58 protein-coding genes and 3 pseudogenes (1 of these 61 only partly in view) are annotated in these 56,139 nt (G+C 60.3%); 39 read left to right on the top strand and 22 right to left on the bottom strand.

Annotated features, from left to right (window positions below):
* The 3 genes and pseudogenes from AC5DC2_RS00005 to traG form a co-directional block, all read left to right on the top strand.
* Positions 1-169: TraC family protein (locus AC5DC2_RS00005; protein ID WP_491697071.1), on the top strand; the 169-nt coding region annotated here is incomplete at its 5' end.
* Positions 170-197: 28 nt separating this feature from the next.
* Positions 198-395, top strand: a pseudogene (locus AC5DC2_RS00010) (conjugal transfer protein TraD); the annotation flags it as partial.
* Between the two features lie 22 nt (positions 396-417).
* A complete protein-coding gene (gene traG, locus AC5DC2_RS00015; protein WP_491697054.1) occupies positions 418-2,364 on the top strand; it encodes a Ti-type conjugative transfer system protein TraG in 1,947 nt (648 codons plus the stop codon).
* A 172-nt stretch (positions 2,365-2,536) separates the two neighbouring features.
* Here the strand turns inward: traG and AC5DC2_RS00020 are convergent, their stop codons facing one another.
* The 4 genes from AC5DC2_RS00020 to AC5DC2_RS00035 all read right to left on the bottom strand — a co-directional run bounded on the left by AC5DC2_RS00020 (position 2,537) and on the right by AC5DC2_RS00035 (position 5,378).
* Positions 2,537-2,701 (bottom strand): hypothetical protein, encoded by a 165-nt coding sequence (locus tag AC5DC2_RS00020; RefSeq protein ID WP_170125242.1) that lies wholly within the window; start codon positions 2,699-2,701, stop codon positions 2,537-2,539.
* Between the two features lie 428 nt (positions 2,702-3,129).
* The gene (locus AC5DC2_RS00025; protein WP_146201553.1) at positions 3,130-3,354 is read right to left on the bottom strand and encodes a hypothetical protein; all 225 of its coding nucleotides are present in this window, start codon (positions 3,352-3,354) and stop codon (positions 3,130-3,132) included.
* Between the two features lie 60 nt (positions 3,355-3,414).
* Complete coding sequence (locus AC5DC2_RS00030; RefSeq protein WP_032492531.1) at positions 3,415-3,759, bottom strand: DUF736 domain-containing protein; 345 nt, start codon at positions 3,757-3,759, stop codon at positions 3,415-3,417.
* 311 nt (positions 3,760-4,070) lie between these two features.
* Positions 4,071-5,378: a Fic family protein gene (locus AC5DC2_RS00035; RefSeq protein WP_244916232.1), complete on the bottom strand. Its 1,308-nt coding sequence runs from the start codon at positions 5,376-5,378 to the stop codon at positions 4,071-4,073.
* 101 nt (positions 5,379-5,479) lie between these two features.
* Between AC5DC2_RS00035 and AC5DC2_RS00040 the strand changes: the two genes are divergently transcribed.
* Complete coding sequence (locus AC5DC2_RS00040) at positions 5,480-5,797, top strand: hypothetical protein (protein ID WP_459912225.1); 318 nt, start codon at positions 5,480-5,482, stop codon at positions 5,795-5,797.
* On the opposite strand, the gene AC5DC2_RS00045 is transcribed toward AC5DC2_RS00040, so the two are convergent.
* The 4 genes from AC5DC2_RS00045 to AC5DC2_RS00060 form a co-directional block, all read right to left on the bottom strand.
* Positions 5,794-6,684, bottom strand: coding sequence for an ArdC family protein (locus AC5DC2_RS00045; RefSeq protein WP_032492525.1), 891 nt, complete (start codon positions 6,682-6,684; stop codon positions 5,794-5,796). The genes AC5DC2_RS00040 and AC5DC2_RS00045 overlap by 4 nt on opposite strands.
* Before the next feature lie 316 nt (positions 6,685-7,000).
* Positions 7,001-7,360 carry a hypothetical protein gene (locus AC5DC2_RS00050; protein ID WP_109614779.1) on the bottom strand — a complete coding sequence of 120 codons (360 nt, stop codon included), beginning with the start codon at positions 7,358-7,360 and terminating at the stop codon, positions 7,001-7,003.
* The gene (locus AC5DC2_RS00055; RefSeq protein WP_109614778.1) at positions 7,357-8,040 is read right to left on the bottom strand and encodes a division plane positioning ATPase MipZ; all 684 of its coding nucleotides are present in this window, start codon (positions 8,038-8,040) and stop codon (positions 7,357-7,359) included. The genes AC5DC2_RS00050 and AC5DC2_RS00055 overlap by 4 nt, the downstream gene beginning before the upstream one ends.
* A 248-nt stretch (positions 8,041-8,288) precedes the next feature.
* Positions 8,289-8,498, bottom strand: coding sequence for a trans-acting factor B (locus AC5DC2_RS00060; protein ID WP_109614777.1), 210 nt, complete (start codon positions 8,496-8,498; stop codon positions 8,289-8,291).
* A gap of 816 nt (positions 8,499-9,314) precedes the next feature.
* On the opposite strand from AC5DC2_RS00060, the pseudogene AC5DC2_RS00065 reads away from it, so the two are divergent.
* The 3 genes and pseudogenes from AC5DC2_RS00065 to AC5DC2_RS00075 all read left to right on the top strand — a co-directional run.
* Positions 9,315-9,551, top strand: a pseudogene (locus AC5DC2_RS00065) (transposase); the annotation flags it as partial.
* Between the two features lie 231 nt (positions 9,552-9,782).
* On the top strand, positions 9,783-11,144 hold the full coding sequence (locus tag AC5DC2_RS00070; RefSeq protein ID WP_491697055.1) for an IS110 family RNA-guided transposase: 1,362 nt from the start codon (positions 9,783-9,785) through the stop codon (positions 11,142-11,144).
* Positions 11,145-11,153: 9 nt separating this feature from the next.
* Positions 11,154-12,038 (top strand): annotated as a pseudogene (locus AC5DC2_RS00075) (IS3 family transposase); the annotation flags it as partial.
* Between the two features lie 267 nt (positions 12,039-12,305).
* On the opposite strand, the gene AC5DC2_RS00080 reads toward AC5DC2_RS00075, so the two are convergent.
* Positions 12,306-13,133 (bottom strand): class I SAM-dependent methyltransferase, encoded by an 828-nt coding sequence (locus AC5DC2_RS00080; RefSeq protein ID WP_109614775.1) that lies wholly within the window; start codon positions 13,131-13,133, stop codon positions 12,306-12,308.
* A 463-nt stretch (positions 13,134-13,596) separates the two neighbouring features.
* Between AC5DC2_RS00080 and AC5DC2_RS00085 the strand changes: the two genes are divergently transcribed.
* Together AC5DC2_RS00085 and AC5DC2_RS00090 are read left to right on the top strand one after the other, a co-directional pair.
* Positions 13,597-13,848, top strand: a complete 252-nt coding sequence (locus AC5DC2_RS00085) for a hypothetical protein (RefSeq protein WP_109614769.1) — start codon at positions 13,597-13,599, stop codon at positions 13,846-13,848.
* 10 nt (positions 13,849-13,858) lie between these two features.
* The gene (locus AC5DC2_RS00090; protein WP_210205694.1) at positions 13,859-14,752 is read left to right on the top strand and encodes an AbiJ-NTD4 domain-containing protein; all 894 of its coding nucleotides are present in this window, start codon (positions 13,859-13,861) and stop codon (positions 14,750-14,752) included.
* A gap of 238 nt (positions 14,753-14,990) precedes the next feature.
* Here the strand turns inward: AC5DC2_RS00090 and AC5DC2_RS00095 are convergent, their stop codons facing one another.
* The 4 genes from AC5DC2_RS00095 to AC5DC2_RS00110 all read right to left on the bottom strand — a co-directional run bounded on the left by AC5DC2_RS00095 (position 14,991) and on the right by AC5DC2_RS00110 (position 18,548).
* Entirely contained in the window at positions 14,991-15,494 is a 504-nt protein-coding gene (locus AC5DC2_RS00095; protein ID WP_146201552.1) for a thermonuclease family protein, read from the bottom strand.
* A gap of 21 nt (positions 15,495-15,515) precedes the next feature.
* Positions 15,516-16,031 carry an RrF2 family transcriptional regulator gene (locus tag AC5DC2_RS00100; RefSeq protein WP_109614766.1) on the bottom strand — a complete coding sequence of 172 codons (516 nt, stop codon included), beginning with the start codon at positions 16,029-16,031 and terminating at the stop codon, positions 15,516-15,518.
* Between the two features lie 13 nt (positions 16,032-16,044).
* Positions 16,045-17,397 (bottom strand): plasmid replication protein RepC, encoded by a 1,353-nt coding sequence (gene repC, locus AC5DC2_RS00105; protein WP_109614765.1) that lies wholly within the window; start codon positions 17,395-17,397, stop codon positions 16,045-16,047.
* Positions 17,398-18,203: 806 nt separating this feature from the next.
* Positions 18,204-18,548, bottom strand: a complete 345-nt coding sequence (locus tag AC5DC2_RS00110; RefSeq protein WP_109614764.1) for a MarR family transcriptional regulator — start codon at positions 18,546-18,548, stop codon at positions 18,204-18,206.
* A 250-nt stretch (positions 18,549-18,798) separates the two neighbouring features.
* On the opposite strand from AC5DC2_RS00110, the gene trbB reads away from it, so the two are divergent.
* The 21 genes from trbB (at position 18,799) to istB (AC5DC2_RS00215) (ending at position 38,191) form a co-directional block, all read left to right on the top strand.
* On the top strand, positions 18,799-19,791 hold the full coding sequence (gene trbB / locus AC5DC2_RS00115) for a P-type conjugative transfer ATPase TrbB (RefSeq protein WP_280523580.1): 993 nt from the start codon (positions 18,799-18,801) through the stop codon (positions 19,789-19,791).
* A complete protein-coding gene (locus tag AC5DC2_RS00120) occupies positions 19,781-20,149 on the top strand; it encodes a TrbC/VirB2 family protein (protein ID WP_109614763.1) in 369 nt (122 codons plus the stop codon). Before trbB ends, AC5DC2_RS00120 begins: the two co-directional genes overlap by 11 nt.
* Complete coding sequence (locus AC5DC2_RS00125) at positions 20,142-20,441, top strand: conjugal transfer protein TrbD (protein WP_109614762.1); 300 nt, start codon at positions 20,142-20,144, stop codon at positions 20,439-20,441. Before AC5DC2_RS00120 ends, AC5DC2_RS00125 begins: the two co-directional genes overlap by 8 nt.
* Before the next feature lie 3 nt (positions 20,442-20,444).
* Positions 20,445-22,883, top strand: coding sequence for a conjugal transfer protein TrbE (locus tag AC5DC2_RS00130; protein WP_109614761.1), 2,439 nt, complete (start codon positions 20,445-20,447; stop codon positions 22,881-22,883).
* Positions 22,858-23,649, top strand: a complete 792-nt coding sequence (gene trbJ, locus AC5DC2_RS00135) for a P-type conjugative transfer protein TrbJ (RefSeq protein ID WP_109614760.1) — start codon at positions 22,858-22,860, stop codon at positions 23,647-23,649. The genes AC5DC2_RS00130 and trbJ overlap by 26 nt, the downstream gene beginning before the upstream one ends.
* A gap of 4 nt (positions 23,650-23,653) precedes the next feature.
* Positions 23,654-23,905, top strand: coding sequence for a DUF2749 domain-containing protein (locus AC5DC2_RS00140; RefSeq protein ID WP_109614759.1), 252 nt, complete (start codon positions 23,654-23,656; stop codon positions 23,903-23,905).
* A 19-nt stretch (positions 23,906-23,924) separates the two neighbouring features.
* Entirely contained in the window at positions 23,925-25,049 is a 1,125-nt protein-coding gene (gene trbL, locus AC5DC2_RS00145; protein ID WP_109614758.1) for a P-type conjugative transfer protein TrbL, read from the top strand.
* A 40-nt stretch (positions 25,050-25,089) separates the two neighbouring features.
* Positions 25,090-25,752, top strand: coding sequence for a conjugal transfer protein TrbF (gene trbF, locus AC5DC2_RS00150; RefSeq protein ID WP_109614757.1), 663 nt, complete (start codon positions 25,090-25,092; stop codon positions 25,750-25,752).
* A gap of 23 nt (positions 25,753-25,775) precedes the next feature.
* Positions 25,776-26,600 (top strand): P-type conjugative transfer protein TrbG, encoded by an 825-nt coding sequence (gene trbG, locus AC5DC2_RS00155; protein ID WP_109614756.1) that lies wholly within the window; start codon positions 25,776-25,778, stop codon positions 26,598-26,600.
* Positions 26,601-26,602: 2 nt separating this feature from the next.
* Positions 26,603-27,061 (top strand): conjugal transfer protein TrbH, encoded by a 459-nt coding sequence (gene trbH, locus AC5DC2_RS00160; RefSeq protein WP_109614755.1) that lies wholly within the window; start codon positions 26,603-26,605, stop codon positions 27,059-27,061.
* Between the two features lie 12 nt (positions 27,062-27,073).
* Positions 27,074-28,402: an IncP-type conjugal transfer protein TrbI gene (gene trbI, locus AC5DC2_RS00165; protein ID WP_109614754.1), complete on the top strand. Its 1,329-nt coding sequence runs from the start codon at positions 27,074-27,076 to the stop codon at positions 28,400-28,402.
* A complete protein-coding gene (locus AC5DC2_RS00170; RefSeq protein WP_109614753.1) occupies positions 28,399-29,013 on the top strand; it encodes a hypothetical protein in 615 nt (204 codons plus the stop codon). Before trbI ends, AC5DC2_RS00170 begins: the two co-directional genes overlap by 4 nt.
* Before the next feature lie 87 nt (positions 29,014-29,100).
* A protein-coding gene (locus tag AC5DC2_RS00175; protein WP_491697056.1) for an IS3 family transposase occupies positions 29,101-30,254 on the top strand; the annotation gives its coding sequence in 2 pieces (ribosomal slippage) (positions 29,101-29,377 and positions 29,377-30,254; 1,155 coding nt in all).
* A gap of 307 nt (positions 30,255-30,561) precedes the next feature.
* A complete protein-coding gene (locus AC5DC2_RS00180) occupies positions 30,562-30,996 on the top strand; it encodes a helix-turn-helix domain-containing protein (RefSeq protein ID WP_491697057.1) in 435 nt (144 codons plus the stop codon).
* The gene (locus AC5DC2_RS00185; protein ID WP_491697058.1) at positions 30,993-31,298 is read left to right on the top strand and encodes a thioredoxin domain-containing protein; all 306 of its coding nucleotides are present in this window, start codon (positions 30,993-30,995) and stop codon (positions 31,296-31,298) included. The genes AC5DC2_RS00180 and AC5DC2_RS00185 overlap by 4 nt, the downstream gene beginning before the upstream one ends.
* A gap of 77 nt (positions 31,299-31,375) precedes the next feature.
* The gene (locus AC5DC2_RS00190) at positions 31,376-31,624 is read left to right on the top strand and encodes a hypothetical protein (protein WP_109614872.1); all 249 of its coding nucleotides are present in this window, start codon (positions 31,376-31,378) and stop codon (positions 31,622-31,624) included.
* A 247-nt stretch (positions 31,625-31,871) separates the two neighbouring features.
* Complete coding sequence (locus AC5DC2_RS00195) at positions 31,872-32,063, top strand: hypothetical protein (protein ID WP_109614873.1); 192 nt, start codon at positions 31,872-31,874, stop codon at positions 32,061-32,063.
* Between the two features lie 67 nt (positions 32,064-32,130).
* Entirely contained in the window at positions 32,131-35,004 is a 2,874-nt protein-coding gene (locus AC5DC2_RS00200) for an HsdM family class I SAM-dependent methyltransferase (RefSeq protein WP_109614874.1), read from the top strand.
* Between the two features lies 1 nt (position 35,005).
* On the top strand, positions 35,006-35,683 hold the full coding sequence (locus AC5DC2_RS00205) for a hypothetical protein (protein WP_491697059.1): 678 nt from the start codon (positions 35,006-35,008) through the stop codon (positions 35,681-35,683).
* 100 nt (positions 35,684-35,783) lie between these two features.
* Positions 35,784-37,301, top strand: coding sequence for an IS21 family transposase (gene istA / locus AC5DC2_RS00210; RefSeq protein WP_491697060.1), 1,518 nt, complete (start codon positions 35,784-35,786; stop codon positions 37,299-37,301).
* Positions 37,298-38,191, top strand: a complete 894-nt coding sequence (gene istB, locus AC5DC2_RS00215) for an IS21-like element helper ATPase IstB (protein WP_491697061.1) — start codon at positions 37,298-37,300, stop codon at positions 38,189-38,191. Before istA ends, istB (AC5DC2_RS00215) begins: the two co-directional genes overlap by 4 nt.
* A 227-nt stretch (positions 38,192-38,418) precedes the next feature.
* Here the strand turns inward: istB (AC5DC2_RS00215) and AC5DC2_RS00220 are convergent, their stop codons facing one another.
* The 4 genes from AC5DC2_RS00220 to AC5DC2_RS00235 all read right to left on the bottom strand — a co-directional run bounded on the left by AC5DC2_RS00220 (position 38,419) and on the right by AC5DC2_RS00235 (position 40,798).
* Entirely contained in the window at positions 38,419-38,748 is a 330-nt protein-coding gene (locus tag AC5DC2_RS00220) for a hypothetical protein (RefSeq protein WP_459912232.1), read from the bottom strand.
* Positions 38,749-39,020: 272 nt separating this feature from the next.
* Positions 39,021-39,764 (bottom strand): IS21-like element helper ATPase IstB, encoded by a 744-nt coding sequence (istB, locus tag AC5DC2_RS00225; protein ID WP_427207147.1) that lies wholly within the window; start codon positions 39,762-39,764, stop codon positions 39,021-39,023.
* Positions 39,765-39,775: 11 nt separating this feature from the next.
* Entirely contained in the window at positions 39,776-40,117 is a 342-nt protein-coding gene (locus AC5DC2_RS00230) for a hypothetical protein (protein ID WP_491697062.1), read from the bottom strand.
* Positions 40,118-40,186: 69 nt separating this feature from the next.
* Positions 40,187-40,798, bottom strand: coding sequence for a recombinase family protein (locus tag AC5DC2_RS00235; RefSeq protein WP_491697063.1), 612 nt, complete (start codon positions 40,796-40,798; stop codon positions 40,187-40,189).
* 124 nt (positions 40,799-40,922) lie between these two features.
* Between AC5DC2_RS00235 and AC5DC2_RS00240 the strand changes: the two genes are divergently transcribed.
* Positions 40,923-43,832, top strand: a complete 2,910-nt coding sequence (locus AC5DC2_RS00240; RefSeq protein WP_491697064.1) for a Tn3 family transposase — start codon at positions 40,923-40,925, stop codon at positions 43,830-43,832.
* Between the two features lie 295 nt (positions 43,833-44,127).
* Positions 44,128-45,066 carry a LysR family transcriptional regulator gene (locus AC5DC2_RS00245; RefSeq protein ID WP_491697065.1) on the top strand — a complete coding sequence of 313 codons (939 nt, stop codon included), beginning with the start codon at positions 44,128-44,130 and terminating at the stop codon, positions 45,064-45,066.
* A 3-nt stretch (positions 45,067-45,069) separates the two neighbouring features.
* On the opposite strand, the gene AC5DC2_RS00250 is transcribed toward AC5DC2_RS00245, so the two are convergent.
* Complete coding sequence (locus AC5DC2_RS00250) at positions 45,070-46,242, bottom strand: muconate/chloromuconate family cycloisomerase (RefSeq protein ID WP_491697066.1); 1,173 nt, start codon at positions 46,240-46,242, stop codon at positions 45,070-45,072.
* Between the two features lie 90 nt (positions 46,243-46,332).
* Positions 46,333-47,202 (bottom strand): dioxygenase family protein, encoded by an 870-nt coding sequence (locus AC5DC2_RS00255; RefSeq protein ID WP_491697067.1) that lies wholly within the window; start codon positions 47,200-47,202, stop codon positions 46,333-46,335.
* A gap of 301 nt (positions 47,203-47,503) precedes the next feature.
* Here AC5DC2_RS00255 and AC5DC2_RS00260 point away from each other — a divergent pair, with 301 nt between their 5' ends.
* From AC5DC2_RS00260 to AC5DC2_RS00290, 7 genes are all read left to right on the top strand, one after another.
* Entirely contained in the window at positions 47,504-47,893 is a 390-nt protein-coding gene (locus AC5DC2_RS00260; RefSeq protein WP_067262204.1) for a hypothetical protein, read from the top strand.
* Complete coding sequence (locus AC5DC2_RS00265) at positions 47,890-48,750, top strand: alpha/beta fold hydrolase (RefSeq protein ID WP_067262203.1); 861 nt, start codon at positions 47,890-47,892, stop codon at positions 48,748-48,750. Before AC5DC2_RS00260 ends, AC5DC2_RS00265 begins: the two co-directional genes overlap by 4 nt.
* 293 nt (positions 48,751-49,043) lie before the next feature.
* On the top strand, positions 49,044-50,309 hold the full coding sequence (locus AC5DC2_RS00270; RefSeq protein WP_082851980.1) for an ABC transporter substrate-binding protein: 1,266 nt from the start codon (positions 49,044-49,046) through the stop codon (positions 50,307-50,309).
* Between the two features lie 67 nt (positions 50,310-50,376).
* Complete coding sequence (locus AC5DC2_RS00275) at positions 50,377-51,108, top strand: ABC transporter ATP-binding protein (protein ID WP_067262199.1); 732 nt, start codon at positions 50,377-50,379, stop codon at positions 51,106-51,108.
* A complete protein-coding gene (locus AC5DC2_RS00280; protein ID WP_067262197.1) occupies positions 51,095-51,817 on the top strand; it encodes an ABC transporter ATP-binding protein in 723 nt (240 codons plus the stop codon). Before AC5DC2_RS00275 ends, AC5DC2_RS00280 begins: the two co-directional genes overlap by 14 nt.
* Positions 51,817-52,683, top strand: coding sequence for a branched-chain amino acid ABC transporter permease (locus tag AC5DC2_RS00285; RefSeq protein ID WP_067262195.1), 867 nt, complete (start codon positions 51,817-51,819; stop codon positions 52,681-52,683). Before AC5DC2_RS00280 ends, AC5DC2_RS00285 begins: the two co-directional genes overlap by 1 nt.
* Before the next feature lies 1 nt (position 52,684).
* The gene (locus tag AC5DC2_RS00290; RefSeq protein ID WP_067262194.1) at positions 52,685-53,692 is read left to right on the top strand and encodes a branched-chain amino acid ABC transporter permease; all 1,008 of its coding nucleotides are present in this window, start codon (positions 52,685-52,687) and stop codon (positions 53,690-53,692) included.
* Positions 53,693-53,809: 117 nt separating this feature from the next.
* On the opposite strand, the gene AC5DC2_RS00295 is transcribed toward AC5DC2_RS00290, so the two are convergent.
* From AC5DC2_RS00295 to AC5DC2_RS00305, 3 genes are all read right to left on the bottom strand, one after another.
* Positions 53,810-54,292 carry a flavin reductase family protein gene (locus AC5DC2_RS00295; protein WP_491697068.1) on the bottom strand — a complete coding sequence of 161 codons (483 nt, stop codon included), beginning with the start codon at positions 54,290-54,292 and terminating at the stop codon, positions 53,810-53,812.
* A 4-nt stretch (positions 54,293-54,296) separates the two neighbouring features.
* Positions 54,297-54,905 carry an FAD synthetase family protein gene (locus AC5DC2_RS00300; RefSeq protein WP_067262193.1) on the bottom strand — a complete coding sequence of 203 codons (609 nt, stop codon included), beginning with the start codon at positions 54,903-54,905 and terminating at the stop codon, positions 54,297-54,299.
* Positions 54,906-54,969: 64 nt separating this feature from the next.
* Positions 54,970-56,139 carry the 3' portion of a 4-hydroxyphenylacetate 3-hydroxylase N-terminal domain-containing protein gene (locus AC5DC2_RS00305; RefSeq protein WP_067262192.1) on the bottom strand. It continues 381 nt past the right edge of the window, so the window shows 1,170 of its 1,551 coding nt (coding positions 382-1,551); the start codon falls outside the window, past its right edge — the gene reads right to left on this strand; its stop codon occupies positions 54,970-54,972.

A 56,139-nucleotide genomic window follows, 5' to 3' on the forward strand; every position in this document is an offset into this window, starting at 1 on the left:
ACAGGAGCTCAAAGAGGCAGAAGCAAAAGAGGCTGATCGCCTGGGAGCACTGGCCATCAAGGCGGGGCTTCATGAGATCGAAGCGAGTGACGCCGATCTTGTGAAGGCCATGAAGGAAGTGGCTGCCCGATTTCAGACCGCGCGCGCACAGCCCGGTAAAACGGCTTAGCGCCCGGATCGCCAGGACGGAGCGGCAGTTGCAATCAGCGACCAGCGACGAGCGGAAGAAAGACACGCGTGAGAAAATCCAGCTTGGCGGCCTGGTCGTTAAAGCCGGTCTTCGCGATGTCGATAAAGCCGTTATCCTCGGCGCGCTTCTTGAAGCCGCCGAACGGCTGAACGACGAAACGGAGCGGGCGCGATTTGCCGCTCGCGGCAAGGAGGCATTCGAGAATGGAAGCAAAGAAGCTGGCGCTGATGAGCGCCCCGATCGCGGTAATGCTGGCAATCCTGTTCGCGATGAACGGGATTGAGACCTGGGTGGCCGGATTCGGCAAGACGCCGGAATCCTATCAGACGCTCGGACGCATCGGATTGGCCCTCCCCTATGTGACGGCGGCTGCCTTCGGCATCATCTTCCTGCTTGCGACACGAGGATCATTGGCAATTCAGTCGGCAGGCCTTGGCGTCCTCTTGGGCGGCGCGGCCGTCGCTGCAATTGGTATGATTGGCGAAACAACGCGCATCATGTCCATGATCGATTGGGTGCCCGATGGACAGATTGGCAACTACCTCGACCTTTACACCTTGGGCGGCTCCGCTGTCGCGCTCGGCTCCGCACTGTTCGGCCTCAAGGTCGCTATGCGAGGCAATATGGCGTTCGGCTCAACCGGCCCGAAACGGCTGAGTGGAGCCCGCGCCGTTCATGGCGCCAATGACTGGATGAGTGATGCGCAGGCGGCAAAACTGTTCCCGGCGTCGGGCGGCATTGTCGTTGGCGAGAACTATCGCCCCGACAAGGATACTGTCGGCCAGGTCGGCTTTGATCCCCGCCGAAAGGACACCTGGGGCAAGGGCGGGAAAGCGCCCCTGCTCTGCTTTGATGCCGGGTTCGGCTCCACCCATGGGCTCGTCTTCGCCGGATCGGGCGGCTTCAAGACGACATCGGTTGTGATCCCGACCGCGCTCAAATTCAAAGGGACACTGATCGTCCTCGATCCCTCGACCGAGATCGCGCCAATGGTCACTGCGCACCGGCGCAGCAATTACCAGCGCGTGTTCACGCTCGACCCCCGGAAACCCGAAGTCGGGTTCAACGTCCTCGACTGGATCGGGCAACACGGCAACTCGCCCGAGGAAGATATCGCCTCCGTCGCGGCATGGTTGATGAGCGAAAAGCCGCGTGTCAGTTCCGGCTCCGATGACTTTTTCCGCACCACGGCCGAACAGCTCATAACCGCGATCATCGCGGACGTGATGCTGAGTGAAGAGCCCTTGGAAGATGACGACGAGGACGAGGAAGACGACGAGCTGCGCACTGGCGAAAAATCGCTGCGCATGGTTCGCAAGCGGCTCGCCCAACCGGAAAAGACCCTGCAGAAGAAACTCGAAAAGATTCACAGAAACACCTCCTCCCGCTTCGTGCGGGAGAACGTTGCCCCCTTCATCAACATGACCGAACAGACGTTCTCCGGGGTCTATGCGACTGCTACCAAGGAGACACATTGGTTGTCCTACGACAACTATGCGGCTCTCGTATCCGGCGCCACCTTCAAGACCGAAGACATTGCCGACGGTGCGCACACCATCTTCATCAACATCGACCTATCGACCCTCGAAAATCATCCGGGCATGGCCCGTGTGATTATCGGTGCGTTCCTCAAGGCCGTCTACAATCGCAATGGCGACATCAACGAACGCGCCCTCTTCCTCCTCGATGAGGCCGCGCGCCTTGGCTACATGCGGATCATCGAAACGGCCCGCGATGCGGGCCGGAAGTACGGCATTACCCTGTTGATGCTGTTCCAGTCCCTCGGCCAGATGCGCGAAGCATTTGGCGGACGCGATGCGACCAGCAAATGGTTCGAATCCGCATCCTGGGTCTCCTTCTCGGCCGTCAATGACACGGACACCGCCGATTACATTTCCAAGCGCTGCGGCCAGACGACAATCGAAGTCGATCAAGTCAGCCGCAACACCAATGGCGGGCGAACTGGTCGATCGCGCTCCAAGCAACTGACACAACGCGCGTTGATCCTGCCCTATGAGGTCACGCAAATGCGGACCGACGAGCAGATCATTTTCACCAGCGGCAACCCGCCGATCCGCTGCGGCCGGTCGATCTATTTCCGCCGTCAGGAAATGGCCTCGAGGGTCGGTGCGTCCAATTTCTCCCCAAAGTCAAAGGCGGACGCTGGCGCGTAAGCGGAAGCCGCCCCATTGCGGTTTACCACAGGTTACGGCCTTCTCTTCGGCGCAATTTGGATAAGCGCGTTCAGGCCTCCACCTGCTCCGCCCGGTTCTAAGTAGGAACCGGGCTCCGGCCCTCCGGGCTGGAAAACCGCAAAGGGCCGGAAGCCCGTTTGTTTGAGCCGCCCTAGCGGGGCGGCTCGGCGCTGAACAGCGCGTCAAATACGGCCTTTTCCGCCGCGTGCTGCACCATAGCCTGCTCCAGCTCGGCCGCGATCTGCTGCCGCTCGCCGGCGTCCAGCGATGCCGCCAGCTCTGCGCGAAGTTCCTGAATGTGATCGTAGGTCGTCATTGCCTTGCTCCTTTGATTGAAAACAAAGGTTCGGCGCCAAGGTGAAGGGCTTGAGTCAATGACCGCCCCTGGGCGGCCCGAAGGGCAGATGGGGGAGCCGATTTGCGAAGCAAATTGGGGGTACCGTCTGTCGTTGACGCAAGACATTCGGCTTGGCACCATCGGCCCATGTTGAGAGAGAGAATACCTCTCCGTATCGCTCCCCTGCCCTTGCAACGGTTCGGCAACACTGCTCGTTTCCGGCAAGGGGCTGGTCCTCGCCATGCTCACCGCTACCGCGCCTGCGCGTGGCTCCGGTCCCGGTAAACCGCCCTTGCCCTCAACTGCGCCGCGTGGCGTCCTGAAGGTGTCGGGATGAGGGGCGTCTGCCCCTCGTGTCCCACTCGGTAGGTTCGACGGCCTGCGGCGCGTCGAACAAGGGGCGGATCTTAGAGCGCCCGGAATCTGCAAAGAGGCCGATTGGTGAAGCCTGGTCGCCAGCTCTGGTGATCGTAGACGTGGATTAGCGTTCCGATTGCCGCTTCCCCTGCCCCGAAGATTGAAAAAAGCACTTCTCCGATCTGTTCGGGATGAAGACAGGGGTAGCAATCGATCTGGCCGTCCGGTCGTTGGACCTCGATGCGGAATTGTTGAGTGTTGTCGTTCGCCGTCATGATCGCCTCCGCCGATCGGCTCGGCCGCCGAAGCGGCTGAGCCGAGGCAAGGCCGGTCCGTTAGGACCGGCGCTCGCTGTTGAGGTAATCGTTCGGGATGACCGCCATCAGCGTCTCATCGTCCTGACCGGGGTAGCGGCCGAGATTCGCGTACCAGCGGGAGTGCCCGGTGTTGAGTGTCAGCGCCAGGTAGGGCTTGTCGTCGGCGTTGAGCCGTTCCCAGATGCCGCCAACTTCAACGCGCCTGCCCCGCGGGCTCTGTGCAAACAGCCGGTACTTGGGGGCCTTCTCGTTGTCGCTGGTAACCGGCTCGCCGGTAACGTCGATGTCGAATGAGAGGGTGGCGATGTTGCCGGTGATCTTCTTGCCGTCGATCTGGATGAAGTTTGCGAGGGTGTCGGTCATTGTGATGCTCCTTGTTAGCGAGTTGCCGATGGGAGCTTTCAAAGAGCGGATATGGGCCGGACCACACCGAAGGCCGTAGCGTCAGCGAAGGACCGGGACTGGACGCGATTTTGTCTCGCGAGGAAGGCCGAACCGGGGTCCCCGCCCGACATGTCGGGTGGGGTGGTGATGCCGGGGAAAATCGTAGATAGGCGCGGTTGTGGTGCGGAACACCGCTCTTAGCTTCCCATCACCGGTAATTCGTGGACATACAAGGGGTATTGCAAGGGGCTGATCGACACCCTCCCCCAAACATGACGACGCCGGCGGGATTACCGGCTTGGTCCGCCTTTGCCTAACGACTGCGATTGGTTGAGTTCGCGGGCCTGGTTGCGCACCTGAGCATCGCCCTTGTCGAGCGTTTTCAGGACTGTGCGCGCGGTCGCAAGCTGTTGTTCATTGGCGCCATGTTTCTCGGCGATCGGCGCGAGGTTGCGAGCCGTCCTGAGCCTGCCGATATCGTCACCGAACCGCTTCTCGAATGAACGAATGGACTTGCTCAACTCGGTTTTCTGGTCGTCGGAAAGAGGCTGCTTCTTCTCGATCGCGCTCATCAGCGCGGCGCTTGGCTGGGCGATTTCCACCTTGCCGCGCTCGGCCAGCTCATGCTTTTCCTGGGCCAGGGTCTGACGGATGCCATGCACCAGCGAAATGTAATCATCGGCAACACCACGTAGGCCTGTTCGTCCTGCTATGGCTCGACGGTAGTCCATCCGTTCCTCACGGCTGGAGAAGACGCCGCCTGCGCCCTTGTATGGGCCATAGGCCTCCGGATCGAGACTGAGGCGGGCAATTACGTCGCGATCGCCAATCTTGCCGCTCATGGCGGTTTCGCGAACCGCGTCGAGCATCTTGGACGGATCGCGGTAGACCCCGGCCGCCATTCGGTCGAGGTTGCGGCTGGTTTCACGGAAATAGTCGGATTGCTCCAGGGCCTTGTCGAGGTCCGTCTTGCTAACGGCAGAGTCGAGTGTGCGGGCCGGAAGGATGGGTTGGCCGGTCATGGTCTTTTCTTCGGGACCAAGCCCAGGTAGGCCGCGCAGCGCATCGGCCGACTGAGCCCGATCGATGGCGCCGGAGCGCACATACGGTTTGAGATAGGCGTCGAGATGCCCCTTGCCGGGAGCTTCCAGCTCTCGCGTGAGGGCATTGAGATAATCGTTCTTGTTGGTCTGCGACCAGTCGATGTGGATACCCGCGCGACGGCAAAGCTCGGTATGCACCGTCATGATCGTGCGGCCGTTCCCATCAAGGAAAGGATGGGCATAGGCGAGATTGCCCATCACCTCGCCGGGTTTCTCGCGCATCGTGGCAGCATCGTTGCCCTGCCCCAAGGCATAGTCGACGCCTCGGCCGACATGCGAGGCGAACATGAATTCCACGGCCCCTTTCGTGACGTGGAGATCTCGAGCGTTCTGGGAGCGGTCCTGACCAGCCCACGGATAGACGTCACCAAACAAGGTTTCGTGCGTCTTCTTTACGTCCTCAAATGAAAGTCGCTCGACGCGACTAAGGTTGTGCAAGGCACGCTCGACATTGCCGCGAAAGGCATCATGCTCAAGGTCTTTGACCTTGGCCATGTCCTTTTGCCCGGCATGATTTCGCAGATATCCTCGTGTGGCAAAATCGCCGAACGGATCAAACGTCATCCTCGCGCTTGGCGTTCATCAAGATATCGGGAATGGAGACGGGTCAACTCAACACCGTTGATGACTCCCGCCTTGCGCAAGGCGACAACGACTTCCTGGACCTCATCAAACGCGACATCATCACCAGCCAGGCGCGTTACATCGTCCGCCCAATCGTCAAGCTCGGTACGAGCCGCGACAATTCCGTGCTGCTTTGCAAGCGCCAAGATGCATTCCTCGGCGGTCAGTTCAGTGGTGTGACGAACAGCGTGTGCCATGACAATCCTCAATATTTTCTGTCTGTTAACCTAGCATATGCTGGTACGGGAATCGAGTGCAGGGCTCCGACCACCAAGGGTAGAGCGGCCTAAGCGGCCGCCCTTTTTTCTTGAAGCGAGTGCAGGTAGTCGGCCGCCGCTTGCGCCTTGGAAGCGGCCCGGAAGATGGCGCGCTTATCCTGCTTCATGACGGCCAACCAACTGGCAAGGTACGACGCACTCTCGGGCCTGACCGAAGCGGTGATTTCGAGATCGGAGCAAAGGAAACATGCTGAAATTTCGGCGACCAGCTCCTCGAAATGGTATTCGTGATGCCGCTTGTCGGTGCTCTTGAGCCGGTCAAGCCGCTTGCTCGATCCTGACCAGTGAGAGACCTCATGCAGGATGGTCGAATAATATGCCTCGGGGCTTTCGAACGCCCGAAACGGCGGCATTTTGATCATGTCGAGCGCGGGAATGTAGCAGGCCCGATCCCCCTGATGTTGGATCACTGCGCCGGTGTTTTCAATGAACCGGTCGGCGCCTGCGATGCGCCGATCTTCCGGCATGGGGATTGGTTTGGCGTAGAAATCTTCCGGAAGGCCGTCAATTTGCGAGAGATTGAAGACGGTATACCCCTTGAGATAGGGGATTTCCCGGTCCTCATCCTCGCCTCGTCCGTTATCGACGCTGCGGGTCACGGTTCCGTATTTGACGATGATGGTTCCCTTTTCGCCTTTACAGACCTGGCCGCCAAGCTCCTGCGCCTGTTTGTAGGTCATGAACCTATCGTGCTGGAAGTTGTTGGCGGCCGATGCAATCCACAGCAGGAGGACGTTGATCCCACGATAGGGTTCGCCGGTGGAGCGAAGCGGCCGGGGGAAGGAACTGCCGATGTTGGTGGCGCTCCAGGGCTGCATCCAGGGCCGTGTACCGGCCTCCAAGGCGGAAACGATGGTGTCGGTGATGCGCTGATAGGTATCCGTGCGGGCTTCGCTCATGGCTATCTCCTTTGCCTCGTCTTGCTGACGGGGGCTCAAGAGACAGGGCGACAAAGCGGGGGCTGCACCCGAAGGGCCGCAATGCAATGGAGGGCATCAAAGCCCTAAGAATTTGCTTCGCGAGGAAGGCCGAAGGCCGGGGAAATTGTTAGGGCGGCGATGCTGCGGAAATCGCGCGCCCTGTCAGCCATCCGTCCTAGAAAGCAAGGCAGAGGCAAAGGGGGATACCGCGACGGCCCGCCGTATCCCGTTGCGCTGTCACGGCCGGGATTTCTCCTTGCCGGTGCATCGTTGTATGCTTGGGCGATCGGTTGCCCTATCGGCCCCCTGCCCTACCGTCTTCACGCTCATAGGCATCCATCATGGAGATCAGGACGTCCTCGCCTGCGGAGATACCCATGCGCTGCGCCAACTCCCAAAAGCGGCGGCGGGTATCCTCACTGGTCGCAATGTTGAGCTTGGCCGTTCGGTTGGAACGGCGAAGGCTGCGGGCGTCGAATGGTGCCTCGGATGCCGGAGCCTTCGGCGGAGTGGCGGGCTGAGCGGAATGCCGGGCGGTAAAGCCAGCGCGTTCAGCTACCTGTTTTATCTCTGCTTGATCGGATTCCGGAACTTTTGCGCGCGGCTTGAATCCCGTAACATCAGGCAGGTCTAGGGAGACACGTTCCTTGGTCATGCTGCTGCCGTCTCCTGTTCTCGAAGGGTCTCAATGACTGCTGTTGCCAACTGCTGAGCATTCTCCTGTGCCGTCCTGGGATTGGACACGTCCTCCTCGGATAGATCGAAGATCGTTCCGCCGAGCTGGAACATGGCACTGAATGCGGCCCGCTCCATCATCGACGCCGGCAGGATCGGGATGCCCTTTTCTTCGAGCGTCGTCCGAATGTGGCGTTGCTCCCTGCTCTGCAATGCCGTGGTCATGGAAAAGACCACGCGATAGTCGATCTTGCGCCGGAAGGCTTTGCTCTCACGCTCGATAAGGGCAATCACCCTGCCCGCCTGATCGGCGTCGAGCTGCTTGCCGCGCATTGGAATTAGCACCAGGTCGGCGCGGCTGATTGCATAGCTGGCCGTGAGGTTGGCTGATCCCTCCAGGTCAACGATTACGAACGGGCATTTCTCAGCGGCGGTATCGATCGCATCAACGATCGATTCCTCGTTGATGCCGCCCATCACCTCGAGCTGTTTCGGAACCGAATCTCCAAACCGGCTCGCCCAGGTCGCGAGGGGCTGGTTGGGATCGGCGTCGATAAGCGTCACAGAAGATCCTGCAGCGGCATAGACTTGGGCCAGGACGAGAGCGGTCGTTGATTTTCCAACGCCCCCTTTTGTCGAGCAAAGGACGATAACGGGCATTGCTACTCCTTCCGGTTCTGAGTTCCTTGCCGGTTCTTTACAGGACAGAAGTTACTATAAAGTGACTTCGAGGCGGGTTCCCATCTACCATAAACCGTCCATATGGTCACCACATGGCCAGAAGGAACCAACAAGGAACCCGGTTCCTGCTCAGAACTCGATAAGAACCGGGTTCCTTATTAGAACCGGTTAGCGTTGGAAAACGCCAAGGGAGCAAGGAAAAGCCCCCCGAAGGGAGCGGCTGAAGATCAGCCGGTTTTGGCGACCTTCTTGTTGTCGTTGTCGGCTCGACCGTCGAATTTCGCGTCATAACTCAAAGTGATCGCGAAAAGAGGGGGGAAGCCGATTGTTACGCCAATTTTGAGCGTGCCCTGATGTTTAGCTTTTCCGATCAGCTTCTTGATGAAGCCGACAATTTGGCGACCGGTAAGGCGGAGGTAGGTGATGGTCTGTTTCATAGCAGTTCTCCTAAAATGATGATTTCGTGTGGTGCGAAGCAGATAGAGCGGCGGCCGGCCTGCCTTTGCACCGCGCAGCGGTCGCAACGAAGTGGAGAACCCGAAGGGTTGCCAAGGCAGGCCAGCCGCTAAATTCGCGCAGCAGACCATCCGAAATTCAGCATTTGGCACTGCGAAGTAGACCAGCACCGGTGCGTCGCACCGATGTTGCACAGGGCGAAAGAAGCTGATCGGAAAAGCGGGCAGGGGGCGTGACGGCGTGGCGATCGGCTTCCCCCCGGATCACGGTGCGATTCGTGATGAAAATGGCCGACAACCTTCCTCGCATGACAAAACCGGCTGATCTTGATGCTGACCGGCGGGAGGCATTTTCTTTGCGTGGGGCGGGGAGCGCGAGGGGAGGGGCTTTAGGGGCTCCCCTCGTACCAGTCGGTGGGCGCTCGATGCGCCTGTCGGCTGGTGGGCGGCTTGGAATTTGCAGGGAAAAGGACTATATAGGCTCTCAGGAGTGGGACGCCGGGTTTCCCCGACGCCCCCTTTCCGAGATTAAGAATTGAACCCGGATTCGGAGTAGCCAGCTCGTCCGGGTTCTTTTCATTTCTAGGGTAACGGTCATGGGCAAAAGCCACATATCGTTACCTCCTTTTGAGGGCGAGGCCGTCGCCTCGGCCGGGGTGGCCTATCCTCCCCGATCGGCGCGGGCTGCTCCGCGCCTTGCTGCTTCCGCCCTCAAATCTGATTAGCGTTCCCTGTATAATGAATAGCCCCTAGATTTGTAGACGCCTTCTTTCCTAAATTTGAGGCAAGAAGAGCATCATGAGCAAATCAAATTTCAGCGAAGAGTTTAAGCGGGACGCGGTGCGTCAGATCACGGAACGGGGTTATCCCGTTGCCGAAGTATCGCAGCGCCTGGGTGTGAGCCCGCACTCGCTCTACGAGTGGAAGAAGAAGTTTTCGTTGACATCCGGCAACCAGGGCAACGACCTGTCTGAGGAGATCCGGCAGCTCAAAAAGGAGTTGGCGCGCGTCACCGAGGAGCGCGACATATTAAAAAACGATCACGGGCCTTGGTCCGCCTGTGCGCGGTAGAAACAGACTGTGCTATCTTGTTAATCGGAGGGGAGTTGCCGTTAGCTTATTGGAGGCATTTGACCCCGTTAAAAAACGTGGCACATGGGCTGTTGCGGACTTGAGAGTGGTGACGCCGCTTCGGCGGTGATCCCGGTTAGGAAATTGAATAATTTGCACGGCCCAGCCCCTCCTTGATTCAAAGGAGGAGAGGTCATGTCCAAGACTATACCATCTAACACGCAGAATCTAAGGCGCATGAACCCGAGAGCCGCCGCCATCGATATTGGCGCGACTATGCATATGGCAGCCGTCAATCCTGACGCTGATGACATGCCAATCCGCGCTTTCGGGACTTTTACCCATGATCTGAACAATCTTGCTCACTGGTTCAAATCCTGCGGGGTCACCAGTGTCGCCATGGAATCGACAGGCGTCTATTGGATACCGGCTTACGAGATTTTGGAGCAGCATGGGTTTGAGGTGATCCTCGTCAATGCGCGTTATGCAAAGAATGTTCCTGGTCGAAAGACCGATGTCAGCGATGCGGCATGGCTGCGCCAACTGCACTCCTATGGTCTGCTTCGAGGAAGCTTTCGGCCGAATGCACAAATTGCCACTCTGCGTGCATATTTGCGGCAACGAGAACGACTGGTCGAATACGCCGCCGCTCATATCCAGCATATGCAAAAGGCGTTGATGGAGATGAATCTTCAGCTTCACCATGTCGTGTCAGACATCACCGGCGTCACAGGCATGAGGATCATCCGGGCAATCGTTGCCGGCGAACGAGACCCTGATGTGCTGGCATCCTTGCGCGATATCCGTTGTCACTCCTCGGTCGAAACGATACGCGCATCCCTGGTTGGGAATGATCGGGATGAACACATCTTTGCGCTTTCCCAATCGTTGGACCTATACGACTTTTATCAGCAAAAGATGCTCGAATGCGATCACAAGCTCGAGCAGGCGATCGCCACAATGACGCATAATGTCGAAAAGCCACAATCGCCGTTGCCTAAGATCAGAATAAGGACGAAGCAGCCGAATACCCCATCGTTTGATGTCCGGGCCGCATTATATGGCCTTGTAGGAACGGACTTGACGCAAATTCATGGCTTCGGTGCATCACTTGCTCTGAAGTTGATTGGTGAGTGCGGCACAGATTTGCGGGCATGGCCAACCGCCAAACACTTTACATCGTGGCTTTGCCTGGCTCCGGGCAACAAGATATCTGGCGGCAGACTTCTTTCGTCGAGAACGCGCCGATCATCGAGTCGGGCGGCCGCACTCTTGCGGTTGGCAGCTACCACGATTGGCCGAAGCGACACAGCGCTGGGTGCGTTTTACCGACGTTTGGCAGGGCGTATCGGCAAGCAGAAAGCAGTGACGGCGACTGCACGCAAGATCGCTGTGCTCTTCTTCAACGCTCTTCGCTTCGGTATGGCTTATCGTGATCCTGGTGCAGAGGCATATGATGAGCGACATCGCGGCCGGGTTCTGGCAAGCCTACAACGCCGTGCTCGAGCTTTGGGATATCAGCTTGATCCCATCCCCGATGCAGAGAGTGTTTCTTAGGAAAGCGACCGCGTATTTCGCCAGGGATGCAAAGTGAAGTACGCGTTTGTTTCAAAGCATCAACAGCAGTTTTCGGTGCGGACGATGTGCCGCCTGTTGCGCATCCATCCCAGCGGCTTTTACGCCTGGCTCCGAACGCCGTTGAGCAAGCGGGCTTATGAAGACGAACGGCAAATCGGTCTTCTGCGGAAAGCCTGGGAGGAAAGTGGCAAGGTCTACGGCTATCGCAAGCTTCACGATGACCTGCTCGATCACGGCGAGACATCCTGCCCCAACCGGGTTGCCCGCCTGACACGGATTGCCGGGATAAAGGCTCAGATTGGCTACAAGCGCCGTCCCGGTATTTACGGTGGCAGGCCTTCTGTTGTCATCGACAACACGCTGGATCGGCAATTCGACGTCGCGGCCCCGGACAAAGCCTGGGTCACCGACATAACCTACATCCGAACCAACGAAGGCTTCGCCTATCTCGCGGTGGTGATCGATCTCTATTCCCGCCGTGTCATTGGCTGGTCAATGCAGAGCCGACAGACTGCGGACGTCGTGCTGCAGGCATTGCTCATGGCTGTCTGGAGGCGAAAGCCAAAGGAAAAGGTTCTGGTGCATTCGGATCAGGGATCGCAATTCACCAGCATGGACTGGGCATCGTTCCTGAAACACCACGATCTGGTTCATTCGATGAGCCGACGCGGCAACTGCCATGACAATGCTGTCGCCGAAAGCTTCTTCAATCTGCTGAAGCGCGAGCGGATACGGCGAAAGTTATATCGTTCGAGAGACGAAGCCCGGCAAGACGTGTTCGATTACATCGAGATGTTCTACAACCCGAAGCGCAAGCACGCCAGAAACGGAATGCTGTCACCTGTCGAGTTCGAAAAGCAGCAGAAAACGTAACCCGAGGGTGTCTACGAAACTCGGGGCTATTCATAATGCCATTTTGCGAGCGTTGCGAAGGGCGGCACGGCTGGTTTCGAACCTGTAGCCGTCCCATTCCTTCCACGGCTCCCAGCCCCATCGGCGTCGGGTGGCCATACCAGACGCGGACCTCGACGCGCTCCGCGTCAAGCTCCCTGACGATTGAGACCGTGAATGATCCGCCCATATTCGAGGGCGTATCGAACACCTCGACGTGCCGGATTGTCCGGCTTTCCTTGGCCCTGCTCATAGCAAGGCCAACTGTTCGGCGGGTTGGCGGGAAATCTGCGGCATGGGCTTCGCCTCAATCCGCTCGATCTCATCGGCCTTGCGGGCGCGCGCCTCGGCAAAATCGAAACAGGCGATCTCGCAAATGATCGAGGTATCTTTCCATTGGTCGCGGAAAATCGAGGTGTCGATTCCGACTCCTGCGTCCATTTCAAAGCCTGTCGCCTTGGAAAACTCGGCGCCACGGCCTGAATTGCGGCGCTCGTAATAGGGGCGTCCGGAATACTGGAAGCTGGCGGACTGCTGCGGAATGATGAACGCGCCATGATCGGCAAGCTCAGCGGCAATATCGATCACATGAAACTCAAAATCCGGGCCGCGATAGCGCGGGCCGTTGCCATGGCGTTTGACCTTGCCGAATGGCGGATTGCCAATAGCCATATCGAAACGGCCTAGATCGAGTTCGCGCCAGTCGAACACATCGGCATTGATCCACCTGGCCTCCGGCAACAGCTTGCGGCCAACCTCGCAATATCGCGGGTTGATCTCGACGCAGGTCATATCCGGGGTTCTGCCGCAATAGGCTGCACGATGATAGATGAAATAGCTGAGCACGCCGATACCGGCGCAAAGGTCGACGACACGCCCGCCAGTTCCGTCGAGGGCGAAATCACCGGCAAGGTCGAAGGGGGTAAAGAACGCTCCCGACGCGCCGTTGATGTGGTTCGCGCCTTCGTGCCAATGCCGAAACACAAATTCCCGCTCGTCGTCGGTGAGCCTGTCCTTCGTCAAGATCGCCTCTGCCTCGTCATGGGCTTTTCGCTGCGCCCGCGTGAGTTTTGCCATGGTCCTGAATCTCCTTTTCCCGCGAAGCGGCTTTCCTGCCCGAAGGGGCAGGAGCCCCGCTCCTGCTCCCGAGCTCGTGCGGAACAGCGGGGGAGAGGGGGGCAAGCCGACAAACGGGCAGGGGGGACCACCCACCCCGAAGGGGCGCGCATGCGGATCCGCGTCAGCAAGATCCGCGGCGCGTCCTGCACCGAATGGATGGGGGCCGGTCTCGGCCGGCGCCAGGGAGTGAGGGAAGGATGGGGGATGCCGGTTTTCGGCTTGCAGGGGAGAGGGGGCAGCGACCCTCTTTCCCCTCTAAAGGATCAAAAAGAGGCCGCCCTGGGCGGCCACAATACCTCGTGGGCTAATCGGCTCGAAGCTGTGAAGACGGCCAACTCGAAGAACCGACCGGAAACCTAAAGTCGAGGCGGTCACAAAATGAAACTCGTGTATATTCGGCTAGAAGCGGGAGGGGAAAGTCATGACATGGGTTTCGGTGATATTGGCCTCGGTAGTTCCGGGCGTGTTGATTGTCGGCTATCTTAATCGCCGGGGAAATCCCCAGGACAAGGCCAAAGGAATTGGGTGGCAGTTCATCCGCTATACGGTGCTCACCATTGCAGTTCCGATTGTTGGAATCCTCGCGCTAAATGGCGCTCTCACCGGAGAGGCGGCAACACTGATCGCCGGCGCAATGGGATATGCCTTCGGCAAAACCCCCAAGGACGAATAAAGGTTGGGCCGTGAACTATTTCAGCGAAAAAGAAGAAGGTGAGCGCCCTCGGGAAAAGGGGGAAATTGGCGAAGGGGCGTGGGGCGGTATTGGGGCACTCATCGCCGCACGAATTGAAGATGGCTCCTTCGGCGCGACTTACCCCAATCCCTGTCCCGATGGTAATGGACCCATTGGCACCGACGCGGATGCCTTTTGGAAGGGAATGCAGGGAGACATTCCCAATTTTCAGGAACTCCCGTTACCGGCCTGGTACGACGCGATTGAAATGCCGAGGACGTTAGATATCCTCGATGCGATCGAATTCTGCTGGCGATGCGTCGGAAAGCCTATGCATGTCGGCTATCACGAGTATTTCAAACACCATCATCTGCGGTTCGATGTTGGAGCCGGCCGCGGCCAGTTTCGAGAGGACATCAACCGAATTCTTCGGCGGAACGGGCTTGCCTACGAACTCAAGGTAGATGGCAGCATCGAACGTCTCGCGCCCCCTGTGTTGAGGGAAGAACTTGAATCGGCACATTTCCGCACAGGAGATTCGGAGTTGAACCGCATGCTGGAAACAGCGCGTCGGAAGTTTCTTGACCCTGACCGTGCGGTGCGCCGAGAATCGCTGGAAACACTATGGGATGCCTGGGAGCGGCTTAAGACCTTGGGTCCAGGACCAGACAAGAAGGCACAGCTCTCCGCTCTCCTCGACGCCACAGCCGAAGCATCCTCCCCGCGACTTCGCGAGGCCTTGGAGAGAGAGGCCAAGGAGCTCACGTGGATAGGCAACAACATGCAAATACGCCACTCGGAAAAAGAGAAAGAGCAGGTCGCAAGGGGCGAACATATTGACTATCTCTTCCATCGGCTTTTCAGCCTGATTCAGGCTCTTCTCCGGATGAACAAGGGGATTTGACCTACGCAATATCGGTCTGCGCGACGGATAGCCCCCGAAGGCCGAGACGATCGACTGGCGGGGGTTGGCTTTCCTGGCATGATGGCGGCTCCGGAGGAGACGCCGGCAGGACTTAGGAATGCCCCCAGGCATGGAATAATCGGCTCGGTAAGCCCTTTCAGGGCGGGGTTAGCCGGGTCGGGCCTTGGCCCGAACGCGCCCGAAAATCTCTGGTATTGCCCAACATAGGGTCGCTCAATCAATCAGCAGCCCGGTAAAAGTTACCGCCGCTTTGGAAATTTGAAGACCAAACACCAGCTTTCTTCTCCCTGGCCTCGGCTTCGATCAGACCATAGCTTTCCTCGATCGGCTCGCCATTTACTCGTTTGGCAATCGCCATGCCCTTTTCCAGGGCAAGCTTTGCGATGTCCTCACCGCTCGGCAAAAAGCACCGGCCATAAAACGTTGCATACTCGGCCGAACCTTCGTCTATGCACTTGATTGCATAGCCCAAAGTGATCTGCGTAAGCCATCCGGCGGCGACGATCCCGCACGGCCAGCCGACGCCGTTGAAAAAGGCCCTCTGCTCCAGATCACAGGTTTCGATTCCATAAAGCCGCACCCACAGGTTCGAACCTTGCAACTGGAACCGGCTGCCATTTGCCACGGAAACGAGCCCGGAACGGGATTGCGCTTCGGCTTGAACAGCTCCGGCCGCGATCAGGATCAACGCCAACGCCCAAATTTTTGGTTTCTGCATCATTGGGAGCCCTTTGATCGGATGCTACGGCATCGCATTCACTTCTGGCTGCCTTGTCATTCCGTCTTTTTTCTCGGGACACGGCCGATTCCGGAATAACGCTGCGCGTTCACGCGCTGCGGCATCCGTTTCGGCGCTTCGCAACTGCGCCATGCTGTAGCCTTCGAAGATGACCATGATTTGCTCCTGCACATGCCGATACATGTTACGCAGCGAGCACCGGCCATTGAGAAAGCACGCACAGTCCGGCGATCTGTCGCATTCCGTGAATTTCCATCCCGCTTCCTGTTCCCCGACGGCGATCACTTCCGACACGCGGACATTCGCCAGGTCGCGAACTGCTTTGACGCCACCGTTGCGGCCTCTAGTCGTGCGGACGAGGTTCGCTTGCGCCAGGTCGTTGATGAGGGTCTGCATGGAAAACGGTGAAATGGAGACGGCAAAGGCCAGCTCGGGCACTGGCACCAGTCGGTCCTCGAGCTGCGCGGCCAGATAGAGCAGGATTTTGATTGCGTTGTCGGAACGCATCGACATTTGCATGGTGGATCTCCGCTTAGTTTCGGTATGTCGGGGTTGACGGCGCGCGGCGTTCTTTTCGCGGCTTCCGCCAATGGAACAGCGAGGCCGGAAGATGAAGCTGGCCGGCCTCCGCCTTCGACAACATCCCGTTCAAATAGGCTCCTGGGTTATCGATCAGTCCATCCTCATGTTTCTCGTAGATCAACGCGACCGCCGCGGCCGCGGTTTGACGGCCAAGCATCCGGCAGGCGGCCGCCCATGTCGAATCCGGGATCTGCAAGCTCGGTTTCGCCACTTTTTCAGCGGCATTAACTATATCGTCCCATGTAACGCGCCCTCGGGAAACTATCCACTGCCCAAATTCCGGGCAAAGCACCATCAGAGTTGGGGGATCGATCGGCCTTGCTTCGATTTTTGTCGGTTGCTCTGGTGTCTCGCCTCGCTCAGGCTTATTTCCTAAGCCCTCTTCGCCGGCAGAGCCGGCGCTGATCAAATCGAGTTGTTCCGCGTTAGCGGAACGCCGCTCTCTTCTGTACAAATCATGGATTTGTCTCTCGGTTGTATTCTGTATGTGCGGCTCACTGGTGAACCCCAAGGGGCTCATATTCATGTCTTTCTGACCCGCTTGCCCTGTGCCTGACGGGGTGGGGCGGGCGGCTTGATCTTCGAATTTGTCAGCGGCCGCGGCATAGGCCGTGCGTGCCCGCTCAAGGATGGCTGCGAGGCGTTCACTTAGATCTTCCAGCCGTTCGGTCGAGCAACGGCCGCGCCGCAGCACGGCAAGCTCGTCCAGCTCGTCGGCGCACTCGCGCCATGGGCCGGGTAGATCGTAGGCGAGGCCGGATTCGATATAGGAGGTCAGCATCTTCCGATCGCGCGTGAATTGCTGTGCCAGGGACCGGGTGTAAGCCTGACGGCGTTCCTGCGCCTCGGCCATCGCCTCGAGGTCCGGAGTCCTGATGCCCAAGGGAGCAAGATCGATCCCGTAACTCCGCTCAACTTCGATCCTGCCGGAATGCGGATTGCGGCGACCGACGCGGCGGCCTGATGGACTATCTTTGAAGGTGATCAGGCCAGTTTCGGCCAGCCGGCGCAAGGTCCGCTTCACTGTAGCCAGGGACGTGTTCAGTTCGTCCATGAGCCGTTGATTGTCCGGCCAGGCCAAGGGGCGGCTGTCTGCTTCCCAATCGCAGTCGCGGGTGAAGCTCAAGAGGCAGTTCATGAGCTGGATCGCCTGGGCATGGAGCCCAAGCAGTGATGATGCTTTGTTGAAGGCAAGGACCGCCCGTTTTTTCTGAACGGCGGTCTGCGTGCCCCATTGTTCGGCAAGGGTGTGCGCATTGTTTATTCCAGGCGTCATCGCCCGGAAACCGGTTGGATTTGACATAGGATCTCCTGTTGCAGGGCAAAGCAGACCCGTTCGCCAAAGCGGCGTTTGTGGTTGACAAATTTTCCGGAGAGACTATCTTCAAGAGCAAGTTTCAGAAGCTGCTCGGGGTTTGGCGACCCTGGGTTTGAAGATAGGCTCCGTCGCTTCGGCTTCGGGGCCTTTATCTTTTCTGGGCTGAGTTCAAACGGTTTCCTTTTATTTGCAGTATTGTGATTTGGGTATTTGTGCCGGATTCGCTCCGGCGCGGCAACCCTGTCCAAGTCGATTAGGAAAATCTGCGGATTGGGATCATCCCAATGTGCGGACCGCATATTTTTTCTGAGGATCGGGACAAAATGAAACTGAGGACCGATCCGCAGGTACGCTAACGGTATTAGCCCCGTCCGCTTACGGGGCAGGCCTCCGTGGCGCGAATCTCTTGCGCCATCGTAAGTCTACTCCGTTTTGGTCATATTCCAGTAACGATGTTCCTAACATCGGCCCTCCCGCGTATCAGACAGGAGGCCAGTGCAATCAAAATCGATCATGTCTCGATCGATTACGCTGGTCTGAAGAAGATGGGCGAGAGCACAGAGAATACGACTGTGGTCCATGCCCAGGCACGTGACGAGGAACGACACTTTGACAGGCAGTGAGTCGTTGGCCGCTCGGGCGAGCGCGAGCGTAACGGCGAGTTGGTCCACAAGTATTGCACGGTCACGCGCTAGATGCGCCGGCCGGAACGTTGACGATTGGTAAAAGCAAAGGTCCCATGGACCTTGAATAATATTGTCTCCGGTCGCCTTAGTCATTGGTTCCTATATTTAATTTCCCTCATTTAGTATTGCATCACGAAATATCTTCAATTCGGGCGTCTCTACGAGGCGAAGTGCAAACGCATGGCCGCGCCCCAAACGATTGTGAATCTGTTCTCTTGTGACCAGGCCGCGCTCGACCAGCCGGGTAACGAGCTTGTGCGTCTGTGAGGCGTTGAGGCCGTAGATCTCGCCAAGTCGCTGAGTGGTCAAAGGCTCCGGCTGATTTTGCAGGGCATTGATCGTCAACAGCACCGCGACTTGCTGCAAGCGAGAGGCGGCTGTTTCCTCCGGAAAGGCGTTTTCTACGATCTGCTTCACGAGATGCCAAATGAGTCGGTTGTGCGATTGCATCCGTTTTAACTTTCACATATAGAAAAGTCCAGCCATCGTTTTGATGGCGGGCTGTTTCTCCTTAGTCGCATTTTTGCGGCTAGGCGATGCTGCGTGTCTGGTGCAACTGTGTCACATACTCTCGGATTCCGTGTAAAAGTCGCTACCCTGAGTCATGTTTCCTCTGTCGCCGGGTTGACACATGCTACTGGCTAACTCAGTAACCGAATTACTGGTTTGCAATAGGACTTGATGGCGAGAGGGTCTTCTTTTGAGCAGGGACGGAGCGAAGGAATCGCGCCGCAGGCTGGAAAACAGTCTTCGCGACGCACTCGGCAAGACGATCCTTGCCGCCCTCGATGACCCCAAGGTTGTCGAGGTCATGCTCAATCCTGACGGCACTCTTTTTATAGAGCGGATTGGTGCTGGCATGGAGCCGGCAGGTGAAATGAGCGCCCATGACGCCGAGGCGGTGATTGGCCGCGTGGCTCACGCGCTCAAAACCGAAGTCGACCAGGACCGGCCGATTATCTCTGGTGAACTGCCCCTGGGTGGCCATCGTTTCGAGGGGCTTTTGCCCCCGGCCGCACCCTCTCCGATGTTCACGATCCGCAAGCGCGCATCGATGCTGATCACGCTCGACCAGTACATGACCGACGGGATCATGAGCGCGGCGCAAATCGCCGTCGTTCGCGAAGCGATTGCAAATCGGTGGAATATCGTGGTGTCGGGCGGCACGGGTACGGGCAAGACGACGCTCACCAACGCGATCATTCGCGAGCTGGTCGACGTGGCCCCGGAGCATCGACTGGTGATCCTTGAGGATACCGCCGAAATCCAATGCTCGGCGTCAAATCACGTCATCCTGCATACAACGGACACGGTGGACATGGGCCGTCTCCTGAAATCGACGATGCGGTTGCGGCCTGACCGTATCATCGTGGGCGAGGTGCGCGATGGCGCGGCCCTGACGCTCTTGAAAGCATGGAATACAGGCCACCCGGGCGGCATTGCGACGGTTCACTCGAACAATGCCTATGCCGCTCTCACTCGCCTCGAGCAGCTTGTCGCGGAAGTCAGCACCCAACCGATGCCCGAAGTCATCGGGGAGGCGGTCGATCTGATCGTTTCCATCGAACGCGCCCCAGGCGGGCGCGTTGTTCGGGAAATCCTCAAGGTCGAGGGGTTCCGCGACGGAAAATACCTCATCACGCCTATCGGCAACCACAAGTCTGAAACACAGGGAAAACTCCATGTCGCGTAAATTGCTGACGCTACTCGGCCTCGTTGCCGCTTCACTGATGATGATCGAACCGGCTCTTGCTGGTGGTGGCGGCGGGCTTCCCTGGGAAGGTCCGCTTGAACAGATCCAGGAATCCATAACCGGGCCGGTCGCCGGCGCCATCGCGCTTGCCGCCGTCGCCATTGCTGGCGGCATGCTGATCTTCGGTGGCGAGCTGAACGATTTCGCCCGCCGTCTGATGTACGTGGTCCTTGTCGCCGGCATCCTGCTCGGCGCAACGCAGATTGTCGGCCTGTTTGGCGCGGGCGGCGCGTCGATCGGCGTTCCGGAGCAAGTGGAAGCCCTCAAGCCGGTCCCTGGGGGACCGGCTAATGGCTGAGCAGGAAAGCCGTTTGGAGAGGGCGCGGATTCACCGCGCCCTGTCCCGGCCAACCCTGCTTTTCGGGGCTGACCGCGAACTGGTGCTGATCACCGGGCTTGCAGCGGTCATCCTCATTTTCGTGGTTCTCACGATGGTATCGGCGGCGCTCGGCTTCGCGATCTGGATCGTGGTCGTCGGCCTTTTGCGCATGATGGCGAAAGCTGATCCGCTGATGCGCAAGGTCTACCTCCGCCACATCAGATACCGCTCGTATTACCGGCCGACTTCCACGCCATGGCGGAAATATTGACCGATGGTAGCTCTCTCCAAATTCCGCCACACCGGCGCGTCGTTCTCGGACCTTCTGCCCTATGCGGGGCTGGTCGAAAACGGCATTATTCTGCTGAAGGACGGCTCGCTGATGGCGGGCTGGTATTTTGCCGGTCCCGATAGCGAAAGCTCGACCGATTTCGAGCGCAACGAAGTGTCGCGCCAGATCAACTCCATCCTCGCCCGGCTCGGTTCGGGCTGGATGATTCAGGTCGAAGCCGTGCGCGTTCCGACCACTTCATATCCGACCAAGGATCAGTCCTATTTCCCCGATCCGGTCAGCTCGTTGATAGATGACGAGCGGCGCCAGCGCTTCGAAACGGCCGAAGGCCACTACGAAAGCCAGCACGCCATTATCCTGACCTATCGCCAGCCGGAAAAGCGCAAGTCCGGCTTGGTGAAATACATCTATTCTGACGACGAAAGCCGCTCGACCAGCTTTGCCGACCGCACGCTTGAATATTTCCGTGCGCAGATCCGCGAGTTCGAGCAGTACATGGGCAACGTCGTCTCGATCCGGCGCATGGTGACGCACGAAGCAGAGGAGCGCGGCGGCTTCCGCACCGCCAAATATGATGATCTTTTCCAGTTCGTGCGCTTCTGCCTCGTAGGCGAGAACCATCCGGTTCGCCTGCCTGCCGTGCCCATGTATCTCGACTATCTCGCGACGGCCGAATTTCATCACGGCCTCTCGCCCATGGTGGACGGCCGATACATGCAGGTCGTGGCGATCGACGGCTTTCCGGCCGAGAGCTGGCCGGGCATTCTGAACGTTCTCGACCTCATGCCTCTCACCTATCGGTGGTCCAGCCGTTTCGTCTTTCTCGATCCTATCGAGGCCAGCCAGCGACTGGAGCGCACCCGCAAGAAGTGGCTGCAGAAGGTTCGCCCCTTCACCGACCAGCTTTTCAAGACCAATAGCGGTTCTGTTGATCAGGATGCGCTTTTGATGGTGTCGGAAAGCGAGGACGCGATTGCAGCGGCCAATTCGCAGCTCGTCGCCTATGGCTATTACACGCCGGTCATCGTCATGTTCGGCAATGACGAGGCCAAGCTGCGCGAACGCGCGGAAGCGGTTCGCCGCTTGATCCAGGCCGAAGGTTTTGCGGCCCGTATCGAGACCCTGAATGCAACCGAAGCATTTCTCGGAAGCATGCCGGGCAACTGGTACGCCAACATTCGTGAGCCGCTGATCCACACCCGCAATCTGGCCGACATGGTGCCGCTCAACTCGGTCTGGTCCGGTGAAGCGGTAAACCCGTGCCCCTTCTATCCGGAGGGTTCGCCGCCGTTGATGCAGGTTGCCTCTGGTTCGACGCCGTTCCGGCTGAACCTTCATGTTGGCGACCTGGGCCACACGCTGATTTTCGGGCCGACCGGTTCGGGTAAATCAACGCTCCTGGCCCTGATCGCAGCGCAGTTCCGGCGCTACAGGGATGCGCAGCTTTTCGCCTTCGACAAGGGCAAGTCGATGTATCCGTTGACGCTGGCGGTTAACGGCGATCACTACGATGTTGGGGCAGGGGAACAACTGACGTTCTGCCCTTTGTCGGATCTGGAATCCGATAGCGACAAGGCTTGGGCCGCTGAGTGGATCGAAACCCTGATCGAGCTTCAGGGCGAAAAAGTCACGCCTGACCATCGCAACGCGATCTCGCACCAGGTCGATCTTATGTCGAAATCAGAACGGCGCTCGCTTTCAGATTTCGTGTCCGGCGTGCAGATGCGCTCTATCAAGGACGCGCTGCGCCACTACACGGTCGACGGTCCCATGGGGCATTTGCTCGACGCGGAACAGGACGGCCTCAAGCTCTCGAACTTCCAGACCTTCGAAATCGAAGAGCTGATGAATATGGGGGACCGCAACCTTGTTCCGATCCTGCTCTACCTGTTCCGCCGAATTGAAAAGCGCCTGACCGGCGCTCCAAGCCTGATCATTCTGGATGAGGCCTGGCTGATGCTCGGCCATCCGGCATTCCGCGACAAGATCCGCGAATGGCTGAAGGTCCTCCGTAAGGCCAATTGCGCGGTCATCCTGGCAACGCAGTCGATCTCGGATGCGGACAAGTCCGGCATCATGGACGTCCTCAAGGAAAGTTGCCCGACCAAGATTTGCCTGCCGAACGGCGCTGCGCGCGAAACCGGTACGCGCGACTTCTACGAGAAGATCGGCTTCAACGACCGGCAAATCGAGATCGTCGCCACGGCCATCCCGAAGCGGGAATATTACGTTGTTTCGCCGGACGGCCGGCGCCTGTTCGACATGGCGCTCGGCCCAATCACGCTGTCCTTCGTCGGCGCCGCCGGCAAGGACGACATCAAGCGCATCGAGGAGCTGCACACCCACTACGGCGATGAGTGGCCGCGGCACTGGCTTCAGACGAGAGGAATCGAGAATGCTCACAAACTCTTTGCTTCGTAGCACCGTCGCGGGGGTCCTGCTCGCCCTTAGCATTTCCGGCTCGGCTCATGCCGGCGCGGCCACTGGCGGCGCGACCGAATGGACGCAGCTTTTGAACAATGTCCAATTGCTGGAGCAATCGGGGCAGGGCGTCACCCAGATCAACAATCAGGTGACACAGATCACCAACCAGATGACGCAGATTCAGAACCAGCTCGACCAGTACCGGACGATGCTGCAGAATCTGGAAAAGCTGCCCGATAACATTTGGGGGCAGGCGCAGCAGGACCTCAATCAACTTCGCAATCTCGTCCAGCAGGGCGATGGCATCGCCTTTTCGATGGGCGGATTGGACGACGTTCTAAAGCAGCGTTTTCCGAGCTTCGAGGAATTTGCCAGCGGTGTGAAGGGCGGGGAAAACTACTCCGACCAGTATCAGAGCTGGTCGCAGACCAACCGGGACACGATCGGCGGGACATTGGCGCAAGCCGGTCTAACGGCTCAACAGTTCGACAGCGAACAGAGCACCATGCGCGAGCTGCAATCGCAGTCGCAGTCGGCGGTTGGCCAGATGCAGGCGCTACAGGTCGGGCATTCGATCGCCAGCCAACAGGTCGAACAGATGCAGAAGCTTCGCGGCCTTGTTGCACAGCAATCGACCATGATGGGCGCTTGGTACCAGTCCGAACAGGCCGCCAAGGATCTCGCGCAGAACAAGCGGGAGCAGTTCTTTAATAGCACATCGCCGTCCACCTCCGGCGGTCAAGAAATGCAGCCGAGGTGGTAAGCGCATGACTGTTGTTAAGCTCCCCATCGTCATCGTGATTGCCCTCCTGTCCGCTGTCGCGGGCGGGGCTTTGTCCTATGTCGTCATTCCGAACACCGATCCGGAGGTGAAGGCGTTGCTTGCTCGCCAAGTTGAGCTTGCCGAAGAGGAAGCCGCTGCGCGCCAGGCTGCGCAGGAAAAAGCCGGCGACTTCTTCAAGTCCAATCCGGACGACTATCCAACCTCGGGCGGCCAGAAAATGGCACCTCGTTTCTGAACCAGCAGAGGTTTTCAGCATGCGCGCCGCATCGATTTTGAGAATGGCGACCTTCGCCATTGCCGCCCTCGCTTTGGTTGAGCCAGCCATCGCACAGGAAGGCAGTGTCCTCACCAATCTGGAAAACCAGGTGCGGTCTGCCACTCAAGGGTGGGAATCCACCGTCATGAACGCGGCCACTTCGCTGTTCTGGATCTTGGCGGGTATCGAATTTGGCATTGCCGCCGTCTGGCTCGCAATAGCCTCGCCTTCGCTCGATACGTGGTTTGCAGAGCTGGTGCGCCGGATCCTCTTCATCGGCTTCTTTCTGTTCGTCCTTCAGCAAGGGCCGGACTTCGCAAAATCGATCGTAGACAGTCTCTTCCAGCTCGGCGCCGATGGCGGGTCGGCGTCTCCTGCGGACGTGTTCAACGCCGGTATCCGCGTGGCCTCGAAGCTCTCCGAGCAGATCAAGTTCGGTCTGTTCGAAGACAATGCCATGGCGATCGCGGCGGTTATCGCCGTCGCAATCGTGGTCATCTGCTTTTCCCTTGTCGCGGCAATCTTCGTCGCCGTGCTGGTGGAAATGTATGTCGGCCTGCTCGCCGGTATGATCATGCTCGGCCTTGGCGGTTCCAGTTTCACCAAGGAATTTGCGATTAAATATCTGGTCTACGCCTTCAGCGTCGGCATGAAGCTCATGGCGCTGGTCATGATTGCGCGCATCGGCTCGGAAATCTTGATCGGATTGGCCGATGATGCGACTGCTGGTGAGGAGTGGCTTGCATCTTTGATCATCGCCGGCCTTTCGGTCGTCGTCTTCATGATCGCACTTCATGTCCCGAACATTATTCAGGGCGTCGTCCAGGGTGTCTCCACCAGCAACGGCATGGAAGCCATTCGTGGCGGCGCTCAAGTCGCCACTTTTGCCGCCGCTGCGGCAACTGGCGTCGGCGCCGGGGTTGCCGCCGCTGGTGCTGCAAAGGCCGGGGGCGCAAGCGCTCTTGGTTCGGCCATGGCAGGCGCTCGGGCAGGGGTCTCGACCAGTGCCCGCAACATGGCCAACGACGCCTTGAACAAGGCGGTTGGCCTTCATGGCTCGCGCGGAAGCGGCGGCCCGTCGATGGGGCTGAGCAATCCCAAAGTCAAAAGCAATCAGAAATGAGCGGCATGGCCCGCGTCTCTCCAACGTCAGGAATTAGGTCATGGCGAAGCTGAAAAATCCCGAAAATCCGTATCTCGCGGCGCGATACGAGTGGAATGAGCGGTATGGCAGCGCGACCCGCTCTGCCAACGCTTGGCGCACGATCGGCATCCTCGCCATGACCATGGCCGTGATCGGTTTCGGCTATGGGCTGTATCAGTCGAGCCAGGTCAAACTGGTGCCCTACATCGTCGAGGTCGACCAGCTCGGCAATTCCGTTTCGGGCGGCTTCCCAGCGCAGATCGAATATGCCGACGAGCGCGTCGTGCGCGCCATGCTCGGCACGTGGATCTCGAACTTCCGTTCGATCACGCCCGATACCATTGTCCAGAAGGGTTACATCGATCGCACATACGCGATGCTGCGGAAATCCGACCCATCAACAGAGAAGGTCAACAACTGGTTCCGCAACAATTCGCCCTTCGACCGGGCGCGGACTGTCACCGTTTCGGTTGAGGTCAGCAATGTCGTGGCGCTCTCGAACAAGAGCTATCAGGTCGATTGGTCCGAAATCGAGCGGGATCGCGCCGGCAAAGAGCTGCGCACGCGACGCTGGCGCGGAGTGGCGACCGTTACACTATCGCCACCTCAAGACGAGGCTATCATTCGCCTGAACCCCATCGGCCTTTACCTCCAGGACTTCGACTGGACGGCCCAACTTTAGCCAAAACGCTCGCGGAGAGAGTGATGTTCAATATGATGAAATTGCGCGCGAGCGTGTGCGCTACAGCCTTGGTTTTCAGCACGGTTGCCCCGAGCATGGGACAGTCGGCCGACTTCAACGCCAACAAGGGCATCGGCATATCCGGGCAATGGCAGAATGCCGGCGCGGTCATGACGAAAGGCCCGGACGGGCAGGTGATCTATCTCTATGGGGAGACGCAGCCGACGGTCGTTTGCTCCCCCCTGCAACTGTGCGAAATCCAGTTGCAGGCCGGAGAAGCCGTGCGCGACGTTCTGGTGGGCGATACCGTGCGCTGGCAGGTCGAACCGGCATCTTCCGGTTCGCCGGAAGGCCAGCGCATCAGCCTGATCGTCAAGCCGGCCGAAGCCGGGCTCAAGACGTCCATGGTCGTCACCACATCGCGCCGGACCTACCACATCAATCTGCAATCCCACGGCTCACGCTACATGGCGCGCGTGGCTTTCAACTACCCGGAAGACATTCGCAAGCAGCTCGAGGTCGTGAACCAGCGGATCTCCGACAGCGTGATCCCCGGCGCCGGCGTTCCGGCCGAAAACCTCAACTTCAATTTCTCCATGTCAGGCAGCGCCAGGTGGAAGCCGACGCGCGTCTACACGGACGGAACGAAGACCTATATCCAGTTCCCTGGCCACCTGGGGAGCGGCGATGCGCCGGTCCTCTATGTCGTTTCGGGCGGGCAAAACCAGATCGTCAATTACCGGCTCAACAACAATATGATGGTCGTCGACTATCTGATCGATCGGGCCATCCTCGTTTCCGGCGTCGGGAGCCGTCAGCAGAAAATCACAATCAACAGGAGGGGATAGTCATGTCTGACTTCTCCATGAAGATCTCACGCGCGCTTGCCATCGGCATCATATCGACCTCGCTCGCGGCCTGCACCACGACAGGGGGCTATTTCTCCCCTGTTGCCAGCATGGATGCGGCCCAGCTCGATAGCATCGCGGCAGATGCCGTCGCCGGCGACATGGTTGCAAAACTTGCCGAGAATGTCGGACCGGGGACCGGAACGATCGCTCTCAAAAGCGACGATTCCGCTTTTGCGGCATCGCTCGACAAGCAACTGCGAGGCTGGGGCTATGCCGTTGATCCGGCGGCAACCGGCGCGGGCGCGATCCCGCTTGCCTACACCGTCGACACGGCTGATGGACAGGTCCTCGTGCGTCTTTCCACGCCGACCGTTGAATTGGCCCGTACCTATTCGACCTCGACGGGCATTGCCGTTCCGGCAAGCCCCGTGTCGGTCATGCGCCGCGCCGAAAGCTAAGAGGACCTGGCTATGAGTTCGATTGATTTGAATGCCGGTCCTGATGAAGACCGCCCGAAGATCCGGCGTCTCAACAGACTGCCGATCTTCATCTTCATCGGGCTCGCGGTCCTCTTTTTTGGCGTTATCATTTGGGGCCTGTCGCAACGCGGCCTGATGAGGGGCGGGGAACAGCCGGACCAAACCCAGGGGCAACCTGCGAGCGATTTTGCCGATGAAATCAAGCGCGGCATTGGCGACGGCGTGATCGGCGAGCCTCGGCCTGATCCGGTCATTATTCAGCCGTCAACGGAAACCGCCGTCGAAGAGGATCGACCGGCCGTGAACCCGTTCCAGCCGACGACACGGCAAGAGACGGTCCAGCAGACGACATTAGAGCCGGAAGCCGATTGGCGCGAACGTCTCCTGCGCGAGCAGGAAGAAGCGTTGCTGCGCGAGCGCCATCGCCAGCAGCTTGCGGCAATTCAGGCTCAGAGCAATGCTCGCAACAGCCCTATGGCGATCGACATCACCAATCTCGACGCGGCCCAACAGTCTGGTCAGCAACAGGGGCAAGGGCAGGGGACAACGCTTGCCGGTACGGGCGGCATGTCCGACCTCTATGCGGCCGCAATGCGCGCCGGGCTTGGTGGTCAAGCCGGTGCAGGCGACCAGAACAATCAGGCTGGAAAGCAGGCGTTTTTTAATCAGGACGTGGCCGATCTTGGCTATCTGCCAAATCAGGTCGTCCCGCAAATGTCGCCCTATGAGCTCAAACGCGGCTCGATGATCCCCGCAACGCTCATTACCGGCATCAACTCCGACCTTCCCGGGCGCATCACCGCCCAGGTTCGCCAGAATGTCTATGACAGCGCCACCGGCCACCGTCTTCTGATCCCCCAAGGGACGAAGCTCTTTGGCCGTTATGATTCCGAAGTCTCTTTCGGTCAGCAACGTGCGCTCGTCATCTGGACCGATATCATCTTCCCGAACGGCTCCACGCTGCAGATCGGCGGCATGGCAGGCGTTGATACACAGGGCTATGGCGGCTTCCGCGACAAGGTGAACAATCATTTCTGGCGCACCTTCGGTTCCGCCATTCTGGTCGCGGCAATCGGGACCGGCATCGACATGGCCTTGCCGGAAAGCAGCACCAATGCCTTCGGTGTCTCGCAAGAACGGCCAGAAGATGCGGCCCGCCGCAACTTCGCGGAATCGTTCGGCCGCGTGGCTGACAAGACCATCGACCGCAATCTGAATGTCCAGCCGACTTTGGAAATCCGGCCTGGCTACAACTTCAACATCCTAGTCGATCAGGACATCGTGTTTCCGGGGGCATACAGGACGGGAGGCGAGCGATGATCGCACTTGGGCGTGCCGGAATCCGGCTTCCTATCATACTCGGCACGGCCGCTCTTTTGAGCGGCTGCCTCGCGCCGGAGGAGTTCAACGCCACGATTGACCTTTCGGGCTATTCCTACTCCGTTGAACTGGATGGGCGTCTGGCCGACCCTCGTTATGTGAAGGCCCTGCAGGATAGGCAGGAGATTCCGCCCGACGCCGATGAGAAGATGAAGGGCCAAGAGGCCTTGGCAGCGACGATGCCGGGAATGGAGCGCTTCGTCTATGTAGGGGGAGGCCGGTTTGATCTGGCAATGAGCCTAGAAGGCGAACTTACTGAATCGAATCCGGCGATCGGTTTCCCCGCCACCAAGTCACGGTCCGGCAACAATTTCTTGACGGTTGAACGTCAGGAGGATGGCTCGGTCGTGATCTCGACGCCGGTGGTGCCGAAACAGGCTTTGGCTGACCTCAACTCGATCGGCTTGCCGGCGACTGGAACCGTCACCGTCACCGTCAAGGGCACGGTTCTGGAACAGAACGCCGACGAGGAGGCCGGGCAAACCTATAGCTGGCATCGGAAATCCTGGGAGGATCGCGTATATCTGAAGCTCGATCCGGGCGGAAGCTGATGAGCATCCTGAGCTACTCCCCGAAAATAGGGCACTGACGTAAGCTACGAATTGTTGTCTGCTGGTCTTCGACGATGGAGATCAGAGATGTCGAAACGCAAGCAGCATTCGCCCGAGTTCAAGGCGAAGGTCGCCCTGGAAGCATTGAAGGGCGAAGAGACGGTATCGGAATTGGCGAGCCGGTTCGGTATCCACCCCACGATGATCCATCAATGGAAGCGGGCGTTACTCGAAGGGGCATCGGGTGTGTTCGAGCGTGGCGGGCGCAAAAAGCCAGAGATTGACGATGAACAGGTCAAGGATCTGCACGCCAAGATCGGAGAGCTGGCCGTCGCCAACGATTTTTTGTCACGAAAGCTCAAGCCCTGGGGCGGGAAGTGAGACGGGGGATGATAGAACCTGATCACCCCGTTCTCTCGATTGGCAAGCAGTGCACGCTGCTGTCGCTCTCGCGTTCCTCGTTCTACTACACGCCGAAAGGCGAGACCGAGATCAACCTCGCGCTAATGCGCAGGGTCGATGAGCAATTCCTGGAGACGCCATTCTTCGGCGTCCGGCAGATGACTTGGCACCTGCGCAATGAAGGGCACCTGGTGAACGAGAAGCGCGTGCGGCGGTTGATGCGGCTCATGGGGCTGATGCCAATCTACCAGAAGCCCAATACCTCGAGACCGGCCAGGGGACACGAGGTTTGGCCGTATCTTCTAAAGGGATTGAGGGTGGAACGTCCGAACCAGGCCTGGGCTGCGGACATCACATATCTGCCGATGCGCCGGGGCTTTCTCTACCTGGTGGCCATCATGGACTGGCACACCCGCAAGGTCTTGGCCTGGCGCATCTCGAACACGCTGGAGGCAGACTTCTGCATCGAAGCATTGAACGAGGCGGTCCACAAGTTCGGCCCACCCGAGATCATGAACACCGATCAAGGCAGCCAGTTCACGTCCTTTGCCTGGACCGATCGGTTGCGACGAATGGGAGTGCGCATCTCCATGGATGGCAAGGGGCGGTTCCTCGACAATATCTTTGTCGAGCGGCTCTGGCGCACCCTCAAATACGAATGCGTCTATCTGCACGCTTGGGAAACTGGATCACAGGCTCGCGCTGGCGTCCGCGACTGGATGGAATTCTACAATTATCGACGCCCTCATTCCGCCCTTGGCGGTAAACCGCCTGCCGTGATTTATTGGCAGCGCATTGAGCAAAACCAACCCGACCAGCAGGTGCAACGAGTAGCTTAATTTACGCCGATATCTGTCCAGCGATTGGGGAGTAGCTCATCCTGCCGAACAATAAGCAACCTCTCTCCGGACAACGGAGATTGGATGCCCTTCACGATTTAGAGCTGATCGTGCAAGGCGAAGAGGCCGGAATTACGTGGCGCCGAGTTTGCGTCTTGCTCGACAATGAGCTGGCCGAAATCAACCATCCCGTTATTGCACAGGGAACGAGTTGGGGGTTGAACCTCACAGATAACGGGCTCCGTTTCATCGATGGTCCAACAACAAAAGAGGTTCAGCCCTCGCGAGCATAAGCAAGGAGATTTGCGTGACCCGTGGTGTGCCTAAGAAAAAAGAACCCGACGCGATCGATATTCATGTTGGACGCCGAATCCGTATGCGGCGCGTCTGGCGCGACATGACACAGGTGGCTTTAGCCGGGGCGATCGGCCTCACGTTCCAGCAGGTGCAAAAATACGAGAAAGGGACCAATAGGGTAAGCGCAAGTCGCCTCACAGAAATCGCGGCCGTTCTCGACGTCGCCCCCTCGTACTTCTTCGAGGACATGCACGACCGCGAGGGCGTTGCTCGTACTCCGCCCGTTGACAACGAGATGGCGGAGTTTCTGTCCAGCGCTGAGGGCTTAGCGTTGAACCGGGCCTTCGCTCGCATTGAAAATAAGACCATTCGTCGGCGCTTTGCTGGCCTGGTCAAAAGCCTCGCGGCTCAAGCGGAACATTCTCAAGAGGAAGAAACAGCTTGAGCCGGTACACTGTGCAGGTCACCAACGGGACTGAAACAGACCCGGAAGCGACTATTGGTTATGATCCCCCGTTGCGGACCTTCTTTCTCCAGGCATTTCCCGATCCGGAAACGGACGAGTGCGCGCTTTGGCTCGGCACATGTTTGGAGGAATTTCCGACGCTGGAATCCATCATCGAAGACGCGCGACGAGATGGGTTTGAAATTTTCGGATTATCGCACGAAATCATCATGGGGATGCTCAAGGATGCGGGACCGTGGTACCCGCCAAGCCTTGGTGAACGGCTTGGCATTGTGCGATAAGCGGCTTTGTCGGCGGGCTGGCCTGATGTAGCTTCGTCAAATAGTCTGATGAAAGTATCTAAGCTGGGAAGATCTCCATGCCCGACCACGAATTGCAGCACATCATCACAAAGGCTCGCGACGCCAAGCACGGTGAATTTGGGGTTCTGTCTACCGGCGAGAAGTTGGCCGTCGCGCTGGTGCTGAACCGGCCGGACTGGCTGGCCGGTATGCACTACACGCTGGCAGAGGCCATTGAGCGCGTAGGCCCCAAGTGGCTCGCTTTGATTCCCGAAGCCGCACGGGCGCTGGAATACGAAGACGAGCAGGCCGACGGTAAGGCATAAGCCGGATTTCTAAGATCCACTTCCGATGGATTATATAACAATTTCAATAACTTAGTTCCATAATGATAATTATGCGACTCAACAAACCACACAACAAAAAAAGCCGGACTTGCCTCTCGCCCCATCACGGCGTGACTAAAGAAAGCCAGCTTTCTGCTTTTATGTATTGCAAGAAATCCATACATATGGAAGTTTGGAGCATGTCAATGCGGCCGGACTACGTCGATCGCCATGTGAGGGATGCCTAATGGCTGACAAGGATGCTGTTATAATCAGCGACCAAAGCGGCGTGGGAACCGAGAAAGGCATCTCGCTCAACTTCAAGGTGACCGCAGAGTTCAAGAAAGAATTCAAAGGGTTCGCTGTCGCTCAGGGGATCAGCATGACGGACCTTCTCAAGGAAGGCTTCGCTCTCTCCAGAAAGAACCGGCAAAAATGATCATCCCATGGGTCAAGGCGGTGCGCGCTGTTTGTATCGAATCAGCGCAAGCACTACGTCAGCCGCAATGACGATCGAGGCCCTAAACAACACCGAAGCGACGGTCGACTGGCTGTTCTCTATCGGTGAAGGCCGCGGCCTGCCCGCGATCGACGGCTTATTGGCGGTCGATGATTATGATCCCAAGGGGCGGTCGCCGGAAGAAGTCGCCATCATGGAGAAGGCGCATTCCTACGGTGCGCGCGCAGTGTTTTTTGAGGCGGAACGACACGGCCGGTCGCCGATCGCGCAAGCATTCATCTTCGAATCAACTGACGAGCTTGACGACGCTCGGTTCGCAGAACTGCACAAGCGTCTGTGGAGCTGGGGCGGCGTGCCGCTCGTCTATCGCGCTGCGCCTGGCTGCATACAACTCTTTCGCTGTGCTCACGAACCTGATTTTGTCGGGTCCGGCGATGTCGCCGTTTGCCGTCCGATCCGCACGCTGTTGATTGGCGCAAAGATTGCCGCAGAGGAGATCTGGTGGGACGCTGCTCGAATTCGAAACGGCACGATCTGGGATGATCCCGACACCTGCAAACTTATGCTTTCGGCCCAGAAGGCGGCGCACAGAACATTGGTCGAAGAGGTGCGCGCGCTGGCAAAACACCTCGCGGAACGGCGGCTGCTCGCGCCTCGACTACGCCGCCGCCTGCTCATCCTGTCACTGCTGATTGCCTATCTTGAAGAACGATCGGTTCTCCAGCCGGCCGATTTCGGCAAGGCGCGCGAGGGTGCTCGTCGGTTTTTCGAAGTTCTTGGCGATGGCGTAGCGTTGGTCACGCTGCTCGAAGCGCTCGAAGAGCGTTTCAATGGCCATGTATTCAGATTGACGGATGAAGAACGTGCGGCTTTGGCGGAAAGCACCGAACTCGCCAGTTACGCGCGCCTCGTTGAAGGTTATGAGGATAGCAGCGGCCAGCTTAGCCTCTGGCGTCTGTACTCCTTCCGCGATCTGCCGGTTGAGTTGATCAGCAATATCTATCAGCTCTTTGTGAAGGACGCTTCGAGTTCCATTTACACCCCTCCCGCCCTAGTACGGCTCATGCTGGAAGAGGCGCTGGGGTGGGACAGACTCGACAAGCTGATGGCCGGCGATGGGGTAATTCTCGATCCGGCCTGCGGGTCGGGAGTTTTTCTAGTCGAGGCCTACAGGCGGCTCGTTCTGCACTGGCGCTGGCGGAATAATTGGGCGCGTCCAGGCATCGACGAACTACGCCCGCTGCTCCAGCGTGTACATGGCATCGATCTCGAAGAGGGGGCCGTCGAACTGGCCGCGTTCAGCCTGTGTCTCAGCCTCTGCGACGCGCTGCAACCGGAAGAAATTCGCTCCAGCGTGAAGCTATTCCCGCCGCTAGCTGATGTGACACTGCACCATAGCTGCTTCTTCGAAGCGAAGGCCAAGGGGATGATCAAAGCGCCGGTCACGGCGATTATTGGCAATCCACCCTTCGAGTCATCTTTGACGACGGAAGGGGCGAAGCAAAGCTACGCCGCCTACACGCAGGCGCATGGTGCCTTGGCAGACAAGCAACTCGCCTATCTTTTCCTGCACGATGCAATGGAAATGCTGACACCAGAAGGTGTATTGGCGATGGTCGAGCCATCAGGCTTTCTCTATAATCAGCACGCACTTGCTTTCCGCCGTACTTTCTTCACCCGCTGGAAGGTGCGTGAGGTCCTCGATTTCGTATCGGTACGCGGACTGTTCAAAAAGGGCGAGGCTGACCCGAAGATCGTGGTGGTGATTGCGGAGGCTGCGACGCCGTCGCCCGATAGCCGCCTGCTTCATGCTGTGTTCCGCCGCAATGGCCGCGCCACCGCCGAGCAGGGTTTCGACATCGACTATTATGACCTTCATTGGCTCCGCAACGCGGATGCGGAACGGTCACGCGACGTCTGGCGCTCAAATCTGCTCGGCGGCAGCCGAGTTCTCGACCTGATCAATCGGTTGCGTAGCTATCCGACGCTGAAGGATTTCGCGACGAAGCAGGGCTGGGATTTCGGCGAAGGCTACATTGCAGGGCTGAAGGGCATTTCCCGACCCGCTGGCCACCTCGTCGGCCAGCCGCTGCTGCCGACGAGCGCGCTCTCCGAACATGGCCTCAACACAGTGCTCCTCGAAACGGTACCAGACCGTCCCATTAAGGATACCAAGACAGAGCGTAGGTTCTCGCCGCCGTTCCTGCTGATCAAGGAACATGAGAACCTGCATCACGGCCTCTGGAACGGCCACTATCTGACCTACAAGCATGAGATTGTCGGGCTAACGGCTCCGAAGAAGGACCTGGATCGTCTCGCTGGCATTGAGGCCTGGCTCAAGCGCGAGAATACGGTGCTGCGCGCCTATGTGGCTGGAATTAGCGCCCGCCTATTCACACAGCGCGCCACGGCGATTCTCAGTGCCGACGTGTTTGCCTTACCTTATCCGGAGGATCAGGATCTTGATCTCAGCCAAAATGAGCGCGTCATTGCGGAAGATATCGTTGATCATCAGCGTGATTTTATTCGCCTCGGAACTGCTGCGCCAGTGATGCGAAAGGCACCCGTCGAGGCACTTGACGCTTTCGACGAGGTATTTTCCAGCCAACTCAATGCCGTTTATACGCGCAAGCCAGTACGCGCCCTGCAATCTCAGCAATGGTCGGGTGCCATCTGCAAGCCTTATGTGTTTGGTGATGGCGCGGTCGATTGGTCCGACGCCAATGAATTGCACAACTATCTTGACACCTTACTTCATGAGCGTCGCGGCTCCGGCCTGACTGTCACACGTATCACCCGACTGTACGACAAGGGTTTTGTGTTTCTGCTAAAACCGGATCGTCATAGGTTTTGGACGCGCTCGATCGCGCTTCGTGACGCCGACGATGTCCTCGCCGACCTTCGCGCGCAGGGGTTCTAGCGTGCTGGCGGATGAAGGAGAACGTCAAACGCATGCGGGAGCACTTGACACCGGAGCTCATCTTCCCGGTGAATGGTTCAACTCGCTGGTTGGATTCATTGGTAGCGTTTTGCCGCAGTGGCGCGATGATCCGGCAAGACCCGCCCAGAGCGGCGAGACCGGGCTAACGGCGCAACTCTGCTCGCGCCTCACCAGCGTGAGCCGTCATACCCCAGGCTGGGATTTCCTGCAGTTCAAACGGGAAGAACCGGATGAGACAGACGGTCGACGCTCAATCGACCTTGCGGTGGCGCCGAGCGGGTCGGTGATTTGGATCGAAGGCCGCGAATATACCGAATATCAGACTCTTCTTCCAATCGAGTGCAAGCGGCTGCCTACACCGTCGGGGGCCGAGCGCGACGAGCGCGAGTATCTTTACAGCCGGTTCAATACCGCAGGCGGCATCCAGCGCTTTAAAGCGGGCCATCATGCCGCTTCCCACGCACATGCCGCAATGATCGGCTATGTGCAGGATCGCGACATTCTCGCCTGGGCTGCGCAGCTTGACCAATGGATTGAGGGATTGGAGAGCGATACTATCGACGGCTGGTCGGTTGCCTGCGGCACGACAATCAAGCTGAGATTCCGCGACAAACAGGATGAGACGTTGCGTCGTGCGTGTGTCGGAGGGAGGGCGTAGCCCGACCGGAGGCACACGCACGACGCTTCGCTCGTTTTTGGGTCTGTGATCGCGGTCGGCCCGGTAGGCTTGTGGTTTTCAGGAATGGAGAACCATCTTTGTGCCGGGGCGCCATGTAACCGATCAACAGACGAGACTTTTCATGAAGCTGAGACAGGACCACCCCATCGAAGTCGCCGCGGCCAGGGCCGGGATGAGCCGGGCGAGCGGATACCGCATTTCGAAAGATCCCCAACTGCCATCGCAGAGGGCGCAGCCGCGAGGCCGGCGGCGCCCGGACCCGCTTGAGCACATTTTCGACGCTGAAGTCGTCCCGCTATTGCAATCAGCCCCGGGTCTTCGGCCGGTCGCAATTTTTGAGGAGATGCTGCGCCGCCACCCTGACCTGTCGCCGGGTATCCGCCGGACGCTGGAGCGGCGGATCCGGGCCTGGCGGGCGGTGCATGGCGAGGAACAGGAGGTGATCTTTAGACAGGTTCACGAGCCCGGCCGGCTCGCACTGTCGGATTTCACCGACATGGGGGCGCTCGACGTGACCATTGCCGGTCAGCCCCTGGATCACCTGCTCTACCACTTCCGCCTGCCGTGGTCGGGCTTCGAGCATGCCCATGTCATCCTCGGCGGAGAGAGCTTTGTCGCCCTGGCCGAAGGATTGCAGAATGCGCTCTGGTCGGTGGGCGGGGCGCCGTCTTCCCATCGCAGCGACAGTCTGTCGGCGGCTTTTCGCAACCTCGATACCGACGCGCGGGCGGATCTCACGACGCGCTATGACGCCCTGTGCACCCATTACCGGATGACGCCGACCCGCAACAACAAGGGGGTGGCGCATGAGAACGGCTCGATCGAAAGCGCCCACGGCCATCTCAAGAGCGCGATCCGGGATGCGCTGTTGATGCGCGGCAGTGCCGACTTCGACGATCTCGATGGCTACCGCGCCTTCATTGACGAGATCGTGGGGCGCCGCAATGCTGCCCGCGGCAAGCGTATCGCAGCCGAACGGTCCTATCTGCAGGGGCTGCCCGCGCGCCGCACCACGGACTTCGAGGAGGTGATCGTCACCGTTTCCAGCACCGGCGGCTTCACCTTGCGCAAGGTCTTCTACACCGTGCCCTCCCGCCTGATCGGGCACAGGCTGCGCGTGCGCCTGTTCGACAATCGCCTTGAGGTCTTCACCGGCGGCACCCACCTGCTGACCCTGCCCAGAGGGCGGGCCAGGGCCAACGGCAAGCATGACCAGGTCGTGAACTATCACCATGTCATCCATTCGCTGCGCAGAAAGCCCATGGCGCTGTCGAGGCTGGTCTATCGCGACAAGCTCTTTCCGCGCCAGGAATACCGGCGGGCCTTCGAAGCGCTCATCGACCGGCTGCCCGAACGGCAGGCCTGCAAGATCACAGTCGAACTGCTTGCCCTGGCGCATGATCGCGGCTGTGAGGCGGAACTGGCCAGCGAGTTGAGCCGGGTTCTCGGGGACGGTGGACTTCCGGACCTTGTCGCCTTGCGAGGGAAGTTCACACCGCCCGCAGGCAGTCTGCCGGTCGTCACCGTGCAATCCGTGTCTCTGGACAGCTATGAAGCGCTTGTCAAAACGGCGGATGCAGCAGGAGTACCGGCATGATGAACGCCCATACCGTCGATGAGGCCCGCCTCTCCATCATGCTGAACGACCTACGGCTGCCGACCATCAAGATGCTCTGGCCGCAATTTGCCGAACAGGCTGACCGGGAGGGCTGGCCGGCCGCCCGCTTCCTGGCCGCTATTGCGGAGCACGAACTGGCCGAACGCGCCCACCGCAGGATCGCCCGACATCTTGCCGAAGCGCACCTGCCGCCCGGAAAGACAATGGACAGCTTCGACTTCGACGCCGTTCCAATGATCTCAAAAGCACAGGTCATGGCCATGGCGGCGGGAGACAGCTGGCTGGCCAAGGGCGCCAATGTCCTGATGTTCGGACCGCCCGGCGGCGGCAAATCCCATCTCGCGGCCGCCATTGGCCTGACACTGATCGAGAACGGCTGGCGGGTGCTCTTCACGAGAACCACAGATCTCGTCCAGAAGCTGCAGGTGGCCCGCAGGGAACTGCAGCTCGAGGCCGCCATTGCAAAACTGGACAAGTTCGACCTGATCATCCTCGACGATCTCGCCTATGTCACCAAGGACCAGGCCGAAACCAGCGTCCTCTTCGAGCTGATCTCCGCGCGATACGAGAGGCGGTCCATCATGATCACCGCCAATCAGCCCTTCGGCGAATGGAACAAGGTCTTCCCCGACCCGGCAATGACGCTCGCCGCCGTCGACAGGCTTGTCCACCATGCAACTATCTTCGAGATGAACGTGGAAAGCTACAGACGGCGCTCCGCAATGGAGGCAAAACGCAAGAGAGGCAGGCCTGCCTCATACGCGACAATCAACAACACCCCCATGATTGACGCGGAACGACAAACAACAGGCGAAGAAAATCTTGCCAGCGACAATCAGGATGATAACCTCACCAATGCCGCGACATAGAATCTTATCCTGATTGTCGCCAGCGTCTCATCCAGATTGTCGCGCTATAGTTGCCGACAAGCTAGCGCTCATGGAGCATGATGCCGCATCCAAAATCGCATCGTTCCGGTCTGATCATACTCGGCGTGCTGGGCTCGTTGGTATCAGGATTGATCACCTCTGGATCGAGATGTAGAACTAACGACATGACATATCGCACTCCCCGCATTTGAGGATTCGGGCAGTGTTCATCTTTCCGGCCACCGTAATTGAACTGCCACTCGCACCGGAGTCTGAACCTCGAGAGGCGCTCCACTAATATAGCTCAGGGCTGCATCGATCTTTGGCGCATCAAGTGTTTCGAGATAGCGGATCGCGGCTTCTGCTGAAAAAGGCTCGCCGGCCTTTTCCGACTCATGGAAGTTGCTTGCGAGCGCCGTCCAGATCGCCGCGTCATAGCCGTTCGCCTTCGCCCAAGCCGTGATCGCTGCGACAGATTGTGGGTGGCGTTCAATGGCTTTGCCGCTTTGCCGGCCCGACGAAATGTCGACAAAACCTACTCGCCCCTGATTTTGCATATCTCTTGGAAGAGGTTCTCCCGCCGCCCCCTCGCGCACCCAAAGGTTCTCAAGCGCCGCATTTAGATCAGTGAAACTGCTTCGGGCCGCGTAGGTGGTGCAGAAGGGGCCGAAAGCTTCATCGATTGCGTATTCCGATGAAGCCGGCCATTGATTCCGAAACGAAGCCGGCCACCTGTTCCGATTTCATTCCGGCCAGCATTCCGATTTGAAGCCGGCCAGTCGATGCTCCCCTGGGTCGTTGTTTTGAATGGCTCCTGTTTGTCGTGCGGTCAAGCGGCGGATGGAGTGTGGCGCTGCTTTCGCAGGCTCTCGCCGCTGAGTTCAATGCGGTAGGCGCTGTGGACGAGGCGATCGAGGATGGCGTCGGCGAGTGTCGGATTGCCGATCATGTCGTACCAATGATCGATGGGCACCTGGCTGGTGACGATGGTGGATCGCTTCTCATAGCGATCTTCGATGATCTCGAGGAGATCGCGGCGCTGCTCGTCGTTGAGCTTCTCGGGACCCCAATCGTCGAGGATGAGCAGGTCGGTTCTGGCGAGTGCCTTGAGGACCTTCGGGTAGCGGCCGTCGCCGCGCGCGAGTGCAAGGGTGGCGAATAGCCTGGGCAGGCGATGATAGGCGACGGAGAAGTCCTCGCGGCATGCCTTGTGTCCGAGCGCGCAGGCCAGCCAGCTCTTGCCGACGCCGGCGGGTCCGATCAGCAGGAGACTGTGATGATGCCTGATCCAGTCGCAGCCGGCGAGCTTCAGGAACAGATTGCGGTCGAGGCCGCGGGCGGCGCGGAAGTCGATGTTCTCGACCTGGGCGTCATGGCGGAGCCTGGCGGCACGGGCTCTCGCCTCGAAGCGCTTCTGGCGGCGCGTCGTCGCCTCGCGCTCAAGAAGGAGAGCGAGCCATTCGCCATGCTCGAGGCTCCTCACTTCCGGTTGGGCCTCGAGTTCGTGATAGGCGCTTGCCATGCCGGAGAGGCCGAGTTCGCGCAGCATGTCGATGGTGGGATTGGTCAGCATTGTCTTGGTCCTCAATGAAAGTAGCCGGGGCCGCGCAGGTTTGCGTGTTCCATGACGGCGGCGGGTTCGGTGGAATGCCTGTTGGACTTGTGGGTGGCGATGAGTGCGGTGATGGTCTTGCAGGTCAGCCCGCCGATCTCGACGGCACGCGCCGACACAGCCTCGGCGCGCTCGCGGGGAAGATCGCGATAGAGGCGCAGGACTCCGAGGCATGTCCTGAAGCCCTGTTCGGGATGTGGCCGGCTGGCGAGAATGGCGGTGACCAGGCCTTCGGTCTCGGGACCGATCGACGCGCCCCAGCGCCGGAAACGATCCGGTGTCCACTCGGCGTAGCGCCGATGCGAACTCGGCATATGATCGGGGTCCGTGCCAAAGCGCGGCCCCCCATAGGGGTCTGTTACGGCTGAGTGCAGGATCGTACGTTAGGCGGCCAAGACGCGTCTTCCGTTCTCCCTGAGCTCCCCGTTAGGGCCGACATATCGGTAAATAGTGACAGGTTTGACGCCAAGCTCCTTGGCGAGTTGTGCGACGGAGGTATCGCGGTTTGACATGGCCGCCTGCGCAAGGCGCACCTGTGTTTTGGTCAGCGCGAATTTACGCCCCCCTTTTCGTCCTCTCGCCCGGGCTGCTTTGAGGCCTGCGACGGTGCGCTCGCGGATCAGCTCCCGTTCAAATTCTGCAAGGGCCGCAAAGATGCCGAATATCAACCGCCCTGCAGCGGTGGTGGTGTCGATCTGTGCCCCTTGTCCGGTCAGGACGCGGAGGCCGACCTCCCGATCGGTCAGTTCCTGCACGATTGTGACGAGGTGTTTGAGGTCACGACCGAGGCGGTCGAGCTTCCAGACGACCAGGACATCGCCTTTGCGCAGGGCCTTGAGACATGCATCGAGGCCTGGCCGGGTGTCGCGCTTACCTGAAGCCTGATCTTCGTAGATGCCGTCGGCTGCCACGCCCGCTTCGATGAGCGCGTCTCGCTGGAGATCGAGGGATTGGCTGCCATCGGCTTTCGAGACCCGAGCATATCCTATCAGCATGGCTTTATCTCATACGAACGTTTGCGATGCTGCTCGGCGCGATCTTGCATATCCTCGCCCTCGTAAATCTTAATCTGTATCTAAATCAAAGATACACAAACACCCTGCAGAAAGCAAAAGAACTATGGCGCACCGCACCATCCTGACCGCGCGGCAGCGCGCGGCACTGATCGACCTTCCGACAGATGAGGCGAGCATTCTTTACCACTACACGCTATCCGATGATGATCTCGAACACATCAATGAGCGCCGTCGCGACCGAAACCGATTTGGCTTTGCCTTGCAGTTATGCGCCCTGCGGTATCCAGGGCGCCTGCTCGCCTCAGGCGAGGTTATTCCCCCAGAAGTAACCCGTTTCCTTGGGGCGCAGCTTGGTCTGGGATCCGATGCACTTGCCGAGTACGCCACCCGCTCCGAAACAAGGCGTGACCATCTCATCGTGTTGCGTCAGGTCTACGGCTTCAGGATGTTCTCCGGTCACCGCGCACGCGAGCTGAAGGCATGGCTGGCGGGCAAGGCGGAGAACGCGACCACCAACCATGATTTGGCCCGCCGATTTGTCGATGAGTGCCGCCGGACCAAGACTATCCTGCCGGGTATATCCGTGGTCGAGCGCCTCTGCGCGGATGCGCTTGTCTCGGCGGAGCGCCGGATCGACAGCGCCATCGTGGCTCGGCTGGAGGAGCCGATGAAAGCCCTCCTGGATGCCCTGCTGACGGAGATGGTCGAGGGCAAGGTCAGCCGGTTCGTCTGGCTGCGCCAATTCGAGGTGGGGCAGAACTCGGCCGATGCCTCCCGCCTCCTCGACCGGTTGGAATTTCTGCAGGACATGAACCTATCGCCTGACATCCTGGCAGGCATTCCACCCCATCGGGTGACCCGCCTGCAGCGTCAGGGGGAACGCTATTTTGCCGATGGCCTGCGCGACATCAGCAGTGATCGCCGCCTCGCCATCCTCGCGGTCTGCGCGGTCGCATGGCGTGCGGCACTTGCTGATGCGGTGATCGAGACCCACGACCGGATTGTCGGCAAGACATGGCAGGGCGCGAAGAAGCTCTGCGATGCCAAGATCGCTGACGCAAAGACGGCGGTGCAGGACACCCTGCGCGCCTTCAAATCCCTTGGTGCCGCCTTGCTCGACGCCAGAAGCGATGGCGCGCCCTTGGATCAGGCGACGGAACTGGCCTGCGGGTGGGACCGGCTTGAAGGGTTAGTTGCCACCGCCGCCGAGTTGACCGACACGATGGCCGCTGACCCCTTGGCGCATGTTGGCCAAGGTTATCACCGGTTCCGGCGCTATGCCCCGCGCATGCTGCGCGCGTTGGATATCCAGGCGGCGGGCGACACAGCGCCCTTGCTGCAGGCCAGCACGCTGATCGCGGGCGATGAGAGGCCCGAGACACCACCGGTTGGCTTCCTGCGGCGCGGCTCCAAATGGCATCGCCATCTGAATGCCCAGGAGGAAGATGGCCACCGGCTCTGGGAAGTGGCGGTGCTGTTCCATCTACGGGATGCGTTCCGCTCCGGCGATATCTGGGTGCCGCATTCCCGACGCTACAGCGATCTGAAACAGGCTCTGGTTCCCGCCGAGGCGGTGACGGAGATACCAAGATTGGCCGTGCCGCTCGATCCGGAAGCCTGGCTTGCCGACCGTAAGGCACGCATGACCGACGGCCTGGCGCGGCTGGCCAAGGCAGCGCGTGACGGGGCCATCCCCGGCGGCTCGATCGAGAACGGCATCCTGAAACTCGACCGTCTGACCGCCGCGGTGCCCGAAGAGGCGGACGAGCTGGTGCTCGATCTCTACGACCGGCTGCCCGCCATACGGATCACCGAGCTGATGCAGGAGGTCGATACGGATATCGGCTTCACGGAAACCTTCATCAGTGCGCAAACCGGCGCGCCCTGCAAAGACCAGATTGGCATGCTGACGGTGCTACTGGCCGAAGGCCTGAATCTTGGGCTCAGCAAGATGGCCGAGGCGACCAATACGCATGATTACTTCCAGCTCTCCCGCCTGTCGCGATGGCATGTGGAGAGCGACGCTATCAACCAGGCCCTCGCCATGGTGATCGAGGCGCAATCCCGGCTGCCCATGGCCGGGTTTTGGGGCGGTGGCGTGACGGCCTCCAGCGACGGGCAATTCTTCCCCGCCGCCCGACAGGGCGAAGCCATGAATCTCATCAACGCAAAATACGGTTCTGAACCGGGGCTGAAAGCCTACACTCATGTCTCCGATCAGTTCGGTCCGTTCGCCACCCAGAACATTCCGGCCACCGTAAGCGAAGCGCCCTACATCCTGGACGGGCTGTTGATGAACGAGGCGGGGCGGAAGATCACAGAGCAATATGCCGACACCGGCGGCTTCACTGATCACGTCTTTGCCGTGACGTCGCTGCTCGGGTTCCGGTTCATCCCGCGTATCCGCGACCTGCCATCCAGACGGCTCTACCTCTTCGATCCGGCGTCAGCGCCAAACGAATTGCGCAGCCTGATCGGTGGCAAGATCCGCGAGGGCCTTGTCGTCCAGAACTGGCCCGGCGTGCTTCGGTCTGCCGCCACCATGGTGACAGGCGTCATGCCGCCCAGTCAGTTGCTCAAGAAGTTCGCCGCCTATCCGCGCCAACACGAGCTGGCCCTGGCGCTCCGTGAAATCGGCCGCGTCGAGCGCACTCTCTTTGTTATCGAATGGCTCCTCGACGCCGACATGCAGCGCCGGGCCCAAATTGGCCTGAACAAGGGTGAGGCCCATCACGCCTTGAAAAACGCTTTGCGCATCGGGCGTCAGGGCGAAATCCGCGATCGCACCGCCGAGGGTCAGCACTATCGCATGGCCGGTCTCAATCTACTCGCCGCCATTATCATCTACTGGAACACCAAGCACCTCGGTCAGGCCGTCGCCGCACGGCAGCGGGCCGGTCTGAATTGCGATCCCGCTCTGCTCGCGCATATCTCCCCGCTCGGATGGGCCCATATCCTGCTCACCGGCGAATACCGGTGGCGGCGGCAAGTCGGGGCAAAAGTTGTGAAGTAATCATCCCTATTTCTTGCCACCTTCACGGCCACCAAACGGGCGCACCAAGCTCATCGCCACAACGAAGGCGGCCACAGGGCTCAAAACCGGGAGTATGGGATGTTAACGTACGATCCTGCACTCAGCCGTAACAGACCCCTGGAAGGGGAACGTCCCAGATCTATCCCGGTTCGGCATTGACTCACTTTTTCCTGATTATTGCTTTGTTGTAATGTCCGATGGGGGCGGGCCGGGGGCAGGGTGCGTCTCGGGGCGGCAGATTTGGCAAGCGCGGCGCGCCCTGTGATGATCGAAATTGCATCACGCGGCGTGGTCTGATACCCAATTTGCAGGGTGGAGGAACGCCATGGATGTGCGACGTCTGAAGTATTTTCTGGCGGTGGCCGAGGAATTGCATTTTGGCCGGGCGGCCACGCGGCTTGAAATCGCGCAGCCGCCACTCAGCCGTCAGATCGCCGCGCTCGAGGCTGACATCGGGGCGCAGTTGTTCGACCGCAGCCGCAGCCAGATCCGGCTGACGCAGGCGGGCGAAATCTTTGAAGGTCATGCCCGCGCCATCGTCGACCGGCTCGAAAATGCCTATCGCGAGACGCGGCTGGTGGGCGAGGGGGGGCAGGGGCGTCTGCGCATCGCCTTTGTCGGATCGGCCTCGCACGGGGTTCTGCCGACGCTGATCAAATCCTACCGGTCGCATTTTCCCAAGGTGGAACTGGCGTTGTCGGCCATGAACAACGCCGAGCTTCATTCCGCGATCATCCAGCGGGAAATCGACATCGCGGTGGCGCGGCCCGATCTGGGCGACGACGAACTGCGCCGCGAACCGCTGGCGCATGAGGACCTCGTGCTCGCGATCCCCGATGCGTCAGAGCTGGCCTCGCGCAAAGAGATACGTTTTGCCGACCTCAGCGATCAGACCTTCGTGCTGTATCCCCGCAGGCCGCGCCCCAGCTATGCCGACCACATCCTGTCGATCTGCAAGCAGGAGGGGTTCGAACCCGCCGCGCTGGAACTGGCGCAGGATTTCCAGACCGCGATCAGCCTTGTATCGGTGGGCGTCGGGATCTGCGTCGTCCCCGCGAGCGTGGCGGCGACGACCCGGCCCGGCGTGTTCTACCGGCCCTATGTGGGGCTGAACCCCGGCACGTCGCTCACCATCCACGCGCGGCGCGACAACCAGTCGCCGCAGGTGCGCAATTTTCTGGAAGTCGCGCGGAAATTCGTGCGCTCGCGCTGATCGTTAGCTGCGGCGCGTGGCGTCGCGCAGGGCGTCGTGATCGACCTCGATCCCCAGACCCGGCCCCTGCGGCACCTCGATATGGAAATCGCGGAAGACGAGCCCCGAGGACGTCAGATCCTGCTTGAGGATACGGGACCCGAAGTGTTCGCAGCCCCATTCCAGCGTCGGAAGCGTCGAGAACACCGCGACATGGGCGGCAGCGCCGATCCCGCTTTCCAGCAGACAGCCGCCGTAAAGCTCCATGCCAAAGGCCTGCGCCACGCCCGCGGCGCGTTTCAGCTCCAGCATCCCGCCGGATTTCACGAGCTTGAGGGAATAGACGCTGCCGGTCGCCGCCATGCCGTTCTGCACAAGCTCCGGCGTGGAAAACGCCGCCTCGTCGGTCATGAGCGGGATCGCCGAGCGGGCGGCGATGCGCGCCGTCGCGGCCATCATGCCGGGGCGCAGGGGCTGTTCGACAAGCACGACGCCCATCTCGGCCAGTTCCGGCAGGTAGCGGATCGCGGTCGCCTCGGACCAGCCCTGATTGACGTCGACCACCATTTCGGTGCCCTCGGGCATGGAGCCCATCACCTTGCGCAGCCGGACCATGTCCTGCGCGGGGTCGTAAAACCCCAGCTTGATCTTGAACCGGCGGTGTTCGCGGGCGGCGAGTTTCGCCTTGGCTTCCTCGATCTCCTGATCGGCGTCGCCCGAGGCCAGCGCCCAGAGCACTTCGATCCTGTCGCGCACGACACCGCCCAGAAACGCGGCGGCGGGCAGGTTCAGCGATTTGCCGACCGCGTCGTAGAGCGCGCTTTCCACGGCGGCGCGGGCCGAGGTGTTGCGGCTGACCGCCTTGGCCATCCGCAGCGCGTTGGCTTCGAACAACGCCGCGTCCTGACCGATCAGGGCGGGGGCGATATAGGCGTCGATGTTGGCCTTGATCGCCTCGACGCTTTCTTCCGACCAGCGCGGGCCGCCGAGCGTCGATGCCTCGCCATAGCCGACGGTGCCATCACCCAGCGTCGCCTCGACGATGACAAAGGACTGATGCGTGATTTCGGTGTTGGACAGCTTGTGCCGCCGTGTCGTCACGCAATCCACGATCCGCGTTTCCAGCGCCTTGATCATCGTCGCGCTCGTGGCACCCCTGTCGATGTCCACGACATTGGCCTTGTCCGAAGCTCGCATTCTGCCCTTCCTTTTATCCGCCTGTATCGTCCGCGTTTCGCGCGACCGAATTCCCCGCGCCACCGGTCGGGCGGCGCGGGGCGTTTGTCTTTATTCGGCGGCCATCGCCAGCGACTGATCCGCGAGGGTAAAGTCGAACTGAACATAAAGGTCCGTGCCGTGTTCTTCGCTGCCCTTCTGGAAGGAGGCGATCAGGTTCTCTTTGACCGCAAAGACCGAGTCGTTGTCGAGATAGTCGGACGCACCGTCAAAAAGCTGCGAGATCAAGGGACGATAGCCGTCCTTGTTGACCAGCACGTGGATGTGCCCCGGACGCATCGTGTGGTGACCCATGAAGGAAATCATCTCGCCCGCAGTCCAGTCGGACGGGATCGGATAGGGCACCGGACGGATCGCGCGGAAGGCGTAGTAGCCGTTTTCGTCGGTCTCGAACCGGCCCCGCAGGTTGTAGTCCGGCTGATCCGGGTCGTGGTTTTCATAAAGCCCGTTGGGCGCGTCTTCCCAGACGTCGATCATGGCACCGGCGATCGGCTTGCCCGAGGCGTCCTTGACGTAGCCTTCCATGAACACCGTTTCTTCGTTGTCGAAATGCTTCTGCACGATGGATGCGCCATGCGGCAGAACCGGTGCGTTTTCGCGGAAGAACGGGCCGAGCACGGTGCCGGTCGTTTCGCCGTTGGGCGTCGGGTTCGAGATCATGTCGACAAGCACTTCGACGCCAAGGATGTCGCCCAGCAGAATGAACTCCTGCCGCTTGTCGGTGCAGACCGCCCCGGCACGGGCGAGGAAATCGCAGGCCTGCATGAACTCGCCATGCGTCAGGTTCACGTCTTTGCAAAAGCCATGCAGATGGCGCACGAGCGCGGTCATGATTTCCTTCTGCCGGGCCGGAATGGGGGCCGAGGCGCCGATGGCCTCAACGACGACGTCGGTGACGTTGTCCACGGTGACGTTACGCATGTGGGATCCTCCTGATGCTGCGTATTGGACCGCCCCGCCCCTCCTAGGCGTTTGGTGGCGGTCCTGAATGACCCTTGGACTGTGCACAACGGAGGGCACCGGGGGAAGCCGGGGGACGGGTATCAGCCGATACCCAAAATGCGATGTTCGGGCGATTTTCGCACGGATGGGGTATGAGACAGGTATCGGTCGATACCTTTCCCATAGCGCCTGACCGGTCCAAGGTATCTCGCACCGTTTCCCGCACCGTGCGAGGGCGCGGACAAAGCACAGGACAGTGGACGGGGCAGGGAGGCACGCCGTGATCGACACCATGCGACAGATAGAGACAAGGCTTGACGGGGCACCGCATCTGCACCGTCTGGGCGCGCTCTTTTCGGAAACCGTGCTGATCAAGATCGACGGGCTGGAATACTACCTCGTGTTCGACAAGGGCCGGATCGACCGGGTCGTGGAGGGGCCGTCCAAGAAGACGCCCTATCGCTTTGGCTTCGTCACCGACGGCGAGGCGCTGCGCGAGTTCTGGCGCGCCACGCCCAAGCCCGGCTTTCACGACATCTTTGCCATGGTTAAAATCGGCCGGGCCGAGATCGTGGGCGACATGCTGCTCTTGGTCAAGAACCTGCGCTTTTTCAAAGAGGTCCTTGCCCTTCCAAGGGACGCACGGACGACGCAGGAGGCACGCGCATGAGCATCGAACAGATCATGGGTCGCTATGTCACGGTGACCGTCCAAGGCCGCGCGCAACGGATTTACTTTGAGGAGGCCGGGCAGGGACGTCCGGTGCTGTGCCTGCACACCGCCGGGTCCGATACGCGGCAGTGGCGGCATATCCTGAACGACCCCGACATCACGGCGACCAACCGGATCATCGCCTTTGACATGCCGTGGCATGGCAAAAGCCTGCCGCCCGAGGGGTTCCAGACCGAGGAATATCTGCTGTCGACCGAAACCTATATGGAAACGGTGCTTGCCGTGGTCCGGGCGCTTGGGCTTGAGCGGCCCGTGCTTGCGGGCGTGTCCATGGGCGGGCGCATCGCGCTGCAACTGGCCGTGCATCATCCGGAGGCGTTCAGCGGGTTCCTTGCCATCGAGGCCAGTGATTTTCAGGCCGCGTGGTATGACATCGACTGGTTCCACCGCCCGGATGCCCATGGCGGCGAAATGGGCGCGGCGCTGGTGTCGACCAACATCTCGCCCCACGCGCCGGAGGTCGAGCGTTGGAATACGCTGTGGATGTTCATGCAGTCGGGGCCGGGCGTGTTTCGGGGCGACCTGAGCTTTTACACGCAGGACGACAGCCTCGTGGGGCAGTTGCACCGGATCGACACCGACCGGACTCCGGTGCACTTCATCGTGGGCGCCTACGATTTCACCTGCACGCCCGAGGATGCAAAACGCACGGCGGATCAGGTTCCCGGCGCGACGCTCGCCGTGATGGACGAGGTCGGGCATTTCCCGATGAGCGAACATCCTCAGGGCTTTCGCCCCTTCTTCATCGACGGTCTCGCCCGGATGCCCGCGGCACAGGCGCAGGCGGCGGAGTGATCCCCGCCGCGCCGACGCTGGCGGTGGCGGTGGCGGTGAGGTGACAGTCGCCATACCCGCGTAAACCGCTTTTCGGCGGCGCGAAAGCTGTGCCAAATCAGCGCCTTGCGTCATTGGCGGCTTTCGCGTCTGCCATGGCAAAGGGCCACACGACCGGACAGCCCGCCACCCCTGACCTCATCCAACTCTGGTATTGGCTGATACCTTTTCTTGCGCAAATCGAAGGATCAGGGTGCAGCGAAGGCATGGGGCCGAGGAACCCCGTGCAGTCATTTCAGAGGGAGGGAAACACCGTGTTTACACGTCGCAGATTCATGCAATCCGCAGCCGCATCCGGGCTTGCGGTCAGCGCGTCGGGGCTGGCGCTGCCGGCCTATGCGCAGAACAAGCCGATCAAGATCGGCTTCGTCACGCCCCAGACCGGGCCGCTCGCGATCTTTGCGGAACCGGATGCCTTCACGCTTGATCAGTTCAAGGCAAAGATCGGCGACGGGATCATGATCAACGGGGCCAAGCACCCGGTCGAATTCATCGTCAAGGACAGCCAGTCGTCATCGAACCGCGCCTCGAGCGCCGCGCAGGAGCTGATCTTTGAGGACGAGGTCAACCTGATCCTCGCGACCTCGACCCCCGACACGACGAACCCGGTGGCCGATCAGGCCGAGCTCAATGGCGTCGCCTGCATCACCAACGACACGCCGTGGCAGCCGCATTTCTTTGGTCGCGGCGGCGATCCGGCGGCGGGGTTTCAGTATACCTACCATTTCTTCTGGGGGCTTGAGGACGTCATTTCCGTGTTCATGGGCATGTGGGACAAGGTCGAGACGAACAAGGTCGTCGGCGCGCTCTGGCCCAACGATCCCGACGGCAACGGCTGGTCGCATCCCGAGCTTGGCTTTCCGCCGGTCATGGCCGAACGCGGCTACACGCTTGTCGATACGGGCCGCTACCAGAACATGACCGACGATTTCTCGGCCCAGATCTCCGCGTTCAAGGAAGCCGGAGTCGAGATCGTGACGGGCGTGCAGATCCCGCCGGATTTCACGACCTTCTGGACGCAGGCCGCGCAGCAGGGGTTCAACCCCAAGGTCATGCAGGCCGCCAAGGCGACCGAGTTCCCGCAGGCCATCGCGCCGCTTGGTGACCGGGCCAACGGCCTGTCGGTCGAGGTCTGGTGGTCGCCGCATCACCCCTTTGCCTCGTCGTTCACCGGGCAATCGTCCAAGGAGCTTGCCGACGCCTATGAAGCCGGGACGGGCAATGGCTGGACCATGCCGCTGGGGTTCAAGCATTCGCTGTTCGAGGTGGCGATCGACGCGTTGCAACGGACCGAGGATCCGACCGACGCGGATGCGCTGGCCAAGGCGATTTCCGAGACCAACCTCGATACCGTCGTGGGCAACGTGAACTTTGCGAACGGGCCGGTGCCGAACGTGGCCAAGACGCCGCTTGTCGGCGGCCAATGGCGGATGGACGGCAGCACCCCGGTGCTCGACATCGTTGAAAACAGCGATCACCCGGACATCCCCCTGACCGGCGAGATGAAGCCCATCGGCTGATTACGCAGCGCCCGGGGCGGTGACCTGCCGCCCCGGACCCGTTTGACCGATGTGATGGGGAGGGGACATGACCACATTGCTTAGCCTGTCCGGCGTGCGCAAATCCTTTGGTGCACTCGTCGTCGCGGATGACGTGACCTTTGAGCTGCCCAAGGGCCGGGCGCTGGGGATCATCGGTCCGAACGGGGCCGGGAAATCCACGCTTTTCAACCTGATCGGCGGCGCGCTCGCCCCATCGGCGGGCACGGTGCGTTTCAAGGGCGAGGATATAACCGGGACGACCGCCGCGGCACGGTGTCACGCAGGCATCGCGCGGTCGTTCCAGATCCCGCATCCCTTCGTGGGCATGTCGGTTTATGAAAACCTCCTGACCGCGGCGCGCTTTGGCGGATCGGGGTTTGACGACCCCACTGGGGCCTGCCGGGACATCCTGTCGCGCACCGGGCTTTTGGCGAAAGCCAATCGCCCGGCAGGCTCGCTCACGCTGCTCGAACGCAAGCGGCTGGAACTGGCCCGGGCGCTGGCGACGGGGCCGGAACTGCTTCTGCTCGATGAAATCGCGGGCGGGCTGACCGAGGCGGAATGTCACGACCTCGTCGCGCTGATCCGGGACATTCATGCCAGCGGCGTGACGATCATCTGGATCGAACACATCGTGCACGCGCTCTTGGCCGTGGTCGATCACCTGATGGTCATCGACTTTGGCAAGATCGTCGCGAGCGGCGACCCGACGTCGGTCATGGCCGATCCGATGGTGCAGGAGATTTACATGGGGATTTCGGTCGATGACGCTGCCTGAGACACTGCTTGAGACAAGGTCGCTCACCGCGCATTACGGCGATTTCCAAGCGCTCTTCGGCGTCGATTTCGCGATGGAGGCCGGCGAGACGGTCGCGATCATCGGCGCGAACGGGGCGGGCAAGTCGACGTTCCTGCGCTGTCTCACGGGGCTGCATCCGACGCCCGGTCAACAGATCATCTTCGACGGCCAGCCCATCGCGGGCATGGCGGGCGACCGCATCCACAAGGCGGGGCTGGCCATGGTGCCCGAGGGGCGGCGGCTGTTTCCGTCGCTGACGGTCGAGGAAAACCTGCTGATCGGCGGGGCGGGCAAACGTCCGGGGCCATGGACGCTGGCCGCCGTTTATGACCTGTTTCCCGATCTGGTGGCGAAACGGTCCAACCCCGGCACCGCGCTGTCGGGCGGGCAACAGCAGATGGTGGCTATCGGGCGCGCGCTCATGTCCAACCCCAAGCTGCTGGTCTGCGACGAGATCAGCCTGGGTCTGGCCCCCAAGATCATCAAGGACATCTATCAGGCCGTGCCGCAGATCCGCGAACGCGGCACCTCGATCCTCGTCGTCGAACAGGACGTGGGGCAGGCGATGGCGGTCGCGGACCGGGTATTTTGTTTCATGGAGGGGCGGGTGACGCTGACCGGCACGCCCGCCACGCTGACGCGCGACCAGATCGCGCAGGCGTATTTCGGAATGGGGGAGGTGGCCTGATGGTCTGGGTCAACGCAATCCTGCAAGGCATCCTTCTGGGTGGGCTTTACGCGCTTTTCGCCGCGGGGCTGAGCCTGATGTTCGGGGTCATGCGGTTCATCAACATCGCGCATGGCGATTTCATCGTGGTCGGCGCCTATGCGATCCTGTTCTTCATCGTGTCATGGGGCCTGCCGCCCGCCGTGGGCGTCGTGCTGGTCATCGCGCTTATGGCCGTGGCCGGATACCTCAACCAGAAGTTCGTGCTGAACCGGGTGCTGGGCAAGGACATCCTGCCCCCGATCCTCGTCACCTTTGGCCTGTCGATCATCGTGCAGAACGCGCTGCTCGAAGGGTTTTCGGCAGACAGCCAAAAGCTCGCCACCGGTTGGTTTGAGACCGCTTCCATCCCGCTGGGACAAGAGCTTGCCATCGGGCTGCTGCCGCTCCTCATGTTCCTCACCGCCGTGGGCGTGATCGCGGGGCTTCAGTGGATATTCTACCACACGGCGCTTGGCCGGATGCTGCGCGCGACATCGGACGATCCCGAAATCCTGCCGCTTATGGGGGGCAACCGGGCGCATACCTTTGCGCTCGCGACCGCGCTTGCCTCGGTCGTCGTGGGGATCGCGGGGATATGGCTTGCCATGAAGACGAACTTCGACCCCGCCGCCGGCCCCGCGCGTCTGCTTTTCGCGTTCGAGGCGGTGATCATCGGGGGGCTTGGCAACCTGTGGGGCACGCTTCTGGGCGGGATCATCCTAGGCGTCGCGCAGGCCATCGGGGCGCAGATCGACGCGGGCTATCAGATCCTCGCAGGTCACCTCGCCTTTCTTATCATCCTCATTGTCCGGCCCACCGGGCTGATGCCGAAAGTGGTGCACTGACATGGCCGCGACCGACCTTGGAAAAATCGACAGCCGCCCCTCGCCCCTGCGCCTGATCCCCGCCGCGATCCTGCTGGTCGCCGTTCTGGCGCTGGCCGCCGCGCCATGGTGGGCGGGCCGGGCCGATCTGCGCCTGTTGATGGAGGCGCTCGCCTACCTCGCGCTTGCCCAGATGTGGAACCTGCTTGCGGGTTACACCGGGCTCGTTTCGGTCGGACAGCAGGCCTATGTCGGGCTGGGCGGCTATCTGTTCTTTGCGCTCACGATCTTTGCGGGCGTCCCCGTCATTCCGGCCATGGCGCTGGCCGCGCTGATCACCGCGCTGATCGCGATCCCGACCGGCTGGATCGCCTTTCGCCTGAACGGGGCCTATTTCGCCATCGGCACATGGGTCATCGCCGAGGTCTTTCGCCTGGTCGCGGCGCAGGTGGCCGCGCTGGGGGGCGGGTCGGGCATATCGCTGCCCGTGGGGATCGTGCGCGCGCTAGGCGACCGGGCGGCCATCGAGATGACGATGTATTACATGGCCTTTTTCATCGGCATCTCGTCGGTCCTTTTCGTCTGGCTCCTGCTTCGGTCGCGCTGGGGCCTTGCGCTGACCGCGATCCGCGACAGCGAGCTGGCGGCGGAAACGCTGGGCGTGAACACGCGGCGGGTCAAATTCCTGATCTATGTGATCACCGCCGGGTTCACCGCGCTCGCGGGCAGTTTCATCTTTCTGCAAAAGCTGCGGATCACCCCCGACGCGGCGTTTTCGCTGAACGACTGGACCGCGTTCGTCATCTTTATCGTCGTCATCGGCGGGATCGGCACGATCGAGGGTCCGATCCTTGGCGTCATCGTGTTCTTTGCCCTGCGCGAAGTCGCCGCCGACTGGGGCACATGGTATCTGATGCTCATGGGCGGCATCGCGATTGCGGTCATGCTGATCGACAAGCGCGGACTTTACGGCTGGCTCAAGCATCGTCTGGGTCTGGTCCTGCTGCCGACCAACCGGACGCTCGACTGACCGTGACCCAATTGACCCTGGCCCAACTGACCCTGATCCAGACGCAATAGGGGCGCCCTCTGATCGACCGAGTGATCAACAGAGGGTGCCCCGATCCCGTTTCGTGACGAGGACTGACTACGAAGCGAGACCCGCGAAACGCCCGCCATGGAAGAGGAGAGGCAGGGCATCCCTGTTGCGTTCGATATGGGTGACATGGCCGATGAAGAGCGTGTGATCGCCCGCCTCGACCTCTTGCACGACATCGGTGAGGAATACGGTCGATGCCCCGGGAACGACGGGCAGCCCGTCGATATGCACGAAGGGGTCGGTCATCGTGGGGTCGAACTTGCCCGCGAAGTGGAGCGCCAGCCCCTCCATCCCGTCGCCCAGCACGCTCACCGCATAGCGGTGCGAGGCGCGGACCTTGGCCAGCATCTTGGACCCGTGATCGAGCGAGATCGAGATCAGCGGCGGGTCGAGTGACACCGACATGAACGCATTGGCGGTCATCCCGTGGTCGCCCTCGTCCGTGGCGGTCGAAATCACCGTGACGCCGGTGGCAAAGGACCCGCAGGCGTCGCGCAGGTCGCGGGGATCGATATGAGGCATGTCTTTCATCGTTTCAGGTCCGTTGAAATCTGAGATCGGCGGTCAGAAGCCGCCCGACCATCTGTTTCGCCCCGTCAAAGGGGCCTTGGAGCGCGTCGGCCTCGGCCAGCCGCCCGGCGGCGCGCAGGGCACGGATCCGGGTCGAGGACACCGTTTCGCCCGCGTCGCAGGCGACGGGGGTGGCAAGCGTGACGGCAAAGCGTGTGGCAAGCAGGTCCGTGTCGCCGGACTGCCGGTGACCAAAGCGGAAATCATGGCCCACGTGGATGCGCGTGGGGTTCACCGCCGCGAGGTCGTCCATGAACGCCTCGGCAGAGCGCGCCGCATAAAGACGGTCGAACCGCGCGACCACGATCAGGTCGGGGCCCAGATGCGCGATCCGGGCGAGCTTTTCGGTCAGGCTGCACAGCGGTTTGGCGCGGCCAAATACCACCTTGGGCGGCGGGTCAAAGGTCCAGACGACGGATGGCACCCGCACCGCCCGCGCCTCGGCCACAGCCGAGCGGATCAACTGCTGATGCCCCCGGTGGACGCCGTCGAAGGCGCCGATGGCCATGACGCTTGCCGGCAGATGCGCTTGGCGGTCTGACAGGATGCGGGTCTGAATGCCGGTGAAGTCCATAGGTATGCTCCCGGAAAAAACCGCCCGGCCCACGGGATGTCGCAGGCCGGGCGTCACTGGTGACTTACTGAAAGCCGCCGGTCAGACGGTTCACGTCCCACGGGTTGATCATGTCCGGCGCGGTCCAGCCGTCGAGCCCGTATTCGGCCATGTAGTCCTCGACGAGCTGGTGCATCATCTCCATCTCGCCTGTGGCCTGCGCCGTCAGCATCGTCTCGATCCGGATGTTTTCGTAGTTCCCGGCGTAGTTGCTTTCATAAAGCTCATGCCGCCCGCCGAACTCGGACCCCATCGCGTCCCACAGAAGCTTGAGCAGCTTGACCCGGTCCACGGCCACCATCCCGTTCGACCCGCGCACAAAGCGGTCGAGATAGGGGCGCACCTCGTCCGAGCCGAAATCGAGCGCCGAGGACGGCAGATAGATCAGGCCCGAGGCCACGTGCCGTTCGATAAGCTCCTTGATACGGGAATAGGCCATGGGCGCAAAGACCCGGTAGGCGAGGCCATAATTGACGTTGGGCAGGACATAGCCATCGGTGCCCTCCCACGGGACCGGCGATTTCACCATCGCGTCCGAGATGCCCCAGAACAGGTTGCGCCAGGCGATCACCTCGCCCACCGCCGTCTGCGGACCACGGAACACCGCCGACCCCGTCGCCTCCAACGCCTTGGCGAAGAGGCCCGAGATAAAGTCGAGCTTCACGGCCAGCCGGGTGACGCCGTGCAGGGTAAAGCGCGGGATAAAGCCCGAGGCCGGAAAGAAGGCGTTGATCTTTTCCACGTCGCCGTAGACGAAGATGTTTTCCCAGGGCACCAGCACCTTGTCGAACACGAGGATTGAATCGTTTTCGTCCAGACGCGACGACAGGGGGTAATCGAACGGCGTGCCCATGACGCTCGCGTTCAGTTCATAGGAGGCGCGGCTGATCAGCTTGACCCCTTCCGCATCCATCGGCGCGGTAAAGATCAGGGCGAATTTCTTTTCTTTGATCGGAATGCCGTAGTGGGCGATAAAGTTGTAATGCGTCAGCGCCGATCCGGTCGCGACGACCTTGGCCCCGGATACGACCACGCCCGCGTCTGTCTCTTTCTCGACCTGCATATAGACGTCGCCGGTTTCCTCGACGGGCAGATGCCGGTCGATGGGCGGGTTCACGATGGCATGGTTCCAGTAATCCAGCCGCTCCTGCGTCTTGGCATACCACGCTTTGGCGTTGCCCGCGTATTCGCCATA

It is taken from the genome of Martelella sp., from assembly GCF_984369615.1.

Bases quoted from the DNA above. Each gene is read 5' to 3' on its own strand.
- AC5DC2_RS00190 (WP_109614872.1), top strand. From the start codon at position 31,376: ATGCCCGACCACGAATTGCAGCACATCATCACAAAGGCTCGCGACGCC.
- AC5DC2_RS00255 (WP_491697067.1), bottom strand. From the start codon at position 47,202: ATGCGTAACGTCACCGTGGACAACGTCACCGACGTCGTCGTTGAGGCC.
- trbG (WP_109614756.1), top strand. From the start codon at position 25,776: ATGTTCAATATGATGAAATTGCGCGCGAGCGTGTGCGCTACAGCCTTG.
- trbF (WP_109614757.1), top strand. From the start codon at position 25,090: ATGGCGAAGCTGAAAAATCCCGAAAATCCGTATCTCGCGGCGCGATAC.
- AC5DC2_RS00060 (WP_109614777.1), bottom strand. From the start codon at position 8,498: ATGAAACAGACCATCACCTACCTCCGCCTTACCGGTCGCCAAATTGTC.
- AC5DC2_RS00240 (WP_491697064.1), top strand. From the start codon at position 40,923: ATGGCGCACCGCACCATCCTGACCGCGCGGCAGCGCGCGGCACTGATC.
- AC5DC2_RS00230 (WP_491697062.1), bottom strand. From the start codon at position 40,117: ATGCCGAGTTCGCATCGGCGCTACGCCGAGTGGACACCGGATCGTTTC.
- AC5DC2_RS00195 (WP_109614873.1), top strand. From the start codon at position 31,872: ATGGCTGACAAGGATGCTGTTATAATCAGCGACCAAAGCGGCGTGGGA.
- trbH (WP_109614755.1), top strand. From the start codon at position 26,603: ATGTCTGACTTCTCCATGAAGATCTCACGCGCGCTTGCCATCGGCATC.
- AC5DC2_RS00200 (WP_109614874.1), top strand. From the start codon at position 32,131: ATGACGATCGAGGCCCTAAACAACACCGAAGCGACGGTCGACTGGCTG.
- AC5DC2_RS00020 (WP_170125242.1), bottom strand. From the start codon at position 2,701: ATGACGACCTACGATCACATTCAGGAACTTCGCGCAGAGCTGGCGGCA.
- AC5DC2_RS00130 (WP_109614761.1), top strand. From the start codon at position 20,445: ATGGTAGCTCTCTCCAAATTCCGCCACACCGGCGCGTCGTTCTCGGAC.
- AC5DC2_RS00035 (WP_244916232.1), bottom strand. From the start codon at position 5,378: ATGGCCAAGGTCAAAGACCTTGAGCATGATGCCTTTCGCGGCAATGTC.
- AC5DC2_RS00265 (WP_067262203.1), top strand. From the start codon at position 47,890: ATGAGCATCGAACAGATCATGGGTCGCTATGTCACGGTGACCGTCCAA.
- AC5DC2_RS00050 (WP_109614779.1), bottom strand. From the start codon at position 7,360: ATGACCAAGGAACGTGTCTCCCTAGACCTGCCTGATGTTACGGGATTC.
- AC5DC2_RS00030 (WP_032492531.1), bottom strand. From the start codon at position 3,759: ATGACCGACACCCTCGCAAACTTCATCCAGATCGACGGCAAGAAGATC.
- AC5DC2_RS00235 (WP_491697063.1), bottom strand. From the start codon at position 40,798: ATGCTGATAGGATATGCTCGGGTCTCGAAAGCCGATGGCAGCCAATCC.
- traG (WP_491697054.1), top strand. From the start codon at position 418: ATGAGCGCCCCGATCGCGGTAATGCTGGCAATCCTGTTCGCGATGAAC.
- AC5DC2_RS00300 (WP_067262193.1), bottom strand. From the start codon at position 54,905: ATGGACTTCACCGGCATTCAGACCCGCATCCTGTCAGACCGCCAAGCG.
- AC5DC2_RS00085 (WP_109614769.1), top strand. From the start codon at position 13,597: ATGACATGGGTTTCGGTGATATTGGCCTCGGTAGTTCCGGGCGTGTTG.
- trbL (WP_109614758.1), top strand. From the start codon at position 23,925: ATGCGCGCCGCATCGATTTTGAGAATGGCGACCTTCGCCATTGCCGCC.
- AC5DC2_RS00025 (WP_146201553.1), bottom strand. From the start codon at position 3,354: ATGACGGCGAACGACAACACTCAACAATTCCGCATCGAGGTCCAACGA.
- AC5DC2_RS00080 (WP_109614775.1), bottom strand. From the start codon at position 13,133: ATGGCAAAACTCACGCGGGCGCAGCGAAAAGCCCATGACGAGGCAGAG.
- AC5DC2_RS00125 (WP_109614762.1), top strand. From the start codon at position 20,142: ATGGCTGAGCAGGAAAGCCGTTTGGAGAGGGCGCGGATTCACCGCGCC.
- AC5DC2_RS00045 (WP_032492525.1), bottom strand. From the start codon at position 6,684: ATGAGCGAAGCCCGCACGGATACCTATCAGCGCATCACCGACACCATC.
- AC5DC2_RS00140 (WP_109614759.1), top strand. From the start codon at position 23,654: ATGACTGTTGTTAAGCTCCCCATCGTCATCGTGATTGCCCTCCTGTCC.
- AC5DC2_RS00250 (WP_491697066.1), bottom strand. From the start codon at position 46,242: ATGCGAGCTTCGGACAAGGCCAATGTCGTGGACATCGACAGGGGTGCC.
- AC5DC2_RS00120 (WP_109614763.1), top strand. From the start codon at position 19,781: ATGTCGCGTAAATTGCTGACGCTACTCGGCCTCGTTGCCGCTTCACTG.
- AC5DC2_RS00275 (WP_067262199.1), top strand. From the start codon at position 50,377: ATGACCACATTGCTTAGCCTGTCCGGCGTGCGCAAATCCTTTGGTGCA.
- AC5DC2_RS00095 (WP_146201552.1), bottom strand. From the start codon at position 15,494: ATGATGCAGAAACCAAAAATTTGGGCGTTGGCGTTGATCCTGATCGCG.
- AC5DC2_RS00100 (WP_109614766.1), bottom strand. From the start codon at position 16,031: ATGCAAATGTCGATGCGTTCCGACAACGCAATCAAAATCCTGCTCTAT.
- AC5DC2_RS00280 (WP_067262197.1), top strand. From the start codon at position 51,095: ATGACGCTGCCTGAGACACTGCTTGAGACAAGGTCGCTCACCGCGCAT.
- AC5DC2_RS00055 (WP_109614778.1), bottom strand. From the start codon at position 8,040: ATGCCCGTTATCGTCCTTTGCTCGACAAAAGGGGGCGTTGGAAAATCA.
- AC5DC2_RS00040 (WP_459912225.1), top strand. From the start codon at position 5,480: ATGGAGACGGGTCAACTCAACACCGTTGATGACTCCCGCCTTGCGCAA.
- AC5DC2_RS00110 (WP_109614764.1), bottom strand. From the start codon at position 18,548: ATGCAATCGCACAACCGACTCATTTGGCATCTCGTGAAGCAGATCGTA.
- AC5DC2_RS00290 (WP_067262194.1), top strand. From the start codon at position 52,685: ATGGCCGCGACCGACCTTGGAAAAATCGACAGCCGCCCCTCGCCCCTG.
- trbJ (WP_109614760.1), top strand. From the start codon at position 22,858: ATGCTCACAAACTCTTTGCTTCGTAGCACCGTCGCGGGGGTCCTGCTC.
- istB (WP_491697061.1), top strand. From the start codon at position 37,298: ATGATGAACGCCCATACCGTCGATGAGGCCCGCCTCTCCATCATGCTG.
- AC5DC2_RS00070 (WP_491697055.1), top strand. From the start codon at position 9,783: ATGTCCAAGACTATACCATCTAACACGCAGAATCTAAGGCGCATGAAC.
- AC5DC2_RS00170 (WP_109614753.1), top strand. From the start codon at position 28,399: ATGATCGCACTTGGGCGTGCCGGAATCCGGCTTCCTATCATACTCGGC.
- istB (WP_427207147.1), bottom strand. From the start codon at position 39,764: ATGCTGACCAATCCCACCATCGACATGCTGCGCGAACTCGGCCTCTCC.
- AC5DC2_RS00220 (WP_459912232.1), bottom strand. From the start codon at position 38,748: ATGCAAAATCAGGGGCGAGTAGGTTTTGTCGACATTTCGTCGGGCCGG.
- repC (WP_109614765.1), bottom strand. From the start codon at position 17,397: ATGTCAAATCCAACCGGTTTCCGGGCGATGACGCCTGGAATAAACAAT.
- AC5DC2_RS00285 (WP_067262195.1), top strand. From the start codon at position 51,817: ATGGTCTGGGTCAACGCAATCCTGCAAGGCATCCTTCTGGGTGGGCTT.
- trbI (WP_109614754.1), top strand. From the start codon at position 27,074: ATGAGTTCGATTGATTTGAATGCCGGTCCTGATGAAGACCGCCCGAAG.
- AC5DC2_RS00295 (WP_491697068.1), bottom strand. From the start codon at position 54,292: ATGAAAGACATGCCTCATATCGATCCCCGCGACCTGCGCGACGCCTGC.